This is a genomic window from Nostoc sp. (assembly GCF_036916655.1).
Taxonomy (GTDB): domain Bacteria; phylum Cyanobacteriota; class Cyanobacteriia; order Cyanobacteriales; family Nostocaceae; genus Nostoc.
The window spans coordinates 1-57671 of record NZ_JBALFY010000070.1 but is presented as its reverse complement, the minus strand read 5'-3'; the positions used below and the strand labels follow the sequence as shown (position 1 = coordinate 57671).

Here is a 57671-nt window from a genome sequence, read left to right as displayed (position 1 = left end):
CCAGTCAGAAGCACTCGATCGCTTCTTCAGCAAAAATAAATCCTATCTGCTACCACAAGCTTTCCCCGAAGGCGCACCGTTGCACTCTTCTTATCCAGGCGGGGCTTCGGTATCAGCCGGTGCTAGCGTCACAATCTTGAAGGCGCTATTTGATGAGAATTATGTGATTCCCAATCCGGTAGTGCCCGATCCCAAAGATCCTAGCAAGTTGATTCCATATCAAGGGCCACCATTGACTGTAGGCGGCGAATTGAACAAACTAGCGGCGAATATTGGCTTAGGTCGTGATAGTGCAGGGATTCACTGGCGCACAGATGCAGCAGCGTCGTTAGCTCTTGGCGAAGCGATCGCTATTGGTATCCTGAAAGACGAAAAACTAACTTTCCGCGAAAAATTTGAAGGTTTCACCTTTACCAAATTTGATGGTACAAAAGTCACGATTTAAAACTTTCACTGTTTAGAAAGGCAGACTTAGAGACGCATTGGCAGAGCAAAAGTGCAATGTCGCGTCTCTACCATTAGTTTGCATCTTATTGAGTTGAAGAATTCCCCAATGCCCAATCTTCGGAAATTTTATTCGCGATACTTGCGGCAGGCTGCGCCTACGCGGTTTGTGTTATTGAGCATAGTAGTAGCGATCGCTCTCTTTATCTCTACAACTCCAGCATTCAACACCAAGAATACAGTATCAGCACAAGAAGCATCGCCGGACATAGAACTAGCAAAGAAAGTCGGTAAAGAAATTATTGCGGCTTGTCCTGTCGTCTCTGATGCTAAAAATTTAGCTGCCTTCAACTCCTGCGCTGACAAACTCGCCAAGCTAAAAATCTTGCGCGAAACTATGAACGTACCCTTTTTATGGGGCGCTCAAAATAAAGTTGGTAACTATAATCTCAAAGCTAATCAAAAAACCGAATTTGATCCCTTGGTATGGCGACGTACTTACCTCTCTACCTTTATGTTTAAAGGTGAACCCAAGGTTGAACAGATAAATAATCTGATTGTCATCCACCTTTCCACTCAGTTTCGGAATCAGCTTGATATTGGAGATTTTCCTTATCCGTTCTGGCACTCATCAAAAAAATGGGATTCTTATCAGCAAACTATAGAATTACTTTTCTTTCTAGAACAAAAGAAGTTGATCGGTTCGCTACGTTCAGCAGTAGTTGATCCAAAGCGTCCAAAGGTAAATCATGCCTGGGATGGTAAATGGGTTTGGAATGACGCTAATGGCAAGAAGCAGCCTTATGTGACACTATATACACATTTATTTTCTCCATCGAACCCATACGTGACTAAAGTTGATGCTGCTTATCGGGCATTGGAAGTCAAGCTGAGGGAAAATGCTTGTGTTGTTTGTCACAGTCCAGACAACCCCGCCAAGCAGAATCCTATATTAATACTGAATTATCCGAATCAGGCTCTCACCTTACGACATGAAACGGTGCGCCAAATCAAAGAAAAACTCATGCCTCCTCCGGCTGGGATTGCTAACGATCAAGAGCGACAACAGTTAATTGAACTCGCTCAGAGATTTGCCCAAGCAGGCGATCAAGCTCTTGCTTATGAAGGTGAAAAAATATAGAAACACCAGGCGATTGGAAATCGCAGCTACACAAACGTACTCCTTTGGAGAACCCGTTGGCGCAGAGGCCGCCTACGCGGACTCTCTGAAACCCGCGCAGACGGGTTTAGTTTGTATAGCCCCAGACTTCTAGTCTGTTCGCGTAGCGTGCGCCTTAGGGACTTCCAAATAAAAAAATATTCAATTAACTCTTGTGGGGTGGGCGTCTCGCCCGCGCAATGGACTGGGTAGGCGAGACGCCCACCCCACAATATTGGATAATTTATTTCTTGGAGTTTCCTTAGCGCAGGGCGATCCGCCAAAACTGGATGCTCCCTAACTCATCTATGCAGGATAAAAGACCAATGTTCGCAACTCAATACTTTGTCTTGCAGGTGCATCTACGGAACTCGTCGGATCGTCAAAGGCTGAGTGGGCAGAAAAACGTGCAGGCCCATTTTCTGCGGAGTCAAAACATTTAATAAATATGACTTCATTCCGCCGCATTTGAGGGAAATAGTACCATTTATGTTCTGGGTTGTATGTGACTGCGTAAGTTTCACCAGTGCGATCGCGATATACTAAATCACCTGCTACAAGTTCTGATGGTGCAATAGTACGTGCATCAGTCAAAGCTAATGGTGATTCTTGAATTGTGTCAGCTATTCCCCGCCATACATTGATGACGGCAAATCGTTGTTTTAATAGTGCCTCAATCTCATCATTATCTATGCCTCTTTTTTCTAACTCCCAGCGCGCCCTTGTATAGCCAGATTTAGCTGTAAAGTCATTGTGTACTCGCTTGCCAGGTTCCCTAATTTTATTTTCACCAGGGTTGCTTAAATCGGCATTACGCAGAGTGTGATCGAATATCACTACTTTAGTTCCACCTGTTACCTCTTTTAATAATTGCTCTGCTTCTGGATAGTAAACCTGACGTACTTCGTCTTCATCATAAAAGTTGCGAACATTGGTATTATGCTCGGTAAATGCAAATCCTTCTTGATCTAGCAAGATATCTTTTGAGATGGAACGAGCATTGTAGATTCGCAGTTTGTGTGTTTGAAAGGCGGTATTGGAGCGAGGTGTACCTGATGGTGGTTCATAAGTATAGTTGACAGGTTTTTCCACCATCGGGACTAGGTAATTGAGGTTGGCCTCTACGTATGGCAAATCTTGAGAGGTTGGTTTATGGATAACTTGGCTGTTTAAGCTCATAGGTGATGGTCTTTTGGTTGTTGAGAATTTGGAATCAAGACTTATACACAAAGGTTATCTGTTGAGACTAAGTTCAACACCTAATTTCTGGTATGGGAATCCTCTTTGATTCTGGAAAAAATCATCTACACTTAGAGCTTAGTTGTAAGTTTGGTCATACTAACTCTACTAAGTAGATTTCAAAAATCAGATAGGAATCCGATAGTAAAGTGCAGAAGACATCTATAAATGATGTCTTCTGTACCGTGACTATGCCAATTGCAGTACTATTAAAATACTTATTGCCGATTGACTTACAGTAGATTAATGCAATAATAGTAATTGAAACACAGATAAGATACAAGCTCTTTGTCAATAAACTATACATTTTGCTCAATACCTTTGCAAATTAATGATTAGCGATGATGCCTTAGGTGAGCAATTTCAGACGGGGATTTCATCCTTGTCTGAAAGTGTCTTTAGTTGTGAATTGTGAATTAATATGATTCGTTCAACAAGGATAAACCGTCGATATTTTATTTTGGGAACAGGAAGTGCGATCGCCTCCGTTCTGTTTACCAGTTGTTCCTCTAGTCAAAATCAATCGATAAGTACGCCTACAAATTCGGCAGTACCAGCATCACAACAAACCAACATAATTAAAGTTGGGGTTTGGTCTGTCATTGCTGAAGATATTTTAAAGTTTATTCAAAAAGACTTAGCCTCTAGTCAGGGTTTAGAAATCCAGACTGTTAAATTTGGCGATTGGGTGCAAGTTAATAATGCCTTAAAGAGTGGCGAAATTGATGCCAACTATTTTCAGCATCGTCTGTTTATGGAAGATTCAGCTAAAAGACTCAACCTCAATCTGGTGATGCTAAATCAAACTTATTTAACGCCAATTGGAATTTATTCTAAAAAGATTAAATCATTGAGTGAAATTCCTAACGGTGCAACAATCGCCATCCAGAGTGATGCTAGCAATCAGGATCGTACCCTCAAGTTTTTGCAATCTCAAAAATTGATCAAATTGAAAGATACATCGGGTAATCTGTTCAGTGTTAAAGACATAGTAGAAAACTCTAAAAATCTGCAATTCAAAGAATTAGAAGGGCCAGCTATTGTCAGAGGATTGGATGATGTCGTTGTGGGCGCATTTTTAGGGAGTCTGCTGATTCAAGCAAAACAGCTTGATTTGCGTCCCATCGTCCAAGAATCAACCAACGATAAAAGATATGCTCTGGGTTTAGTGACATTGCAGGGTAAAGAAAATGACCCCAAAATTCAAAAGCTGAACCAACTGATAATCGATCCCAAAGTCAAAAACTTTATCAAAAATACGTATCAAGATGCACTAATACCAGTGTTTTAAAGCAGAAAAGTATCGATGAGGAGTAAAACACAAAGTGATTCGTTCAAAAGCAATAAATCGTCGATATTTTATTTTAGGAACAGGAAGTGCGATCGCATCTGTTCTCTTTAGCAGTTGTTCCTCTAGTCAAAATTCATCTCAACAACTCAATACCGTCAAAGTGGGAATTACCCAGATCGTCCCGGAAGACATTTTGAAGTATGTTCAAAAAGAGTTAGCACCGAGTCAAAACTTAAAGGTTGAACTGATCAAGTTTAGCGATGGGATCATTGCCAACAATGCGCTTAAAAGTGGAGAAATTGACGCTTATCTTGGTCAGCATCAAGCATTTATGGAAAACATCGCCAAGAGACTCAATCTAGATTTAGTTATGCATCCGCGCATTTTTTCCTATATATTTGCACTCTATTCAAAACGATTGAAAATCAAATCGGCCGATGAACTTCCTCAGGGTGCTTTGGTTGGCATTGCCAATGACCCCATCAATCAAGACCGTGGCTTAAGATTACTCAGAGTTGCGCGCTTGATCGAGCTTAGGGATAATTCTGGTGATTTGTTCACCATTAAAGATATCACCGAGAATCCGAAAAACTTGAAAATTCAGGGCGCAGATGGAGGTTCTCTACCTAGAGCGCTGGATGATTTAGATGTTGTTTCCATATATGCAACTGCATTGGCAAATGCCCGAATTAAGCTAGATCCTATCCTTATAGACCCAACCAATCTAGAAAGAAAATATACAGCAGGGTTAACAACTTTGCGGTCAAAAGAAAATGATCCCAACATTAAAAAACTCGATCAATTGGTTGTTCATCCCAAAGTAAAAGATTTTATTGCTAACACCTACCAAGGGACGATCGCACCTGCATTCTAATAAATTATGAGTAATCGTACATTACATTTTGGTCTGAATGCTCTGCCTGCTGGTAATCATCCTGGTGCTTGGCGGAGTCCCCAAGCATCACCTTTTGGCTACTATGATTTTAATCAATGGCAGCACATTGCTGAAGTAGCAGAACGGGGAACCCTGGACGCTATTTTTCTAGCAGACAGCCCATCTTTATTTACATCACCTGAGTCAGGCCCAGCAATCGGTTTTGATCCTACCGTTTTACTTGCTGCTTTAGCATCAGTCACAGAACACATTGGGTTGATTGGTACAGCATCTACGTCATTTGAAGAACCGTATAATATTGCCCGTCGCTTTGGTTCTCTGGATCATCTGAGCAATGGGCGGGTGGGTTGGAATGTAGTCACCACTCGTAACGCTAACGCAGCTAAAAACTATAGTGACGCGCCCCATTTACCCAAGTCATTACGTTATGAAAGAGCCGCAGAATTTGTCGAAGTCGTGCGGAAATTATGGGATAGTTGGGACGATGATGCCCTCATCGGCGACCAACTTAGCGGACGCTTTGCTGATTCAGAACGGATTTATGCGATTAACCATCATGGTGAGCATTTTCATGTTGATGGCCCGCTTAATCTCCCACGTTCTCCCCAAGGACAACCCGTCTTATTTCAAGCTGGCGGCTCGCCTGGAGGCTTAGAATTAGCTGCTCGTTATGCAGATGGGGTCTTTGCATCACTTCTATCACTCCCTGATGCAATTGAGTTTACAACCGATCTCAGAAGACGCACGGTTAAACATGGGCGACCGGCTGACGCAATTAAGGTATTACCTGGACTTTCAACTGTGATTGGTAGCACAGAAGAAGAGACTAAAAAGCGGCACAGAGAGCATCTTGAGTTGACAGGGACAGAAGAAAGGTTAGGTGCGTTAGCCGGTCATCTGGGATCTGTAGTCTATGACTTAAACCCAGATAAACCATTCCCTGACTTCATACTTGATGGTACATATCAGCCAGCTGACGGCGTGGGAGGGTTTAGCAAGGCCATAATTGGTCTGGCTCGTCGTGAACATCTTACTGTCGGCGAGTTAGCTAAACGATTCAGCAAAGGACATCGTTTTATCGCTGGGACACCTGAGCAAATAGCAGACTCAATTGAAGAGTGGTTTTTGGTTGGGGCTGTTGATGGCTTTAATTTAATGCCAGATGTTTTACCTTCAGGCTTGGAGATTTTTGTCGATCATGTAGTCCCAATTCTCAGAAAGCGGGGAATTTTTCGGCATGAGTATACAGGAAAGACCTTGAGAGATCGCTTCGGATTAAATCGCCCACAAAGCCTATTTAGGCGTGAAAAACTCAAGCTTTGAAACTTTTCAATGATTAAATCAGGAGAAAACCAATGGTTGCAAGTCTAAGCAAACCCGTGTGGACTGAAGAATACGAAACTGAAATTCTGAACAAGCTAGCAGCTCAACACGCGCCTTATTTACTCAACTTGGAAAAGGTAGAGACTCGTCCGCCCCAAACACAAGAAGAAAAGGAGAATTTTGCCCGTTTTCGCATTGCTGGAGCCGCCCACGATCTGTTTATTGTACAGGTGATTGCCAAGGCGATCGCACAATTAATTCACGATCCTCACTGGCAACTATCTTTAAGTCGGCAATTGGGGGATGATGGCGCACACTCGCTCAATAGCCGTCTCCGAGTACAGGAGTTATTAGGCTATGACCCCATCGATGAGATCCGGCAACAGGTACAGGAACATTGGGAGTTTATGGGCGACTCTGCTGTGCGCGATTGGTTGGGATTCGCTGCCTTTCAAGTGCATTATGAACTCCATGTTGTCGGGCCATTCCTACTGCAAAGTCGGGTGGGTCGAATCAGTGACCCCAAAACTGCCACCTATTTTGTAGACAGAATACTACCCGATGAAGCGGCGCATCGGTTAGCAGTCATTGACTGGTGGAAGCAACTCTACGACAAAGCATCACCGAATGAGCAAACTGAACTTGCAGCCCAATTGCTAGAGCGAGATGAGGAGATTCAGCAACGACGCACCAACTATCTTATAGACCATTGGGATACTGCTCATAAAGCCAAGGGTATTACCGCAGTGGATGGTATTAACGCTGTTTACGACGGCTGGCGCAGAGAAGTTCTGGCTTACTTACTCGATACTCCCGTCAAGCAGCTGCCGAAATTGCTCAGTGTAAGCCAATGAATTTTGGATTTTAGATTTTAGATTTTGGATTTTACATAGTCCCCCATGCCTCCTGCCTCCTGCCTCCTGCCTTCTGCCTTCTGCCTTCTGCCCAATAACTAAAAACCATGACTCAAATCGAAGAAAAAGTTATAGATTCCACATTCCAGTTCTCGACTCCTGTCACGCCCAAATCGGCAGAATTGCAAAGCCTGTTCGATTTTATCGCTCTGGGAGCAAGTGAGCGCGATCGCGATCGCATCCTCCCATACAATGTCATCGATTTGATCCGCCAATCACGTTTAGGTGCTTTGCGAATCCCTGTTGCTGATGGTGGTACTGGTAGCACTGCACGGGAACTGTTCGATGTCGTGATTCGCCTGGGAGATGCTGACCCAAATGTGGCTCACATTGTACGGAATCATTTCTCCCTCACAGAGCGGATTTTGCGTGCGCCACGTAGTGAGCGAAATCGTCGCTGGATTAAAGCGATCGTTGATGGTGCAATCTTTGGCAGCGCCGCCAATGAACTGGAACTGAAAAAAGCTGGTGGAGGCGGAGTCGTCAATACGAAATTAACACCAGATGGCGACGGCTATCGTTTGAATGGGACGAAGTATTACAGCACAGGTAGCCTTTACTCAGATTATCTCTATGTGCGTCTACTTACACCCGATGGCATCCCAGCACTTGGAATTATCCCCAGCAAGCGCGAGGGAGTTGAGCTTGTGGACGACTGGGACGGCTTTGGGCAACGGCTGACCGGCACGGGAACGACTATATTCACCAACGTTCGCGTTCAAGCAGATGAAGTCATTCTGGAGACAGATACGGATAAAGACTATTTGCCCTATAATATAGTCCCTCAATTAGTTTTGACTGCCATCAATGCCGGGATTATTCGCAGTGTGCTACGGGACGCAACAACGCTGATTAATAAACGCCCCAGAACCTTTTACCATGCAGTATCCGAGCAAGCAGCAGATGACCCCCTCTTGCAACAAACCGTTGGTCTGCTTTCCGCAAACGCCTTTGCAGCAGAAGCGATCATTCTAGCTGCCGCCGATGGTCTTGATCGTCTTGATGCTGCTAAAACTCAGGGTAAGGAGTCAGAATTGGCAGCAGCCTTAGATGCTTCTCTAGGTGCATCCAAGGCAAAATTAATTGTCGATGACCTAGCACTCAAATCAGCCACTTTGTTATTTGAAGTAGGTGGGGCTTCCACAACTAAGAAAAGCTCTAACTACGATCGCCATTGGCGCAACGCCCGTACCCTAGCATCTCATAATCCAGGTCATTTCAAAGCTCGTGCGATCGGAGATTACGAGATCAACGGTACACCATTACCGCCAAAAGGGTTCTTCTAATTTTGAGCAATTAAGCTTGTTCAGCTCCTTGACTTTTTGAAAGTCTGGGAGCTTGTTATCTATCAAAACTACTTAAGAATTCAATATTCCTTCATTTTCTCTACAGGAGAAAAGAAAACATTGCCATCTACATCTGTTCTTCTCTATGTCGATACCCAGTACGCTAGCCCCTATGCACTGTCGGCTTTCGTATCTCTGCATGAAAAAGCATTGCCGTTCGACATCCAAACTATCGATTTAGCCGCCAAAGCCCAGCATGAGCCAGAGTATGCAACAAAGTCCTTGACGCACCGCGTACCGACCTTAGTTCACGATGGATTCTCTTTGTCTGAGTCTTCAGCGATCGCAGAATACATTGATGAGGTTTTTCCCGGTACTCCGTTATATCCAAAAGAACCACAGAGTCGAGCCAGAGCGCGTCAGGTACAAGCTTGGCTTCGCAGCGACCTTACGCCCATCAAGCAAGAGCGCTCCACTGAGATTATCTTCTACGGAGTAAAAAAGCCACCGCTTTCTTTGGAGGCAAAAAAAGCTGCTGATAAATTATTCTCTGCTGCTGAGTTATTGCTTTCTAGCAACACTGAAAACCTATTCGGTCAATGGTCTATTGCTGATGTCGATTTGACATTAATACTCTATCGTCTGATTCTCAACGGCGACCCAGTACCCGATAATTTGATTGCTTACGCCAAATATCAATGGCAAAGGCCATCTGTTCAGCTATGGGTCAATCAACAACGCCCGCCACTTTAAAAAGATAAAAGTAAAAAGTAAAAACGATAATCCCCATAAATAAATTTAGGGGCATCAAACCATTTTTGTTTTTCTTTCTTTTGCCTTTTTACTTTTTACTTTTGCCTTGTTTGGTGAATCAATTTTGGATTTACCCATCAGTCGCTAATGATAGATTTTACCCACGATATTCAAACAGAGAAATAATGATTAAGAGTCCAGAGAAGCTTGCAGATACCACTTTCAAATTTACGGCTCCAGTTACAGCCAACTCACCAGAATTACAAAAACTTTTCGATTTTATCGCTCTGGGAGCAAGTGAGCGCGATCGCGATCGCATCCTGCCTTTTGATGTCATCGACTTAATCCGGCGTTCCAGATTAGGTGCATTGCGAATCCCTGTTGCTGATGGTGGCGCTGGTAGCACTGCACGAGAACTGTTTGAGGTCGTGATTCGCCTGGGAGATGCTGACCCAAATGTGGCTCATATTGTGCGGAATCATTTCTCTGTTACAGAGCGGCTTTTACGCGCTCAACCCAGTGACAGAAATCGTCGCTGGCTGAAAGCCGTTGCTGATGGCGCGATTATTGGACTCGCCTTAACTGAACTAGAAGTGAAGCGAGCTGGTAGCGGCGCAGTGGCAAATACAAAATTAACACCTGATGGTGATGGCTATCGTCTGCATGGAACCAAGTATTACAGCACTGGTAGTCTTTTTGCAGACTTAATTTTCGTGCGAGTACTAACACCTGATGATACTGTTGCTACAGTAATTATACCAACGAAACGCGAGGGGATTGACCTTGTAGACGACTGGGACGGCTTCGGGCAACGCTTGACTGGCACAGGAACAACTACCTTCACCAATGTGCGCGTAGCCGCAGATGAGGTAATTCTTGATACAGATCCAGATGCAGATAAACTGCCTTACAACATTGTTCCGCAATTAGTCTTGACTGCCGTGAATGCAGGGATTATTCGTAGCGTGCTGCGTGATGCAAAAAACCTCATTCATAAACGCCCTAGAACTTTTTACCATGCCGTAGCCGAGCAAGCAGCAGATGACCCGCTATTGCAGCAAACTATCGGTCAAATCTCCGCCAACGCCTTTGCCGCAGAAACAATTGTACTGGCTGCTGCTGATGGACTCGATCGCCTGACTGTTGCCAAAGCTCAAGGTGAAGAAGCTGAATTAGCAGTAGCTTTGGCAACTTCTCTGAGTGCAGCTAAGGCGAAATTGATTGTTGATGACTTGGCACTACGTTCAGCTACCTTGCTCTTTGAAGTTGGCGGGGCTTCCACAACTAAAAAAAGCTCTAATTTAGATCGTCATTGGCGCAACGCCCGCACCTTATCATCCCATAATCCTGGTCACTTCAAAGCGCGTGCCATCGGCGACTACGAAATCAACAGTACACCACTACCGACACGAGGATTTTTCTAGGGAAATTGCAATCAACTCAAGAACGCGATCGCATTCTTCCCTATGATGCGGTGGAATTGATCGGGCGATCGATCGTGCTTGGGTGCATTGCGAATCCCCATTGCTGAAGCTGGTGGTAATAGCACTTTACCCGAATTGTTTGAGGTTGGGGAACTCCAAGAAATAAATTATCCAATATTGTGGGGTGGGCGTCTCGCCCACCCCACAAGAGTTAATTGAATATTTTTTATTTGGAAGTCCCTTACTGTTACTTTATTAAACAATTGTCGATAGCTGTTTTGCAAAATAGGCACGGTAGAGTTCGCAACGCGGTAAGATGCGATCGCCCTCAAAGCGAATTAATCCCAAACTTTCAAGCTTATAAGTCTCAATAGGATTAAGAGAAATACTTTGCTTTGCTGCCAAAATTTCAGCATAAGTCTTTGCCAGTCTAGTATTTTCTTGCAGTTTGATCAACTGTCGCCATAAATGATCGCGGTAGATGCCACCATTAGCGATCGCTTCCTCTATTATTTCTTGCAGCGTCATTTCGTGATACTTAAGATAGTACAAACTAATCTGAATTAGTGCTGGATGCCCTCTTACTAGTGACATTAGTTGGGTAAAATCTTTAGCTTTAAACCAGTCTAAACTATACCGCCTAGCTAAATCTTCTACTTGTAGTTGAGTAAAATCGTTCAGACGAATAGGTAGACCAATATTAAAAGGAGAGAGGTTAATATCCATAGAGATGTATTCTTCGGTTGAATAAACCATTACTAACCTCAGCTTTTGCCACTTGGGATTGTGTCTTACTTCCTCACACCACGATCGCAACAAAGCAAAAAACTCTTGACAAATGTGAGGATATTCAAAAAAATGGTCAACTTCATTCAACACCAAAACCACTGGGCTTTGACATTGTTCGAGCAAATAGTTTTCTAAATAGAAGCCGCTACTCAAGTTGTAGCCAATTTCTTCATTCCATTTTTCTTTGAGGTTGGGGTCAATACCTAATTGAGTTGCAATTTTCCAGCAAAGATGACGCAACAATTTATTTAAATCAGTTAGAGACTCATGATGAAATTGGTAGCAATTCAGATTTACAGTCTGATATCCTTGTTTCTGTGCAAAAGCACAAAGCCGCAACACAAGAGAACTTTTACCCATCTGTTTGGGTGACTTAATCCGAATTACGCAGCCACTAGTAATTACTTCTCGATAAACCTTTCTCTCTAATGGAGGACGTTCAATATAAAAAGGAGAAGTTAGAGGTATGGGGCCATCCGGGTATGACCAAAGATTTTCTATCTGTTCAGTTCGTGTGTGATGTTCTTCAACAACTGAGGTTAATTTGGAACGTTGAGATAAATCTTCTTTTATATTTGCAATAGACAATAATTTAGATGTTTCAGTCTCATTTACTTTGTTCGCTATGGTGTAGTCTTCGCTGTGTAATTCTAGATTAAAAGCGCTAAAGCAGAGTTTTATAGTTTTTTGATCTACACTTTCACTTAAAGACCATAATTTACTCAAAGTTCTAGTAGAAACATGAATGCGTGAGCTTATTTCTTCTAAACTCAAGTGTTCGCCTTTATTTTCTATTATTTCTACAGAAAGAATTGCTGATTGCAACCGTTTAATTCCTGTGGAAGTTAGTATAACTCCTCGCTTACGTTTAGTTTTATACATTGCTCTTTCAGGTATTTACTATAAATCAGTATCACAAGCAGTAATTTTTTCTATTTAACTACTGAAACTGTAATTAAATAAAGCAATTTTTGATACACTCTTATTTAATTTTGATTGAAATTTATTGGAACTGTAACCAACTAAGTTACATTATACTTGCTTGATAATAAATACTGACATCAATTATCTATTTTCCCCACTTTTCCTACTTTTCCTACTTTTTGACTCGGTGTTTTGATGGTTGTCTTGCAGTAACCGCTCACAGGAGTTATCCTGCTACTGTAAAAAACAAGTACGCGTAGATGGTAGATTAAAAAGTATTAATAAAAACTTCCTCGCCTACGTAATAACTTCGCCAAAAAAGATAGGGCTGCCGTAGTGGGCATTGGGTATTGAAAAGAGGCAGAGGGGCAGGGTGCGGGGGGCGGAGGAAAAAATTCTTCTCCCTTGCTTCTTCCCCAGTCCCCAGTCCCCACTTCCCTAAACCAAATCACCATTACGGGTAAACTTCTGACAATCCAACTCACCATCTTGCTGGACACATAGCGAAAACCATCTAATATGACTCCAGCAGGTGTTAATGCTGTTGGTAATTTTGCGCTTTTTCTTGGAAAGGCGTTGCCTTATGACTTCATTAGGGCAAAGAATTTCTAACGTACCCGTACCATCTTCGTAATTGACAATGCGAAATAGACAGTCTTGCAACATAGCACGGCTGCTGCTGTCGAAGAACCGCTTAAACCTCTGTAGCTTTTCCCCTTCAGTCATTTGGCTGATGGGTTTTATATTCAATAAATCCTCATCCTCAAGGTCGAAGTCATCATTTTCAAAGTCGTAGGGGTCTATCATTATAGTATTTACTCAATTGCTTTTGACTCACTCAAAGTTAACGTTACTGAACAGTTAAAAGCACGGGGTTTCATACCCAGGAGTTTTGATAAGCAAAGTAGTTAACTTACTATTCCAGGAATTGTGTAAGATAATTCCAGTGAACTGATGCGATAGCCTTTCATTTGTATGGAGGGTTTTTAAATATTTACAAACTTTCAATTACCCTGAAGAATAATGGCAGATTGGCAAGAAATAACAGGTGGCATCACAGCACCAAGAGGATATCAGGCGGCGGGAATTACCGCAGGATTGAAACCTTCAGGGTTGCCAGATTTAGCTTTGATATTTTCAGAGGTGGAAGCGATCGCAGCAGGTGTATTCACCACCTGTCAAGTGAAAGCAGCCTGTGTAGAATATTGTCGTCAACGCTTGCAAGCTAAACAAAGCGCTCGTGCCATTCTCTGCAACGCTGGACAAGCAAACGCCGCGACAGGTAATCAAGGCTGGTTTGATGCTTTAGAGTCTGCGCTAGCAATCGCCCAAGCCCTGAACATCTCATCTGAATCTGTGTTATTGGCTTCCACTGGGGTGATTGGTCAAAGAATTAAGATGGATGCCTTGCGAAGTGGGATTCCCAAGGTAGTAGCAGCACTATCAGACACAGCTTCGGATGCTGCTGCTGGGGCGATTATCACTACAGATTTGGTAACAAAATCTATTGCCCTAGAGACAACTATAAGCGACCGTCCAGTAAGAATCGGTGGTATTGCCAAAGGTTCCGGCATGATTCACCCCAACATGGCAACCATGCTGGCATTTGTGACTTGTGATGCTGTGGTTTCGCCTCACCTTTGGCAACAGATGTTAGCCAGGGCAGCTGATAGAAGCTTTAATTCCATTACCGTGGATGGTGACACCAGCACCAACGACAGCTTAATTGCCTTGGCAAATGGTCAATCTCGCACCCCCGCAATTATAGAATGGGGCGCAGAGGCAGAGAAATTAGAGGCGATGTTAACAGCAGTTTGCCAGCATTTAGCCAAAGCGATCGCTCGTGATGGTGAAGGTGCAACCTGTCTAATTGAAGTGGAAGTAACAGGGGCCCATGATGAAATCTCAGCCCGACAAATAGCTAAAACTATCGCTGGTTCATCCTTAGTTAAATCTGCAATCTTTGGACGCGATCCAAATTGGGGACGTATCGCCGCCGCCGCCGGACGTGCAGGTGTACCCTTTGAGCAAGAAAACCTGCAAATTAAGCTAGGGGATTTCTTAATGTTAGAAAATGGGCAACCCTTAACTTTTGATCGCGCAGCCGCAAGTGCTTATTTGAAAAAAGCATCAGTGGGTGCTTATCTGCAACAGGATACGGTGTTAATCTCCGTTAATGTTGGCAATGGTTATGGTGTGGGTAAAGCCTGGGGTTGTGATTTGAGTTATGACTACGTGAAGATTAACGCCGAATATACTACTTGAACTACTCCCAATTGTTTGCGTTGTAGAGACGCGATGAATCGCGTCTTTACCCAAGGATGTGTTGCAATCATTAATTGAATTGGCAGATAGTTGCGATCGCTGGATAATAAATAAACATATTTGGAGTATTTGCTTAGGTCTTCAACTTTCCCAGCTTTAAATCTCACTCTCATCGCAGTGCGCTCCTAAATTATAGGGATAACATAATGGTTGTGATAAATAAAAATTTATATATGACAAATAACTACTAAAATTAAGTTAAAAAGAAGTGAAGATAGTCAATCATAAAGTAAACATAATAGTCTTTATAAACAAGAGTCTATATGTTAAAAATTATTCCTATAGTTAAGGAAAATAGATAAATTTTTACTTATACATTCAATCTAATATTTGTTTAATAATCCTGAATCAAAGTTAATAATTTCGGCTTCAAAGGCTGTAAACTGATTTCAACAAGGTGAATGACACCTCTGCATCACATTAAAAAAGCAGAGTCAATAATTTAACCGAGTTCTTATACAGGTAGCTATTTCATTGATGAAATGGCTGGGATCCCTTGGTCAAATATAGCTTGATTAATCATTAATAATGCAAGAAACACAAGGTTTTTTGCCTAATTTGTCATAGCTACAAAAATAACATTTACCTTTTCAGGAGACATTATGACAGAATTTTTTAATCAAATTTCTCGCCGCAAATTTATCTTCACAGCCGGAGCATCTGCGGGTACTATATTCCTCAAAGGCTGTTTGGGTAATCCTCCTGAAAACCTCACTGGGGGAAGCACTCAAGTACAACCAACTGCTAAATCTGTTGTTAATATTAGTCCCGAACAAACACCAGAAACTACTACAGTCAAACTGGGATATATCCCAATTGTAGAAGCAGCTCCTTTAATTATTGCTAAAGAAAAAGGCTTTTTTGCCAAGTATGGGATGAAGAATATTGACCTTTCTAAACAAGCTTCTTGGGGTGCAGCCAGAGACAATGTAGAAATTGGTTCTGCGGGTGGTGGGATAGATGGCGGTCAATGGCAGATGCCAATGCCACATTTAATTACAGAAGGTTTAATTACCAAGGGCAATCAAAAAATTCCCATGTATGTATTATGTCAGTTAATTACACATGGAAATGGAATTGCGATCGCAAACAAGCACCAAGGCAAAGGTATTAGTCTACAACTCGCCAGCGCTAAGTCTTTATTTAAGGAATTAAAATCCTCAACACCCTTCACAGCTGCATTTACCTTTCCCCACGTCAACCAAGATTTGTGGATTCGCTACTGGTTAGCAGCAGGCGGCTTAGACCCAGATGCCGATGTCAAATTACTCACAGTACCGGCGGCGCAAACTGTCGCCAACATGAAAACCGGAACAATGGATGCCTTTAGTACAGGCGACCCCTGGCCTTATCGCCTGGTGCAAGACAAAATTGGCTACGTAGCAGCATTAACCGCAGAAATTTGGAAAAATCATCCTGAAGAATATCTCGCCATCAGAGGCGATTGGGTTGATAAAAATCCCAAGGCTACCAAAGCAATTTTAAAAGGAATTATGGAAGCCCAACAGTGGTTAGATAATTTTGACAACCGCAAAGAAGCGGCTGAAATTCTCGCTGGACGAAATTATTTCAACCTTTCTTCACCGGAAATTCTAGCCGATCCATACCAAGGTAAATATGACATGGGTGATGGTCGCAAAATCGGTGATAAATCAATGGCTGCTTACTACTGGAAAGATCAGAAAGGTAGTGTTTCTTATCCCTACAAGAGTCATGATTTATGGTTCATCACTGAAAACGTTCGCTGGGGATTCTTGCCAAAAGATTATCTAGACAATAATGCTGCTAAAGCGAAGGAACTGATCAACAAAGTCAACCGCGAAGATATTTGGAAAGAAGCTGCCAAAGAAGCTGGGATTGTAGCTGCTGATATTCCCACAAATACATCCCGTGGTGTAGAAGAGTTTTTTGATGGCATCAAATTTGACCCCGAAAACCCAGAAGAATATTTGAAGAATTTGAAAATCAAAAAGGTCAATATTTAGTCATTTGTCATTTGTCATTGGTAAAGGACAAATGACTAATAGAAAATAAAATTTGAGGAGAATACGGCATTATGACACTCGCCCAAAAACGCCCTGCAAGTCCTAGATTTAGTAATGGCTTTATAGCCAGTCTGCAAAAGCAATTTCCTGATCTGATACCACCTGCGATCGCCATATCAATCTTCCTCGTTCTCTGGCAACTCTTCGCCTGGATTCCGGGAGCCACATTACCAGGCCCAATACAGGTTATCCAAGACACTTGGGTTTTGATTTTCTGGCCATTTTATGACCGAGGTGGCATTGATAAAGGTCTGTTTTGGCAGATTCTCGCCAGTCTGCAACGGGTTGCCATCAGTTATACCTTAGCTGCGATCGTTGGTATTGCCTTGGGCATTTTGATTGGGGTTAATAAAACCATGTCCAAAGCTTTAGACCCCATCTTTCAACTACTTCGGACAGTACCACCTCTAGCTTGGGTTCCGATTTCTTTAGCAGCTTTACGACAAAACGAACCCGCAGCCTTATTCGTAATTTTCATTACCGCCATTTGGCCCATCTTAATTAACACTGCTGTCGGCGTTACCCAAATTCCTCAAGATTACAATAACGTCGCCAAAGTTCTGCAACTTAGCCGCAAAGAATATTTCACTAACATTTTGATTCCGGCGGCATTACCCTACATCTTTACCGGCTTGAGAATTGCGATCGGTTTGGCTTGGTTAGCAATTATCGCTGCCGAAATCGTCATGTCCGGTATTGTCGGCATCGGATTTTTTATCTGGGACGCTTATCAAAATAACAACGTCAGCGAAGTAATTTTGGCTCTAGTTTACATCGGTATTGTTGGCTTAGTGCTAGATAAAGCAATGGCTTGGCTACAAAACAAGATTTTACCAGCAGAACAGAAATAGTCATTTTTCATTAGTCATTGGTCATTTGTAAAAAGTTAAGGACTAATGACCACGTACTAAGGATTAATGGCAAAAAACAAATGACAAAGGACAAATGACAAAGGATAAATAAGTATGTTCGTAACTGTTGACCAAATTGATAAAGTTTTTGAATTAACTGGTGGTGGCAAATATATCGCCCTCAAAGGAATCGACCTCCAAATTAAAAAAGGAGAATTTGTTTCTCTTATTGGTCACTCCGGTTGCGGTAAATCCACATTATTAAATATGATTGCGGGTTTGGATTTGCCAACTGAAGGTATTGTCACTCTCGAAGGACAAAAAATCACCAAACCTGGCCCAGACAGGATGGTGGTGTTCCAAAATTATTCGCTATTACCTTGGCGGACGGTGAGAGAAAATATTGCCCTCGCCGTGGACTCGGTAATGAAAGGTTTACCCGCAGATGAACGCAACGCCATTATCGAAAAACATATAAATATGGTGGGTTTGCGTCCCCATGCTGACAAACAACCGGGAATGTTATCAGGTGGACAAAAGCAACGAGTTGCGATCGCCCGCGCCTTAGCGATTCGTCCCAAATTACTGCTGCTAGATGAACCCTTTGGTGCATTGGATGCACTCACACGCGGCAATTTGCAAGAACAACTCATGCAAATCTGCGAAGAAAATGAAGTCACTGCGGTGATGGTGACACATGATGTCGATGAAGCGGTGCTGTTATCTGACAGAATCGTGATGTTAACCAACGGCCCCGAATCTAAAATCGGCGACATTTTAGAAGTGGATATTCCCAGACCCCGTAAGCGGATGGAAGTAGTTGAACATCCCAGCTACTACAGCTTGCGGAGTGAGATGATTTACTTCCTCAATCAGCAGAAACGGATTAAGAAAATTCGGGCGCGGAAAACTGCCGACGTTGCCCGTCATGGATTAGAAAAAGTTAACCTAGAAATTGGCTTTTTACCGCTTACCGCTTGCGCCCCTTTGGCAGTTGCTAAGGAAAAAGGCTTTTTTGTCAAGCATGGTTTAGATGAAGTTAACCTCGTGCGCGAAAGCAACTGGCGGGGTATTGTCGATGGCATAAGTGGCGGTTATTTGGATGCGGCTCAAATGCCTTCAGGGATGCCCATGTGGCTAACTTTGGGAGGACATAATAATCAACCTCTGCCCGTTGTCACCGCCCTTACCATGACTCGCAACGGTAACGCCATCACCTTGGCAAAACACTTTTACGACCAAGGGGTGCAAACCTTATCAGATTTCAAAAGATATCTGCTTCGCACCCGCGAACAACGGCACACAATGGGGGTAGTGCATCCCGCATCTATGCATAACTTGCTGCTGCGTTACTGGTTAGCAGCTGGAGGAATTGACCCCGACACTGATGTAGATATGAAGACCATTCCCCCAGCGCAAATGGTAGCCGACTTAAAAGCCGGAAGCATTGATGGTTACTGCGTTGGCGAACCTTGGAACTACCGCGCCGCCGTGGAAAATGTCGGCTTTACCATTGCTACTGACTTAGAAGTTTGGTTCGGGCATCCCGGAAAAGTTCTTGGTGTGCGAGAAGATTGGGCAGAAAATTATCCCAATACGCATATTGCTTTGACTAAAGCTTTGCTGGAAGCTTGTCAGTATTGTGCAAATCCCGATAATGCCCAAGAGATTCGGCAAATTTTAGCAGGGCGAGAGTACGTCAGCACTGATTTAGAATACATTCAACTCGAAGATCCAGATAGTCTCACTTGTGACTTAGACCATCCGTTGCAAGACTATGCCCATCACCAGTTTTATTCTGAGTCTGCCATTAACCGCCCCAGTCGCACCGAACAAATTTGGATTATGAGTCAATTGGCGCGTTGGGGTGATACTCCCTTCCCCAGAAATTGGGTAGAAGTTGTGGAACGGGTGTGTCGAGTGCGAGTTTTTAGCACCGCCGCACGAGAATTAGGTTTGGATATTAGCTATATTCGCCAACCGATCAAACTGTTCGATGGTACTCCCTTTAACGCCGACGATCCGATCGCTTATCTCAACAGCTTGAAAATTAAATGTGATTTTTCAGTCGCGGAAGTTGTTCTTGATGCACCTAGAAGGAGACTCGCTTCATAAAAAAATCGTGAGAGAAAGTAAGGAGTGGAAGGAGTAAAATATCTTACTTCTTGTGGGGTGGAAGACACGAGTGCCCGTAATTAAAGGCGGGCAAGATGCCCACCCCACAAGATTAAATAATTTCAGTTGTTAAAAATCTCTTGAACTCCGTTAAAGAGTCTTTGAACCTCATTAATAAACCTCTAGGTTGCAGCGACTAGTCCCCAATCCCTAATTCCCAGTCTCCAATACCCAATACCCAATACCCAAATACCATGCAAAACCGCAACTCAACAGCTACAAACACACTAGGAAAACCATTAACCACTGCAACCACCAGCCACAGACCTTTCCTAGAAATTAAAGACGTTACCAAAGTCTATCCTACAAAGAAAGGCCCCTTCACCGTACTCGACGGCGTTAACCTCAACGTCGAACAAGGCGAGTTTATTTGCGTCATCGGCCACTCTGGCTGTGGCAAATCGACACTGTTAAATATGGTATCCGGTTTTAACTTTCCCACCTCCGGGCAAGTGTTACTCGAAGGAGAACCCATTACCCAACCAGGCCCAGACAGGATGGTTGTCTTCCAAAACTATGCATTGCTACCTTGGCGAACTGCTTTTGAAAATATTTACTTAGCTGTTAACGCCGTTTATCCCAACAAACCACAAGCCGAAAAAAGAGCGATCGTCCGCGATCATTTGGCAATGGTGGGACTGGCGGACGCAATGGAAAAGAAACCGATGCAAATGTCCGGCGGGATGAGACAACGGGTTTCTATCGCCCGTGCTTTGGCGATTCGTCCGAAAGTTTTAATTTTAGATGAACCTTTTGGGGCGCTGGATGCCATTACCAAAGAAGAATTACAAGAAGAATTGCTGAAAATTTGGGGCGATAACCGTTGTACAGTGCTGATGATTACCCACGACATCGACGAGGCACTATTTTTAGCAGATAAATTGGTGATGATGACCAATGGCCCCCATGCAAAGATTGGCGAAGTTATGGAAATTCCTTTTTCTCGTCCGCGCGATCGCAGCCGCATTATGGAAGACCCGCAATATTACCAACTGCGTAACTATGCCCTAGACTTCCTCTTTAACCGCTTTGCCCATGATGATGTAGGTTAAGCTAATCCTGATTCATTTTTTCCAGAATAATTCTTTGTTCTTCCCGTCATCACCTCGCATGGTGGCGGGAATCATGCCTTGGGATTCCAGCTAATTTTTCTGACATAACCAAAATACCCTGCTTCTAAAAAGCGAAAGTAATATTGGAGAGATAAGAAGACTTGATTTTGGATTATTTTCCATGATACTCTGCATTTATCTCTTTAACTACTGTTTGTCGATAGACTTATCGTAATTTTAATAGCGGACTGTATTTTTCATTTGAATTAGCCATAGTTGGCACAAGTAATTTCTAAAACTGTCTTGAGAAAAAACTTATGGTCATTACACAAAGACGTAAACTTGGACGTTCAGAACTAGAAGTATCACCGCTATCTTTTGGTGGCAACGTGTTTGGGTGGACAATTGATGAAAATACTTCATTTGAAATTTTAGATCGCTTTCTAGCGGCTGGAGGTAATTTTATTGACACAGCCGATGTCTATTCCAAGTGGGTTCCAGGGAATCAAGGTGGAGAGTCTGAGGCAATTTTAGGAAAATGGCTCAAGCAGCGTAATAATCGCGATCGAGTGGTAATTGCTACTAAAGTTGGCAACGATTTGGGTGTTAAAGGCAAAGGGCTTTCTCGTAAATACATCCAACAAGCTGTTGAAGACTCATTGCAAAGGTTACAAACTGATTATATCGATTTATATCAATCACATATAGACGATGAAACTACTCCACTTGAAGAAACTCTTGAAACCTACGGAGAATTAATTAGTCAAGGAAAAGTACGTGCAATTGGTGCTTCAAATTATAGTGCAGAACGTCTCTTACAAGCATTAGAAATCAGCCGTAAGTATAGCTATCCTCGCTACGAAAGTCTTCAGCCTCGTTATAACTTGTATGACAGAGATGATTATGAACAAGATTTACAAAAAATTTCCCAAGAACAGGAAATTGGTGTGATTAACTATTCCTCTCTGTGCAGTGGCTTTCTCTCTGGTAAATATCGCTCAGAAAAAGATTTGTCTATTAGTCTCCGTGGTAATTCCGTAAAAAGATATTTAAATCCTCGTGGTTTCCGAATTCTAGAGGCAATTGATCGAGTGGCAAAGACTTATAATTCCACTCCCACCCAAGTTTCTTTAGCGTGGTTGATTGCTAATCCAAGCATTACCGCTCCTATTGTTAGTGCAACAAAAATTGAGCAACTCGACGATATCATTAAATCTGTCAATCTTAACCTTGATAAAGATGCAATTGACCTTCTCAATCAAGCCAGTTCTTCAGAAATTTAGTTAGGAAACTCCAAGAAATAAATTATCCAATATTGTAGGGTGGGCAACGTGAGTGCCCAGTCCATAAGATGGCTATCGTGTCGCCCACCACACAAGATTTAATTGAATATTTTTCTATTTGGAAATCCCTGAAGAAAAACCCTTGATTTTTTAATAATTATCATTACGTAGCTTCTCTTGCTTAGTTGTACGAATACAAATGATTTTCCCACACATTAAGGATCAACATGACTAGCACAATTTCTTTTGACCGAGTGTCTGATATTTACGATGCAACTAGGGGACTTCCACCAGGGATTTCTGAGCAAGTCACCGACTTTATTCTCAATCTAGTTTCACCAACAGCAGAGACTAAATTCTATGAAACGGGTATCGGTACTGGCAGAATTGCTGTTCCAATTGCTAAAAGAGGTTATTCATACACTGGTGTAGATGTTTCCGAAAAGATGTTGGCTGAACTGCACCAAAAATTAGAGGGTGTATCTCACCGATTAACAGCAATCAAAGGAGATGCTACGGCTTTACCATTTGATGATAATTCTTTTGATGTAGCTTTAACAGTTCATGTGTTTCACCTGATTGCGGCTTGGAAGCAAGCTTTAGCAGAAATCCGCCGCGTTCTCAAACCTGGTGGTATTTTGCTCTACACTCACGGTCAGGCTGCCTCTGTTAAGGCTGATGAAGATGTCAATTCGCAGAGATGGGAATTTACTGAGCGTTGGAAAGCTATATTAGATGGCTACGGTCATCCTTTACCCCATTACGGTGCGACAGAAGAAGAGGTGTTAACAGAGTTGCAAGCACAAGGTGCTACTTTATCCACCGAAATTGCTGCCCAATGGCGAGTTGAAGATACTGTGGGCAAATTGCTAGAAAACCAAGAAAACAAAATCCAAAGTGCAGCTTGGACGATTCCTGATGAGATATTTACTCGTGCTGTTCAAGACTTGCGGGAGTGGGCTTTGCAACACTACGGTTCACTAGATTATATTTTGCCCCAAGAACGTCAGTTCAAAATTGTTGTAGTACGCAATTGGGCTTAATTTTATGATGCGCTAGCAAATTGGTAGCTTCTACAGTCGTCTTCATGCCTGGTATTGGTTTTATAAATTGGAGCATGAGTAAATATATTAGAGGAGCAGTGCTTGCGATCGCATGATTCTTCACTGTTCTTCATGCCTCAGATTAATTTTTGCCAATACCATTGCACAGATGGCGATCGCTGTGAGCAATATTTACGTCAGTATCTCCTAACAGAATGGCGATCTCAAATAGTTCCCGCGCGGTGCTGCACCATCAGCAACAGGGATTAGTCCCAAATCCCCAATTAAAATACAGGGATGATTGTGTCTTTAAAGGTGGTGTTGATAAAATCTCTAACTTTGGGATTGATAAACAGTTGATTGAGCTTTTGAATGTTGGGGTCATTTTCTTTTGAGTGCAAAGTTACCAAACCTGTTGCATATTTTTTGTCGTTAGTTGGGGCTTGTAGGATGGGTGCGAGGTCTAACTTTGCCAGCTTCAGCAAGGTTGCGTATGTTACTCCTAAATCTACATCATCCAGCGCTCTGACAACGGCAGGCCCCTCTACTTCCTTGATTTGTAGTTTTTTAGGATGTTCGATCGCATCTCTAATAGTGAACAAGCCACTGGAATTGTCTTTCAAATTGATTAAGCCATTATCTCTGAGTAATTTTAAACCGCGATCGCGGTTAATTGGATCGCTGTGAACGACAGCTGTTGCACCCACAGGAACCTCATTGACTGATTTTATTTTTAGCTTTTTCGAGTAGAGTCCAAATACACTGATATAACTGCGATTGAGTATCACCAGATCCAAATTGAGGTTCTTAGCAGCATCCTGCATATAGGCTTGATGCTGGAAGAAGTTAGCATCAATTTCTCCACTCTGAAGTGCGTTGTTGATTTGCACCCAATCGCTAATCTTCACAATTTGAATCTCCAAGTTTTGGTTCGGGGCAAGATTTTTTTGAATAAACTTCAAAATATCTTCAGGAACAACACTTGCAACCCCGATTTTGACTCTATTAACTTGTTGAGATGGTTGGTTTTGACTAGATTTGGATGAACAACTGGCAATGAGAGTAGATGCGATCGCCGATCCGGTTGTGAGCAGAAAATAGCGGCGCTTGATCCCTGTTGAAACTTTGTGTGTGACACTCATCTCGATTATCTTGTAGTTTAAAATGAAGGCACGACAGTACCCTTATAGTTGGTGTTGATAAAATCTTTTAATTTCGGATCTATAAGCAATTTATTGAGTTTTTGGATGTTGGGGTCATTTGCTTTTTCGGGCAAAATTGCCAAGCCTGTGGCATATTTTTTGTCGGCAATCCCAATATCATCTAATGCAATGGGGGTAAGATTTATCTTGGCTTGGAGAAGGAAGGATGAATATGCCACAGCTAAATCAAGATCGTCCAATGCTCTCGCAAGGGCGTAATTGTCTAATTCCTTAACTTTGAGATTTTTGGGATGGGCAATTATATCTTGCACCGTGAAATACTCACCTGACTTTTCTTTCAAATTGATTAAACCAAGGTGTTTCAGAAATTTCAAAGCGCGATCCTGATTACTATCATCATTAGAAATACCAATTGTCGCCCCTACCGGAATTTCAGCAATCGTTTTTATTTTTAACCGTTTTGAGTAGAGTCCAAATACAGTAGTATAGCTGCGATTGAGCATGGTAAAATCCGCATTCAGTCTTTTAGCGGCTTGCTTCATAAACAGTTCATGCTGGAAAAGATTAGCATCAATTTCGCGATTTTTCAGGGCATCATTAATTTTTACCGAATCACCAATTGTCACAATTTGGAACTCTAAGCCTTGACTCGGAGCTAGTTCTTTTTGAACAAATTTTAAAATATCTTCAGTGACAGTATTTCGAGAGCCGACTTTCAGTAGTGATGTTTTAGCTGGCTGAGTAGTTGACTGGCTGACTAATTGACTCGTTGGTGAATTTTGCTTGGGTGTGCAACTGGCGAAAAGAATCGATGCGATCGCTGACCCTGTTGTGACGAGAAAATAGCGGCGCTTTATCCCTGTTGAACTATTTACTTTGTGTTTTCCACTCATTCGATCATCTCCTCATTTAGAATACAGGTCAATCGTGCCTTTGTAGATGGCGTTGGTTCGATTCGGTTAACAAATTTATCTGTTGAGGCAAGCAGGGGAGCCAGGGGAAGAAAAATTAACTTTTTTCCTCAATTCATAACGAATTAACTTTGGCAAAATTCTGCGTATCTACCCTGCGGGAAGGCAAAGTGCCTATGCGTTTCCCTCTGTGTTCCTCTGCGTTTAAAAAAGTTACGAACTTATGCAAAGCTGTACTTAGTAGGATGAGCATTGCTCAACCGACACAACATTACTAATCATTCACACTGACAAGTTTAGGTAGTTGAGCAACTGGAATATCAAGCACGTATGAGAGAATTTCTTGCCGCCATGCGTCATAAATTATTGGCAGTTCTTTCACTTCTCCAATACCAAGGGCAACTTGATTTATTTCCCAGTAGTTTTTCAGATAGGCATTGCGTCGTCGCTGACCTTCATTGTCTAATTCAATAATCTGTTCAATCAGTTCAGATTTTTGAGATGGGGAAACATTGCCGTAGTTGTTACGCCACCAATCAATCACGCCAATCCGGTGTTCCGTCTCGTCTGGAAGAATTCTCTCAGCGCCAAATTTACTAGTTTCTGGGTCATTAATTTTGGTTAAACGCCGATTAATTAGTAGGGTTGCAACAATGTGGAGTTCGTAATGAAACTCGTAGGCGAGAAACCCTAACAAGCTGCGAGTAGACAAATCTCCGATGAAACTCCAGTGTTCCTGTACCTGGCGTTTAATTTCATTAATTGGATCGTATCCCAAGATTGTTTTAACGCGATCGCGACTATATTGAGCGTGTGCCCCATCATCTCCTAACTGTCGGCTCAAAAACAGTTGCAAGTGTAGGTCATCTGGAATTAAGTTAGCGATCGCATAGGCAGAAACTTGAACAATATAGGAATCATGGGCCGCTCCAGCAATGAGATACTGAGCAAAGTTTTCCAGTTCTTCTTTTGAGGATATAGGTCGTGGTTCCTCAACAGGGGTAGCTGGAATATGGGGAGCAAGTCTAGCGAACAATTTGTTGGCGGTTTCAGTTTCAAAATCACGATAGCCTGGACGTGCTATAGCTACAGTCATATATAAACCTCAATGCAAAATTTACTGATTGTTGTAGAGACGGCGATTTATCGCGTCTCTTGCCTTAGGGACTTCCAAATAAAAAAATACTCAATTATTTCTTGTGGGGTGGGCATCTTGCCCGCCTTGGGCTATGGGCGGGCAAGATGCCCACCCCACAAGATTAGATAATTTATTTGTTGGAAGTCCCTTAACTGAACACTATTGCGACTGGCGGATAGCGCAGCGTCTCCGGCTCCATTTCTGAATTCTTCTTCAATTAGAAGTCCTTCAAACTGGAACAGCCTCACGTTTTTGGCGAGCATATCGGCTCTCTGGCCTTTCCAGTCCATAGTGTTCTCGGAGGGTGCGACCAGTATACTCAGTGCGGAAAATACCCCGACGGCGCAACTCTGGCACAACAAAATCAACGAATGTTTCCAACCCTGAGGCGATTACGTCTGGAACTACATTGAACCCACCGACTGCACCCGATAAAAACCATTCCTCGATGGAATCTGCCACCTGTTCCGGCGTTCCGACGATAATTCGGTGCATCGTACCGCCACCGCCTAGCGCTTTAATCAACTCGTGCACAGTTAGATTGCCACGCCTAGCAACATCAACTGCAACTTTGAACATAGTTTGATTCCCATCTACTGGCAATGGCAAATTCTCAGGCAAACCTTTGTCCAACTGCAAAACCTCCGGCTCGACCTGAAGTATATTAGCTAACCTACCAAGCCCGTATTCAATTGGTACTAGTTCCCAAAGTTCTTGTTCGCGGCGCTTTGCTTCCGCTTCCGTACTGGCAATAACGGTGACAAGACCTGGTAGGATGACAATTGAATTTGGCGATCGCTTAAATTTCCTAGCGCGGTCACGTAAATCATTGGCATAAGCAATTGCCTGTGGTAGCGATTGGGCAGATGTAAAGACCACTTCTGCATATTTCGCTGCCAAGTCTCGGCCATCATCAGAGCCGCCAGCTTGTACCAAAACTGGCCGACCTTGTGGCGATCGCGGCACATTCAACGGCCCTTGTACAGAAAAATACTTACCCTGGTGATTTATTTTATGTACGCGAGAGGTATCGATAAAACGCGCAGAAGCTTTATCACCAATGAATGCGTCGTCCTCCCAACTATCCCAAAGGGCTTGTACTACCTCAGTAAATTCCCCGGCTCTTTCATAACGTGAGCCATGTGAGACTACATCGGTCTGGCTAAAGTTCTGAGCAGCTTCAACATTAGCCGTTGTGACGACATTCCAACCGACGCGGCCGCCACTGGCATGATCTAACGACGCAAAGCGACGGGCAATATTATAGGGTTCATTATATGTAGTAGATGCTGTGGCAATCAAGCCAATGCGTTCGGTAGCTGCCGCCACTGTCGCCAGAGCGATCGTTGGCTCCAGCGATTGAAATGGTCGATATTCAGGATGATCGCTAAGAGCAGGATGATCGGCAAGAAAAACTGCATCGAAAGTTCCGCGCTCACACAGCTTGGCTGTACGCACATAATATTGAGCATCCGCATTAAAAGCACTGGGATTACTATCAGGCCAACGCCAAGCCGAGCTATAGTTGCCAGCATTATTAAAAAGTAGATTCAGGTGTAATTGAGGACGATTAGTCATTATTTTGATTCCCATTACGAATTACGAATTAGCCAGTCGTTACCGAATTGAACTTCCGGCTCAACTCAACACTGACATCAATTTTTTTAGTGATATCTCCCGATTCCAGCAAGATATCGGCAATACGTTGTTGACGCTTCACAAGCTCATCATCAATCGGAACGAATGCTGCTGAACTTACTGAAGCGAAGTATTTTGCTCGTTTGGGTGTCTGCTTGCGTTTTTCGACGTAAACCTTTTCCACAACATCAAGATTTTTGGCAAACCACGACCAGTGAGTGCGTAATCTGGTTAAAAATTCAGCCAGTGCTTTGCTCTTATCAGCATCGGCAATCACGTCATTGCGCGCCGCGAAAGCAGTAGCCCCTAAAATTCCGAGGTCTTCTCCATATACTAAAACACGGGATTTACCGCTATCAACATCTTCCTTGATCGCGCCCAAACTCCCCGAATACGCGTCAGCACGACCTGATGTGAACGCCGCAGCGGCCGCAGAGCCGTCAACAAGCATCACAGGTTCAATATCAGTAGCTTTCAACCCTGCTTTGCTCCGCGACAAAACGTATGTTAAATAATTTAATCCCCCAAAATTGGAAGTCCATTTCTTGCCACGCAAATCTGCGAGTGTCTTAATATTGGCGCTGGTACGCACGGCCGTGACATACGTCCGAAATGATGGATCGGGGTTCTTCCACAAAGCCACGATCTGGAGAGGGATATTCGCCTCCGTCCATTCGGTTTTTGCCCGGCCTTGCTCAATGATTAATGAAGTGTCACCCAACAAACCGACATCAATGGCTTTAGAGTAAAGTGCCGAGAGTTGCGCGGCAGGGCCAGGAATAATCGCCCATTGCAAATCGAATGGTAATCCATCCAGTACCCCAGATGCGATTACGGTTTCTTGTAAAGCGTTATCTTGTAAACCGACAATCAGCTTGAGTCTGTCTGAGCTAGAACTCACAGGTTTGGCTGTGACTGAAGCTTTGTCACTTTCGCTCTTGGGAAGATCGCGGCAGCTAGCAAGTACTCCAACAGTAAATGCTCCCAGAGATATAAGAGTGCGCCGTCTGTTAAATCTCATCAGTGGTCTCCAGTTCAACGCTCCACAAGTTTGGCTGTACGTACATAATTGGGCGTAGTTGTAAATGATTGGTCAAATTAAAAGCTTGTGTAGCCTCGTAACCTCGTTCCCAGCCTCCAGGCTGGGAATGTATTCCCAGAGGCTCTGCCTCTGGTCAAGAAAGAGGAGGCAGAGCCTCTCAGAATGGGTTCCCAGCCTGGAGGCTGGGAACCAGTTAATTAATTATTTGCTCATGCAGATGGTACTGTTGCCGAATTAAACTTGCGGGTGTTATGAACAGTGACATCGATTTTTTTAGCAATCTCTCCCGCTTGAAACAATCTATCGGCAAGATTTTGGTTACGCTTGAGCAAATCATCATTAACGGGAAAAAAGGCGGCAAAGCTTTGTGCTGCGAAATATTTTGCTAACTTAGGTTTTTGCTTGCGTTTCTCGATGTAAATCTTTTCGACAGTATCGAGATTTTTGCCATACCAGTCGTAGTGCTTGCGGACTCGCTCGAAGAACTCAGCCAGCGCCTTGCTCTTATCTGGATCGCGAATGACATCTGTGCGAGCTGTGAAAGCACCACCAGCGAACATTCCTAGATCCTCCGCGTGAAGCAAAATCCGCGCTTCACCACTATCTAGGGCTTCCTTAATCGTGCCGACGCTTCCCGAAAACACATCAGCACGACCGGCTTTAAATGCAGAACCAGCAGCAGCTCCGTCAACGAGTTGTATATAGTTGATATCTGTCACCTTCAGCCCCGCTTCGATTCGTGACAAGACGTACATGAAATAATTGATCCCACCAAAATTTGAGACCCATTTTTTACCCCGGAGATCCGCCAATGTTTTGATATTGGCACTGTTGCGTACAGCAGTGATGGTGGATCGGTATGCTGGATCGGGGTTCTTCCGATAAGCCACGTTCTGGATAGGGGCGGTTTCCTCTGTCCATTCAAATTTTGCATTACCTTGTTCTACAATCAGCGTACTGTCACCCACCAAACCGACATCGATCGCTTTGGAATAGAGTGCAGCTAACTGGGCAGCAGGCCCCGGAATCACTGCCCATTGCAGATCGAAGGGCAATCCTTCTAGTACCCCAGAGGCAGCGACAGTTTCTTGTAAGGCGTTATCCTGTTGTCCGACAATCAGCTTGACTCGCCCAGTGCTAGAACTCACAGGTTTGGCTGTGATTGAAGCTTTATCACTTTCGCTTTTGGAAAGATCGCGGCAGCTGGCGATCGCTCCCGCAGTCAGTGCGCCAAGGGATACGAGAACGTCACGTCGGCGAAATCTCATGATTGCCTCCAGTTCGACACAACTGTATTTTCGATGATGTGGTTTGGTAATACGCCGAGTTCTGCCAAAAGGCGAATGCGGAGGGCTACAAAAGCCGGATCGGCGCGATCGCGGGGTTTGTCCACATTGACTGTTAAATCAAGGCCCACAGAGCCGTTTGCCAGTACCAGAATGCGATCGGCAAGTAGGATTGCTTCGTCAACATCGTGGGTGACGAGAACGACAGCAGGATGGTGGCGTTCCCAGAGTTGAGCGACTAGTTCGTACATTTTGATCCGAGTCAGGGCATCAAGGCTAGCGAATGGCTCGTCGAGAAGCAGCAGACTCGGCTCTCTTACCAAGGCTCTAGCCAGGGCCACGCGTTGAGCTTCCCCACCGGAGAGGGTTTTGGGCCAAGCATCAACATGGTTGCGAAGTCCGACTTCCTCCAAAGCTTGCAGTGCATCTCGGCGTGCGCCACGTCCTTTGTGTCCCAATATCACGTTTTCCCAGACTCGTTTGGCCAGAATGAGCCGTGGCTCTTGGAAAACAACTGCGCGGTTTGCCGCGACTCGAACTGAGCCGCCATCGCTTCTGTCAAGTCCCGATAACAGGCGCAGCAGTGTAGTTTTACCAGTACCGGAGGGGCCAAGCACTGCAACAAATTCTGCGGGACGGATTGTCAGATCAATACCGTCGAGAACAGCCCGTTTGCCAAAGATGCGGCGGACGTTGGTGAGTTCAACCGCATGGAACGAGCTAATTTGGGTTGGTGTGTAAACGTGATTAACTAAGGACAATGTTAGGCCTCCAAGGTAGAGCTAGCCATTCAATTAGACGCATCACAACATCATTGGTAATGCCAAGCACTGCATAAACGATGATGCCTGCAATGATGATGTCGGCGCGCTGGTTAGCGTTGGCATTGTTGAGGATATAGCCGATGCCCGATCGCGCATTGATTTGCTCGGCTACAACTAGCGCCAGTAAGGAGGTTCCGGCGGAGAAGCGTAGACCAACCAAAATGGAAGGTAATGCGGTCGGGAGGATTACATGGCGCACTGTCTCCTGGCGCGAAAGCCCGAAGACGGTAGCAGCTTCTAAGAGTTTGGGATCAACACCGCGAACACCTGCGTAGGTATTTAAATAAATGGGAAAGATAGTGGCAACAGTAATCACAATAATCTTGGCTGTCTCATCGATGCCAAACCAAGTAATGAACAGTGGAACGAGGGCGATAAATGGAATCGTTCGCAACATCTGGAGTGGCGCGTCGAAGATTTCTTCACCAATCCGCCACAGTCCAGCAAATAGCCCCAGCCCCAGACCAATTGTGCCGCCGATGGCTAAACCGGTTAAGGAACGCGATAAGGAAGTTGGTAGTGCTTCTTGGAGGTCGCCGAGTCTGATTAACTCTGCAAATGCCGCTAAAATATCCGTCGGAGACGGGAGAATCTGCGGTGGGACGATGCCAAATGCCGAAACCAGCTGCCAGAGGATGATAATCAATGCTGGACTGGCTACTCTCAGCAGCCGACCACGCCAAAGATCCCAGACCTCATGCCAGGGCGATCGCTTGCTTCTGGCGCTGAGATCCACAAGCACTAGAGGTTGATCGAATAGTTCTGCGTCTGGTTGAACCCCGCTTGAATCGAAAGCACTCACGATAAAAACCTGAATTTTATTTATGGTGAATTAAGATAATCTGATACGGAATAAAGATGATTTCCAAAAAAAGATTTTCCTACTTTGGCGAGATCGGTGCTTTCGCCTTGAGATCCAGATAAATTTTAATCTACTAAAAATCTATCGGATTGTCGTAGATTGATAATCCCAAATTTTGTACAAGTTGTCAATTTGTTTTAATGTCTTTTTGCAACACAGATTCCAGGTTGAAAGCAGAGATGTTGAAGCGATAATTTTTCTACGAGACGCTGTGCGAAGGTTAAGTTGCGTTAACGCATTTAGGCAATGGCTTCAAAATTGCGATCGCTGTGAATCAAAAGTCAGCTATTTTCCAGTTTTGTTTATCAGCATTATCAGGCAGTAGGCATAGCTCTTCGTAGACATCGCCTGACTTCACTTATGTAAGCGAAACATTGCACTGGCTATTTCAACTTTTTTTATCCCCTTTCGGGGTAGTGCGATCGTAAAGCTCGAACGCTTCTCCAATCTCGGTTACTGTGAGCAGTTTCCATCCCCTTTCGGGGCGATGTAATTGTAAAGTTGTTCGTGTTGCAGCGTGATCGGCGGGGAAATGTAGTGTTTCCATCCCCTTTCGGGGCGATGTGATTGTAAAGTTTTGCGGCAATCGTGTTGGGGCTTGTCTATGTATGGTTTCCATCCCCTTTCGGGGCAATGTGATTGTAAAGAGTTCACTTCTGGAAGCTTTACAGGGAAAGGGTTTGAGATATCCCAATCGACGCATCTCTGAAAAATGAAAAAAATCTTTCAAAAATTTGTCAATTTTGCAGCTTGGAAACGTTGCTGCATAAGGCATCGACGCATCTCAACGTTCGCGTAGCGTCTCGTAGAGAAGTTATAGGGTTTTCAAGGTTCGGGCGAGATGCGTCGATGAGCGACGCACAATGTTTTTAAAATAAAACTTTTTAGGGATTTTGGTCAAATTTATTACGCAATTGTTACAAAAAACTAGGGGATTTTGAGCGATCGCATCTCTACGCCAAGATTACAACGGTTTTTATGTATTCAGACCACAGGACTTACGCAAAATAATGAAAAACGAACCGCATTCGCGCAGCGTCTCGTCAGAGAAGGACGCAAAGGACACAAAGGAATAAGAGTTTCAGAGAGTGAGATAAAGAGTAGCGATCGCACTTGTGACAAAAAACTAAGCTGTAATGACGTAAAGTTGTAGTCTGTGCGTAAATCCAGAAAAGTAGCGATCGCACTTATGACAAAAAACTAAGCCGTTAAAATCGTAGATTAACTATCCTTGAAAAAACGGTTGATGGGGCGCGTTAGTCCCAGATTTTCGCGTAGGGTGTTACCTTCATACTCTTTACGGAAGATTCCCCGCTGTTGGAGTTCTGGGATAACCTTGTCTATAAAATCATTCAATCCTTCAGGCAGATAAGGGAACATGATGTTGAAACCGTCAGACCCTTCCTCAGTCAGCCATTGCTCCATGTCATCGGCTATGGTTTGGGGCGTGCCGACAAACGCCAGTCCGCCGTAACTGCCGACGCGTTGAGCCAGCTGTCTAATAGTCAACTTCTCACGTTGCGCCACCGCAACTACTCGTTCGCGAGAACTTTGCCCGGCGTTAGTCTGCGGAATTTCCGGCAATGGGCCATCTGGATCGAAGCTCGAAACGTCGTAGCCAAGTGCGCCATTCAAGCTAGCAATACCACTGTCATAGTGTACCAGACTATCTAAATGGGCACGCTTGGCGATCGCCTCTTCCACAGTTTCGCCTACGATGACCAAAGCACCTGGAAGAATTTTGATGCTTTCTGGGTCGCGTCCAATAGCCCACGCTCGTTTCTTAATATCAGCAAATAAAGCCTTACCTGCTTCCAGATTACTAGCAGGTGCAAACACAACCTCGGCAGTTTCGGCCGCTAATTGCCGTCCTGCTTCGGAAGCACCAGCCTGAACAATCACCGGCCAACCTTGGACTGGTCTAGCGATGTTCAACGGCCCCCGCACTGAGAGATGTTTTCCCTGATGATCCAAAACGTGAATTTTTGCGGGATCGAAATAAATTCCTGATTCTACATCTCGAATAAAGGCATCGTCGGCGAAGGAATCCCAAAGACCAGTGACGACATCATAGAATTCTCTAGCGCGCACGTAGCGTTCATCATGCTCTACTTCTTCTTTCAAACCAAAGTTGAGCGCTGCATCTGGATTGGATGTGGTGACAATGTTCCAGCCGGCGCGGCCGCCACTGATATGGTCAAGAGACGCGAACCGACGGGCAATGTGGAAAGGCTGATCGTAAGTTGTGGAAGCAGTAGCAACGAGTCCGATGTGTTCAGTAACGCTGGCGAGGGCAGAAAGCAGAGTGAAAGGCTCGAAAGAAGTGATGGTGTGACTGCGTTTTAGTGCGTTGATTGGCATATTTAGCACAGCTAAGTGATCCGCCATGAAGAATGCGTCAAATTTGCCCTGCTCTAGTTTCTGGATGAATTGTTTCAGCGCCGGGAAGTTAAAATTGGCATCAGGCAAAGCCCCAGGATAGCGCCAAGCGCCTGTATGTATGCTTACTGGGCGCATGAACGCGCCTAGCTTTAATTGCTTTGATCTGCTCATTAGCTCTCCATAAACATTAGTTTTAAACGCGCCACTTTACTAATGGTTTATACAATAAATGAATTCAATTAAGAAGTAAAAAGATAATTCCCATAAATCAATTGAGGGGATTTGATAAGGATCTATTATTTCGCTCTATGAGATACCAAAGGCGATCGCGGCACGTTCCACTCGAAATAAATGTTTTTATTTCTTGGAGTTCCCTTAGGTTAATATTGCTCCACCCATTAATCGCTCATACCGATACTTCAACTCTTCTTTCATCAAATACCAACGCTCTAAAGTTGCATCCATCTCTATAATTTTTTCTGCTGCTTGCCGCGCTAAAAGTAAAACTTCCTCATCTTCAAGCAAACTCGCTAAGGTAAAATCTGGCACGCCTGATTGACGAGTTCCCAGTACTTGCCCTGGCCCACGAAAACGCATATCCATCTCAGAAATGAAAAAACCATCCTGAGATTGTTCCAATACCTTCAAACGTTGTTGAGCATCAGGACTTCTGGAACTGCTCATCAACAGACAGTAAGACTGAGCCGCGCCACGACCGACACGCCCCCGCAGTTGGTGCAGTTGTGATAAGCCAAATCGTTCCGCATTTTCAATGAGCATCACCGTAGCATTCGGTACGTCTACACCAACCTCAACAACGGTAGTGGAAACTAAGACCTGTGTTTGGTTATCACGGAATTTGGTAATAGATTCGTCTTTTTCAGCTGAACTCATGCGACCGTGCAGCAGCCCCACTTGAAAGTCGGGAAAAATGCTTTCCTGTAACTTTTGATGCTCATCAACAGCCGATCGCAAATCCAGTTTCTCTGATTCTTCTACCAAGGGTAAAACCACATAAACTTGTCTACCTTGGGCAATTTCTCGGCGGATGAGGTCATAAGCATGGTTGCGTTGCTGACCTGACAATACTGTTGTCTGAATCTTTTGCCGCCCTGGTGGTAACTCATCAATCTGGCTGACATCTAAATCCCCGTGTATTGTCAGTGCTAGGGTTCTGGGAATTGGGGTAGCTGTCATCGTTAAGACGTGGGGTTGATTGCCTTTTTGCTGCAAACGCGCCCGTTGTTCTACCCCAAAGCGATGCTGTTCATCTATCACTACTAAGCCTAGCTGTTGAAAGTTTACAGGGTCTTGAATCAAGGCATGGGTTCCCACTAATAGGGGTAATTCACCAGTTCCTAACTGAGAATGTATTTGTCTTCGTTTAGCAGCTTTAGTGGAACCTGTCAGTAATTCCACTGGTAAATGCAAGAGATTAAACCAACTAACTAACTTGCGATAATGTTGTTCTGCTAAAACTTCTGTGGGAGCCATCAGCGCTGCTTGGTAGCCAGATTGAATTGCCGCGAGAATAGCCAGTACGGCGACAACTGTTTTCCCAGAACCGACATCACCTTGCACCAAACGATTCATTGGCACAGGTTTTTGCAAGTCGTTAAGAATATCGTTGAGGACTCGTTGCTGTGCGCCAGTGAGTTGAAAAGGTAATATTTCGTAGAATTTCTCTACAAGTTGACCGCGTGGAACGAGGATGGCGCTAGTTTGAATCGCTCTTGCTTGCTGTTGACGTTGCAGTAAACCAAGTTGTAGATAGAAAAATTCATCAAAGACTAGGCGACGACGGGCAACTTGTAGAGCGGTGCTATCGCTAGGAAAATGGATATTAGCGATCGCATCTTTCAATTCCATCAAACCATATTTCTGGCGCAAACCACTTGGCAGAGGGTCTTTCAAGTTAGCCGCAGCAGGCAAAGCAGTAATTACCGCCTGTCGTACTGTATTCGCCACTACACCCTCGGTTAGTCCATAAATCGGCACTACTCGCCCAATATTTAGCGACTCAATCGTATCTCCTGGATTTGCCAAAACCTCTAGTTCGGGATTATCCAGTGTCAAGCCGTATTTACTTTCTTTCACCAACCCACACGCCGCCAGAATACTACCGACTGGATAACGGCGTTTTAAACTTTCTTGCCATGCGCGACTACTAAAGCGCGTACCTGCGTAAAAACGACCAATTTTGATTTGACCGCTATTATCTTTTACTACAAGTTCTAAAATTGATAATTTCTGATTTTTCGGGCTAGTAAAGCAGTTGCAACGCTTCACAGTTGCCACTATTGTTACTGTTTCACCCGCCTGTAACTCACGGATATTCACCTGACGCGCATAATCAATATGGTCGCGAGGATAGTAAAAAAGCAAGTCGCGGACGGTGTGTAAACCAAGCCGTGCTAAATTATCAGCTTTTTTAAAACCGATTTCTGGCAAATCACTGAGTTTTTGCTCAATTGTTGGTGCAAGTCTCCGACTCACCTCAGCAACAATTGAAGATTTCGGATTTTGGATTTTTAATTGATTAATTCTCCCCTGCTCCCTGCTCCCTGCCCCCTGCCCTCTGCTCTCTGCCCCTTGCTTCCCCTCCTCTTGCTGTAGTTGTGATAGATACCTGCGAGTTTCAGCAACTAAGTGTTGTCTTTCTTCCAATGCTAGATGTGGATAACTGGCAAATTGCACCGCTAGTCCTTGCCAACGGCGGCGTTCAGTTTGGGGTAAGCCTGTTGGGAATTTGCCCAAAGTTAGGCTCAAAAATTCACTGAAACGGTATTCTCTGCCTATCAAGTCTGTAAAGCCACGTTCGGCTTCTATTGCCAAGGCTTTATGCAATCGTATCCAATCTGGTTTTTCATTAGTCATTGGTTATTAGTCATTAGTCATTGGTCATTAGTCATTGGTCATTGGTCATTGGTCATTTGACTCTGGACAAAAGACAAAGGACAAAGGACTAATCCTCAAACCAACTAGAACGCCATGCAGCTTCAGCTTCCGCGATCGCTCTTTCCCGATGTTTCTTTTGATACTCTCGTCCTAGCTTGTTTAGCTGAACTAAAATATTGCGGATTTGCCTGCGTTCAGAGGAGAGTGTCACATCAGCAAATTCAATTTCCCCTAGCCGCAGGTTAATAGCCATAATTTGTGTGAGTCCAGAATCTTCTAACTGCTGCTCATTTTCAATTTCAATTACTAAGTTTAATAAGTTTGGTGGCCCTGGCATTACCTCGGCAGATGCTTCTGATGCCGCTGCCGCTGCTGCTAAAATCGGTTCTGGTAATTTTTTGGGTAATATCCCAGCTTTTTGTAACAAAAGATTAGCATCGTGCGAAAGTTTTTTCAGTATCTCTTGCGTGACCTCTTCTAATTTCTGTTGCCATGTTGCCAGTTCTATAGGATTAGAGGTATCGGGTGTAAGAGGCTCAGAGATAGACTTGTCCAGTGTCACAGAAGATGAAGAAGTAACATCTCCCTCATCTCCCTCATCTCCCCCAGTTTCCTCACTAATATAAATGAGCAATTGTTCAGCCGCCAGTTGACCTAACTTGCGGATGGCTTGTTGCAATTGTTGTCGCTGATTCAATGACAAGTGCAGAAAGTTTTCGGGATACCCTTGGGTACAGAGGTGGTAACTTGCGAGAATCAACTGTTTTCGTACAGCTAGCCCTAAGGTGGCTAGATAACTAGCATAAGCGGTCTGTAGTTCTACTGCGATCGCTCGGATCGCTTCTTTCAGTGCTGCAATATCCTGCTCAATTCGCTCGATTGCTCTTGCCATATATTTTCGTTCTTGCCCATCTGAACCATTACATAGTACAAATGTACAAATTTATTTTAGGATAACTTTCCAGAGAATTTTAGATTTTAAATTTTTAGATTTTAAGGGAACTCCAAGAAATAAATTATCCAATATTGTGGGGTGGGCAACATGAGCGCCCAGTTAATATGGCGGGCAAGATGACCACCCCACAAGAGCTAATTAGATATTTTTCTATTTGTCAGTCCCTAAATTAAATGCGATATTTCGCGTCTGTAAATAAATAAATACAGGTCAAGCAAATAGCCTGACCTGTTTTGTCATTAGTCATTTATCCAGAGTCTAATGACTAATGACTAAAATTAGACACTGCTAATTTGTGCAGCGACTTCATCAGCAAAGCTAATTTCTTGCTTTTCAATGCCTTCGCCAAGTATATAACGGACAAAGCGAGTTACTTGAATCTCTTCGCCTAATTGCGCCTTCGCTTGCTTCAAGAGGTCTTCCACAGAAATACTCTGATCGCGAATGTAAGGCTGATCGAGCAAAGCCAATTCTTTTAGGCGTTTATCAATCCGTCCCTGAACAATTTTCTCTTTGATGTTATCTGGCTTGTTCGCCAAATCATCCTTGCCCAATTCAATGTCTTTTTCCTTTTGGGCAACTTCGGCAGGGATTTGGTCTACGCTTACATACTCGACATTTGGGCAAGCCGCAACTTGCATTGCAGCGTTCCGTGCCAAGGTTTGGAACTCTGAATTAGCAGCCACCGACTCAGTTTGGGAACCCAGTTCTACTAAGACACCAACTCGACCCCCGGTGTGAATGTAGCTATCTACTACACCTTGTGTACCCTCTGCTATTGCAAAATTAACAAAGCGACGCACTTGGATATTTTCACCAAGAGTGGCAATACTTTGCTTGATGAATTCTTCTACAGTCCCGCTTTCATTCTCAATATAGGGTTGAGCCAGCAAAGACTCAACACTATCAGCTGTCGCTGCTTGCTTTGCTAGGTTCTTAACTAAAGCTTTAAAAGCCTCGTTACGAGCAACAAAGTCTGTTTGACAGTTGACTTCTATAAGTACTCCGACTTGACCACTAGGCTGAATGTAAGTTTCTACCAGACCTTCTGCGGCAATGCGATCGCTTTTTTTGCCAGCTGAAACTAAGTTCTTTTTTCTTAGCCAGTCTATGGCTTCTTCTATGTTGCCATCATTCTCTATCAGCGCCTTTTTGCAGTCCATCATGCCGGCACCAGTTTTTTGGCGTAGCTCTTGGACGAGTTTTGCAGATATTTCCGCCATGTTGCCTCAATTCCTAACTTGACCTCGAGTTGTAATCGCTCACTTAATTGAGTACTGAGTGCTGAGTTTTGAGTGTTTCAGTTATCAATTTTATTCTTCATTGACAAATCACAACTTACAACTTCAAAAATCAAGACTCAGCACTATTCAATTTGCTGAGTCTTTCTATCTTACTCACCACTCAGCACCCAGCACTATTCTTCTGTTTCCTCGTCGGGGATTACGGCATCAGTATATTCGGTTTCTTCGTAGTCATCGTCATACTCACCACCGTCGTAATCTTCGTCATACTCTTCAGCTTCCAGCTGACCGTGACGACCTTCATAAATGGCATCCGCCAATTTTCCGACTATCAGCTTAATTGATCTGATCGCATCGTCGTTTGCGGGGATGGGGATATCTACTACATCTGGGTCACAGTTTGTATCCAACATGGACACAATGGGAATATTCAGCTTTTGGCATTCTTGAACTGCGTTATATTCCCGCCGTTGGTCTACAATTACCACAATATCGGGCACTTTCCGCATTGTTTTAATGCCGCCCAAGTATTTCTGAAGCTTCGTCATTTCCCGACGTAGCATTGATGCTTCTTTTTTCGGCAATAAATCTAGTGCGCCAGTTTCTTCACGGCGTTCTAAATCTTTCAGGCGGTCTACCCGTGTTTTGATGGTCGCCCAGTTGGTCAACATTCCACCTAACCAGCGTTGGTTAATGTAGTGGGAACCACAACGGCTAGCTTCTTGGGCAATAATTCCAGCTGCTTGGCGCTTGGTGCCGACAAAAAGAAATTTCTTCCCTTGTTCTGCGTTTGATCGCATGTAGTTGTAAGCATTATCCATCAACTGGGCAGTTTGCACCAAGTCGATAATATGTACACCATTGCGGGAAGTATAAATGTAAGGAGACATTTTTGGGTTCCAACGCCGGGTCTGATGCCCAAAGTGAACCCCTGACTCCATCATCTGAGCCAATGAAACTACTGGCATATATTTTTCAACTCCGATTCGGGTTAAACCTCCATCCAAGTGTATTTCCCAATCGGGAAACACCCGAATTCTTAGATGTGCGAGATTAGTTAACCATACTAGGTTAGCATATTCAGAAGTGTTGTAGCTGGTTGACAGAGTAAGGGCAAAAAATAGCGTTGCCAACTCAACAATTAGGCAATGCTATTCTTCTATTAAACTCAAAATACCTATCTAATCGCGGTCTTCTTGGTCTTTGGGTTTAGGTTTTTGTCGCCGTTGTTCTACCTGATCGTCGATAGTTTCTCTCATTTTGCGATCAGCAGCGTCCATTGCAGAATACTTAAAGCGGTTGATTATGCCACTGAACAAGTTGCTAAAGAATCTTTCGATTTCTTGCATAATTTTATACCTCAATATTTAAAGGTAAATTCTTGACTCGACATTAGCCTTGGACTTTCTAATGGAAGTGGGAAATGAAACGCTAATCTGTACTTGAAGTATCTGTTAGTCTCTTAGCGTATTTAAGTACTTAAAGGACTGGCGGTTTGTTTATCCTTTAATTAAGTTTTGCTTGGGAATAACTGTATAAAACAATATTCTCAATCAAATCAGGATTGTTGAGACTTAAAAGATTGAAACGCTTTGAACGTTTATATATTGTATTCTGTCTAAGGTAATAAATGTGGCAAAGACACAGGTAACAAATTGTTTCCTTGGCAAATTCGTGGGCAGAGGCGTGGATGTTACTCAATAATATCAGGGTCTACATTGAGCGATCGCAACCTTGCCTTTAACTGTTCTATCTGCAATTCTGCCTGTTCGGCTCGTTGGCGTTCTTGTTCGGCTCGTTGGCGTTCTTGTTCAGCTCGTTGGCGTTCCTGTTCTACCAGTTCTTCTGCTTGCTGTCTTGCTAAAACTTCCTGCCTTAAAGCCTGTGCCAGTTCATCAGGGATCAGTAATTTTTCCCCTGTATCCTCAGGGTAAAACCCAATTAGCCTTCCCTCAATCACCAAGCGTAGTTGTAACGGTTCACTGCGTCCATCCTCTATCGGTTCGTAGATTTCTCCCCGTAGGCGATAGCCACGTAGCTGTTGTTCCACCCACTCGCCTTTCGGATCAAATAGCCAGTATTCCTTAACACCTAGCTGCTCATAGAGGGTCTTTTTGAAGATTTCGTCTTGTCCCTTAGTCCCAAAGGATGTTATTTCAAAAATAACTGTGGGTACTTGACCCTCTTCCCAGATTTTATAGTTGTCCCGACCGCCGGGTGCGACATCAAAAATCACCATCACATCTGGGGCTACCCGCAATTTGGGAAAACCCTGTGCATAGTAAAGAAATTGATTTCCTAATACTGTTGCCTGACGATTTGCCAAATACTGTTTCAGGACTTCTAAGGTAGTTAATAAGGCATAAAGGTGGTCGTAGGTTTCTGCCACTGGTTGACCATCAGCACTGGGGTAAAATATTTCTGATTCGACACTAACAGGTAAAGTAGCAGTCACGTCGCTTCGCTCCGAATTCAAAATGACGCTCACAGATTCGCTAACGCTGCGCTAACAAAATTCAAAATTACAATCCCCATAAATAAATTTAGTCGCTCTGTATCACGAATGTGTTTCGGTTATGGTTGTAAAGTCAGTGCTACAAGATTATTGTAGAACAACTCTAGTTCTTCTTAGCTTGAGATATGCAAGCTTTGCAAAATATAACTAGATAACTCACAAAATCCTTCTCCTTCGGCAGCAGTGGTAATGTAAACAGGCTGATATTTCAACTGATTTACATATTCCAGCACGTTAGCTACGCCTACAGAAACAGGAAAATAACGCCGATCGAATAAACTTTCATCATTGGGGCTATCGCCAACAGTGATAATTTGTTCTGGTGAGTACTGGGGCAAATATTTACGCAATACCTGCAACAATCCCACAGCTTTATCTTGATCTTGGGGTTTTATGTGACACTGCACGTTGCTATAGGTAAATCCCCAGCCCATTTGTTGACAAAGACTGTCTAGGGTTTGTAGTTCGTCTTGACGCAAACCAGCGACATCAAAAGTCCAATCGGTGAGGCGAAAGCGATTATCTGTAGATTCTTGAATTTGGGGAAATTTAGTTTGTAAATTCTCAAAAGTGGTAGCCAAATGCTGGCGATGTTGAACTAAATCAGGAATGGGTGTTAAGACTACTGGTTTCTGGTTCCCTGGTGGAAAATAGAAACCGCCATTTTCTGCGATCGCACCTGCTACTGGCATCAAGCTACTCAATCCACTTACCCACCCAGCCGAACGCCCGGTGACAATTAGCACTTTAATGTCAGCTGCGGCTAAATCTTCTAAAGCTTGCAGCAGTGCAGGAGTAAATTTTCCTCGTCTAGTCAGAGTGCCATCCATATCTGTGGCTATCAGACGAATCTTGCTCAAGCTTGTAGATGAAACCTCAGATAGGGGAGGGAGGCTCAACCCGGATTTCTCACGCATAGTGTAGGCAGAGGGGGTGTGGGGAGTGTGGGGAGTGTGGGGGGGTGTGGGAAGTTTGGGGGGTAAGACTTTTTCCCCATCCTCCCATACATCCCATACCTCCCACACCTCCCATCCTCCCACACCTCCCACACCCCCTTGGATTTCTCACTTCTGAGAAATCCAGGTCAAATCTCTGGACATATACGATTTGTAAAAGGCTGTAAAAAATATTAATCATACAGCAAGATGACCTTGAAGATTTGGGCATCCTAAACATCAGGAGTCAAGTTTTTCAGTTTCCCACCATGTCCACTTCAATGTTTCTTGCCCAATCCTCTGGGAAAAAGGCTATTAAAAAGGCATCCCAGGAAGTGCCAGCAAGTAATCCTCAAATACCACCATTACTGTTGGTAACTTCTGGAGGACTGGCTTTAGTGGTGATTGCTTTGATTGTGTATATTAAACTCCAGAAGGATCAGCTGGAGAAAAAACTTAAGTTTGAACAATTCCGGGCGCGAGAACTAGAGAAAAAGTTTAAGCTGGCGCTGGAAACAATTCGCAAAATGGAAACTAATCCCGATTTGGTGAACTCACGGGATTTTAACCTGGATTATCTGCGAATGCGGATGTCAGAGGAGGTGTTTCATTTTGCAATTCTTAATCAAATAAAGATTCAGATCAAAGAAAAAATTTCTCAAGCCCTGCGTCCAAGTCAAGCCCAACAAGGATCGGTTGGAATTGCTAATAGCACTGGACGGCAAGTAGATGAAATTTTTGATGTCGAGTATGAAACTGGTAGTCCAGGGAATTCTGCTAAACGAGTGCTGTTTCGGATTCAAATCAAGTTAATGAAGTTGCCGACACAAGCAACTTCTGCGACTATTAGTCAAATTATTGATTGTATAGAAACTTACTTAAGCCCTATAGAAGACGAAGATAGTTGGCAGCCAATAATTCAAGGTCGGATTGCTACTATGCATTGGGATCAAAAGGCCAAACCTACGCCTCTACTGGTGCTAGAACAATCGAATGAAGGCGTAAATGTAACTTTCCGTACTACTCGCCAACCAAATACTCCAACTCCGCCAAAGTCACCTGGAACTAAAAAATCAGGCTCGGCTAGACAATAAATTATGGCTGTTATTAGTCATTGGTATTGGTCATTGGTCATTAGTCATTGGTTATTGATCATTCACAAAGGACAAATGACTAAAATCATGACTGAATGGCCGTATTTGCGGAATTACGGGTTAAAAGACCATCTTCCATTTCTACGATGCGATCGGCTATGTCTAAAATGCGGTTGTCGTGTGTCACTAATAAGATAGTCGTTCCCTGATTTTTGGCTAGACTCTGCATTATTTCCACGACATCGCGTCCTGATTGTTTGTCTAATGCGGCTGTTGGTTCGTCTGCTAGGACTAGGGGTGGACGATTCACTAGGGCGCGGGCGATCGCTATTCTTTGTTTTTGTCCACCAGAAAGATTATCTGGGTAGTAATCAACTCGTTCTTCTAGACCAACTGACCCCAGCATGGCTTTTGATTTAGCCACTGCTTCTGCTTGAGAAATATTATCGTTTAATTCTACCGCCATTTGCACATTTTGTTTTGCTGTCAAGAACCCTAGCAAATTGTGAGCCTGGAAAATATAACCAATGTTGCGTCGCATCTGCACCAGTTTGTTTTGACTAACGCCAACGAGTTCTTCACCTAAAAATTTTAAACTTCCCTCTTGTACAGACCGCAAACCACCAATTAAGCTCAGTAATGTTGTTTTTCCTGAACCTGATGGCCCGGTCATAATTACAATTTCACCCGGATAAATTTCTAAGTTGATGTCAAATAATATCTGTTTTTTCAGTGCGCCTTTGCCATAGAAGTGATTGAGGCTTTTAATGGCGATTACAGGTTCTTTTCCCATCATATTTTTGTTAGTTATAAATTAGTGGTTCCAAAATTTAATTGTAGTCACAGTCAGAAATTAAATTTGCTTAGTTATCATCATAAATCAAACTTATTGTTAACATATCTTGATTAAGATTGAATTAATTAAAATATATCTGCTGGATCGGCAGAGCGTAATTTTCTAACTGCGATCGCACCAGAAATGATGCACATTAACATAGTCAAAATCAATACCATTACCGCTCGATCAAAACTCATGAAAACTGGTAAAAGTGTTGCATTTCTAGCGCTGTTATACATAAACAAGGCAAAAACTATTCCAGGGAAATAGCCTAAAACTGCTAATAATAAAGCTTCTTGAAGAATGACCGTCAATAAATAGTTTTGTGTGTAACCTATTGCTTTGAGAGTAGCATATTCAGCTAAGTGGTCTGCAACTTCTGTATAAAGAATTTGATAAACAATCACAGTCCCCACAATGAAACCCATGACAGTCCCTAATGTGAAAATAAAGCCAATAGCTGTACTATTCGCCCAGTAACTCCGCTCAAAATCAATAAATTCTTGTTTAGTTAAAACATTTACTTCATTAGGTAAATACTTTCGTAATTGTTGGGCAACAACATTAGCATCTGCTCCCGGTTTTAATCTAATTAGCCCAATATCAATTAATCCTTTTTGACGATTGTTGAATATTCGGAAAAAGTTAAGATCGCTCGTAATTAAATTACCATCTGCACCAAATGATGCACCTAATGTAAAGAGTCCTCCTACTTTAATTCGCCGTCTTCGTACTTCTGCCGTTACAGGCTTTCCTTGGTCATAATTAGTAGCGATCGGCCCATACTCTAGCCGAGAAGAACGGTCAAATAAAACTACATCAGGTAATTTAAGTTTATCTAAATTTTCCTGAACTCCAGGTAAGTTAACTAGGTTAGTTTCTGGGTTCATTCCAAATATCAGGATGCTACGAGGACGGCCTGTTACAGGATTTTTCCAAATTGTAAAATCTAAATATATCGGATGTACTGATTGAACTGCGGGTAACTCTAAAGCTTTATATAACCGTCGTTGAGAGAAGCTTCTCATCGCCAATATAGCGTTAGATTGACTGTTAATTAAAACAATATCACCTTGCAAGCTGTTATGGAATCGAACGTTACTATAATATAGAGCATCTCGGAAGCCGAGTTGCATAAACATTAAAATATCAGCAAAAGCAATTCCTGCTAAAGCCACAGCTAGGCGAGTTTTTTCTCTTGTCAGTTGTAGCCAAGACAGAGGAATTTTTTGATTCATTTTATAGGCATCCAAGCACAGTTAAGAGAATTCGTAATTAAGAACATTCTCAATCCAAAATATCAAATCGCAAATTTGTATTGCTGCTCGCCTATAACTTAATTAGTTATTAATATCGACAACAACTTTGGCGTAAGTTAAACCAGAAACTTTCTGGCTATCTTCTGGAGACAGAGCAATTTTAACTTCTACAACTCTGGCATCCACATCTGCTGCTGGATCTGTATTCAGCACATCTTTTTTACCAATTTTTCTGCCGATTTCTGTGACAGTTCCCTTTAATTCGCCGCTAAATGCACCGTTATCACTGGTGACAGTAGCATTTTGACCAAGGCGCACTTTACCAATGCTATCTTCGGCAACTTCAGCAATTACGAACATTTGGTTGGTTTGGCCAAGTTCAGCAATGCCATTTGCGCCAATTGCTTCACCCGATTTGGTGTAAATCTTTAAAATCTCTCCAGCGATTGGTGCTTGAACGTAGCTCAACCTCAGTTCTGCTTCGGCTTTTCTGACATTTGCGATCGCATTACTAACTTGGGCTTGCACTACTTGCACATCGGTAGGACTAACATCTAAAATTCTGCTTAGTTTGGCCTTTTCTTCATCGATTTGTCTTTGCAAAGTTGCTAAAGTTTTGTCACGGTTAACTTTGGCTTCGATGAGTTGCTGTTGCAAAGTTGCTAAATTTTGGATTTGATTCGCTCTCGCCTCAGCAAGTTGCTGTCGTATAGTTGCCAATGTTTGCTTTAGGGTAGCTTGGCTTTCAGCCACCTGTTGATTAGCAGTTATTGCACTCAAGCGTCTACTATCCCGCTCTTGCTGAGAAATTGCACCTTCTTTGTATAAAAAATCATAGCGTCCAGCATCGACTTGAGCATTGCGCTGTTGGGCTTTAATACGTGTAAGTGTTGCTCTCAGGGCTTCTCTTTGCCCACTGAGTTCTGCTTCTAGGCGATTTACTGTTGCTTGTTGGACAAGTTTACCACCACTTAACTGGGCTGCAATCCGAGCGATCGTTGCTTGTTGACCATCTCTTTCTCCAAGTAACTGCGCTTGTAGACGAGCAATAACTGCTCTTTGAGCTTGAATATCTCTTGGAGATCCAGCCCTGACTTGCGCTAAATTCGCACGGGCTTCTTGCACTTTCGCTTTTGCCTCTTGTAGTCCGGCTATTTGGGTATCGCGGTTGTCCAAAATTGCCACAATTTGACCTTGCCTTACCTTTTCACCCTCTCTCACCAAAAGTTGCTGAATTCGTGACGATGGTGCTAATCCTGATGATGGGGCGGACAATTTAACAACTTCGCCTCGCGGTTCCAAACGCCCTACAGCACTAATGCTATTGCTAGATGGCATTACAGGTGCAGATGTAGTTAGTTTTCTCAGCTGCTCGATTTTAGCAGTGCCTAGTATGCCAGCAGCAATTACTACTGGTACAGCTATAGCAATACCCCACCAAATCTTTGGTTGTTCACTATTAAGCGTCTGTTCACTTGGCTTTGGCTTTTCAGTCACCCTTGACATAGTATGTTGCCCATTTACCTGAATTGTGCTGATGGAAGTAAAAATAAAAGGGTTTTTAATCAACAGCCAGTCCCGTTAGGACAAGTAACGGTGGTTTAAGGCTGGGTATGGTTTAAAAATCCACTGTGTTATGAATGCTCAACACTATGGCTTTGCAAAATGGTGTTTATTTGTATGCAGTACACTTCTCTTTCTAAATCTCTCTCCTAAAAACAGAGACTTTGAATTTTCCCCCTTTCTGTGTCGGGAAGGGGGTTAGCGGGTTAGGTCTGTATTGAAACCCAGAAGTGCTATCAATAGCTGGCTATTCAATAACTGTGAGTATGATTGAGACATGAGCGCAATAGTAGCTAGCAGAATTCACAAGCAGTATGAATCTAGATGTAGAGATGCGATATATTACGTCTCTACACAAAATTCTAAATTGGTATGATGCGGTACTTTACTGCCAATACGGTTCGGTTAAGGCAAGAGACGCGATAAATCGCCGTCTCTACAAAGGACTGATTATTGTAAAGACGGCGATTTATCGCGTCTTTGCGATTAGCGGCGTGTCATCAAAAAAACCTTATCCGAACCTTATTGACTTTACTGCTACATTCACTACAGCTATAGTTACTCACAAAATTGAAAAGAAACATCAAAAATAGACTGTTGCCTTTATTGGATACAATCTTGTTACAAAAGTTAGTCTTCCTTAAGTGAATCAACGATTAACTAACTAAAAAATATCTGTCAACTTGAGCATTCTTAACATTAGAGTTTCCTTAACTTTCTGGTCAATGAGTTAGCTGTCTCTAGTTGCTTGCACCTTCCAAGACAACAAACCATTTTGTGATATTTGCTTCAAAGACCTTACTACTCTCCCTGCTGCTGTTTTGGGACTCCATTAAACTCTCGTTGAATGAATTCTACATTTATCCGTTACCTGAAAACGTAACAGAACCTACAGATAAGGGAGATGGAGGGATGATTAAGTTGGGAGATCGAATAAAACTGTGGTCATATAATTTTCTGCCCAAGCTGGGCCAAAGGCTTTTTCTAATACGCGGCGGGTTTTATCGTTTTGCTGCTGTTTGGTGCAATAGTTGTGTTGTCCGGCCAGATTTTGGGTGACTTGTTCAACTGAAACAGGATGTGAGGCGATCGCTTGGATGCAATGAATGTCTAAAAATTCTCGCACCCGCGAAAGAAACATTGCTTCTTCTTCTGGGGAACTGGGGCGCACAAAGATACAAAAATCCGAAAAAATATTTCCCCATTCCGGTAATTCACGGGGTTGGGAAAAGTTAAGCACTGTTAGCTGTGTCAGTTCAGAAGTATAAGATTCTGGTAATGTACGCTCTACTTGAATCGGAGAAAGGTCGGCGATCGCCGCACTAATTTGACCTCTACCCCCAACTAAATCACAACCAAACATCGGCAGGTTATATTCTGGACGAGGAAACATGACGCAGTGCAAAATATCCAGCATATTGCCAATTTTCGCCAATTCCAAATGCATTTTCCGAAACTGAGGCGTTTGATAGCAACGGTTTTCAATCGTCAGTTTTTCGCCTTCTAATCTACCTTCTACATACCCCAACTCATCAGGCAAATGGTAGGGGGATAAATCTAAGTGCTGATGCCAAGCTGCCTCAATACAATCAGCTAGCTGACGAATTAGGGGATGTTGTTGCTCACGCAGCGAGGGCATAGAAGTAAATGACATAAGCTAGTTGGGAATGCGATCTAATGGCCAGTCTACAACCTGTCGTGCCATAGCTGTTGTGGTCTGCAATATAAGCAAACACTTGACATTTGTCATTTGTCATTGGTCATTAACTTTAGACAAGGGACTATTGCCAAAAATCTGTGACATCGTATCCCAATTCACTTAGCATGTGCCGCAGTAGGGGTAAACTGAGTCCAATTACATTGCTGTGACAGCCGGCGATTTTTTCTACGAAGAAACTACCAAAACCCTCAATGGCAAAGGCTCCAGCACACTTGAGTGGTTCACCAGTGGCAACATAAGCTTTAATTGCTTTTTCGCTCATTTGAGCAAAGTAAACTCTTGTAACTTGAGACTTGACTAAAGTACGATTCTGGTTATTGTCAATTAAGGCATGACCTGTGTATAAGTCGCCAAAGTTACCTTGCATTATCTGCCAACGTGCGATCGCTTCAGAGGTATCTGCTGGTTTGCCATAAATTTCACCATTCATAGACAAAACTGAATCACAACCCATAATCAAAGCTGATTCAAACTGTGGGGCTACAGTTTCCGCCTTGTACTGGGCAAGAGTTTTGACTAATTCTGCTGGTTCACTTAATTCAATTTGCGACTCATCAAAATCACTTGCTCGAACTATTGGTTCAATACCAACAGTTTGCAGCAAGCGGCGTCGGGCTGGGGAAGCTGAAGCAAGTACAAAAGGTGGAATTTTCATGAGATTTTAGAAAAATTTGTTAATTAGGCATTGGGCATTATCTTTATTTTTGATATTTCTTCTTCCCTATTCCCTATTCCTTACTCCCTGCTCCCTATTCCCTACTCCCCAATTAATAAACAGAAAAAGAATTAACAACCTCATCAATCATTCGTTTAACTTTCTGCCAGCGTTTTTCAGGAATTGAAGCGTTGAGGGTAAAAAGTTTACCGCGACTCACAGCAACACTGGCAATGTTGTGACGTTCTTGTTGATTGGGGAGTTTAACCTCATACTCCAAAAGGTAGTATGTTTTACCGTCTACTTCTCGTTGCACGGCATTAACTAATTCAGCCGAACGACCAGAGTCAGGAGGCGCGAGAGCCGCTTTTCCTAATTTGTATCCTACTTCTGTTGGGGTTCCCAATTCTGACAAGGTTTTGCCTTCTGGAACTGGGCTAATTACAACCGAAACGTTTTCAGACACCTCAATCAAATCGTGGAAAACCACATCTGGCCCATTAGCAACTTTAACTGGTAGCCAACCGTTAGGATATAAAAACTGATAGCCATCACTAGTGTCTACAAAGCTTTTGAGTCCAGACGCAGCCGCCACATCAGAATTACTCAGACTGAAGCTCAACACCAATAGCAAAATTAATACAATTCGTTTCCACATTTCTACAAATTCCTTTGGGCTGGAGATAACACAAGGCTTGCATCATTTCTCGTCTTTATTCTCCCACCAAGCGGTACGCTTCGGATAATGCATTAAATAGTGAAGTATAAATGCTTATATTCCCTAACACCTAATTATAAAAAAAGAGAGGCAGATAATTCTACCTCTCCTATACAGGGATAGACAAATTAATTGAACTATCCCATGATTAATTCCAACTGACTAGACTTAGTATCTGTTGGGTTTGTGAACAAGGAAGCTAAGAATTTGGCACTGTTTGATGTTGTCAAAACCCACAACGCGGATATAGCTGTTGTTGAATTGAGAACGGCATCCTTGAACTTCGCTCAATACTTCTTGAGTAGATTTAGCATTGAACAAAGGTAGTTTCCACAGTGTCCAATATAATTCTGTTGGCTCAGAAGTTTCGTTAAATTCGATCGCTGGAATGTAACCTTGATTCAAAATGTACTGGATCTGCTTGGCAATTTGAGCGTCAGACAGAGGGGGAAGATAAGAAAGGGTTTCGTAACGACGCTCTTTTGGTAAAGTTTGCATAGCTTTTGATAATGGGTTGCGATTTTTACTACTGAGTTGACCGAACTAATTGGATGAGTTATCCAAATTCGGATCTGAGGTTGCTTGCTGTTCTGGTTGCAGACTGGGGTTAGATGTGTCTATTCGTGTGATGCGTTCTAAATGCTGGCGACGTTGCTCCATATTGGCTTGTTGAATGCCAGTGCGAACCATTTCCGGTAAAAATTCTGCAATTTCTTCTGCAATGTGTTCTCTGACAGTCATGATTCGCAAAGCCAAATCAGGTTTTTCTCGCAACAGTTGCTCAATGAATGACTCACCATTTTGAATTTTGCCAGACGAAAAGTTATGCAGCCAAAGTTCTAATGGCGGATTCGTTTCGCCTAGCTGCGCCAATACTGTCCTTAGAGCCTGATAAGTCAGATAGCTTTGGAGAGTTTTGGCTGTGTCCTTCGCAATTTGCTTAAGATTCATGCTTGACCCCAGCCGTCAATAGTTATGAGTTATGAGTTATGAGTTATGAGTTATGAATTAATGTAACTCTTAACTCCTAACTTCTAACTCCTAACTTTTGATCAGACGGTATCCATTGCTTCAAACTCAAACTTGATTTCTTTCCACAGTTCGCAAGCAACAGCCAGTTCAGGAGACCACTTGGCAGCTTCGCGGATGATATCGTTACCTTCACGAGCCAAGTTGCGGCCTTCGTTACGAGCTTGAACAACGGCTTCTAAGGCGACGCGGTTAGCGGTTGCACCAGGAGCGTTACCCCAAGGGTGTCCTAGAGTACCACCACCGAATTGTAGTACGGAGTCATCACCAAAGATTTCTACTAGCGCGGGCATGTGCCATACGTGGATACCACCAGAAGCAACTGCCATTACGCCAGGTAAAGAGGCCCAGTCTTGGGTAAAGTAAATACCACGAGACTTGTCTTGCTCAATGTAGTTTTCACGTAACAGGTCAACGAAGCCCAAGGTGATAGCACGTTCACCTTCCAATTTACCGACTACTGTACCAGTGTGGATGTGATCGCCACCAGACAAGCGTAGGGCTTTAGCCAATACACGGAAGTGGATACCGTGGTTCTTTTGACGGTCAATTACAGCGTGCATCGCACGGTGAATGTGCAGCAAGATACCATTGTCGCGGCACCAACGAGCCAATGTGGTATTGGCGGTGAAACCTGCGGTGAGGTAGTCATGCATGATGATGGGCTGCTTGAGTTCTTTAGCGTACTCAGCCCGTTGCAACATTTGTTCACAAGTGGGGGCGGTGACGTTGAGGTAGTGACCTTTGATTTCACCGGTTTCAGCTTGGGCTTTGCTGATAGCTTCAGAAACGAACAAGAAGCGATCGCGCCATCTTTGGAATGGTGCAGAGTTGATGTTTTCGTCGTCTTTGGTGAAGTCCAAACCACCGCGTAAGCACTCGTATACAGCGCGTCCGTAGTTCTTAGCGGAAAGACCCAATTTGGGCTTAATGGTACAACCCAGCAAAGGACGACCGTATTTGTTTAACTTGTCGCGCTCAACTTGGATACCGTGAGGAGGTCCTTGGAAGGTCTTGATATAAGCTACTGGAAAGCGGATATCTTCTAAACGTAGTGCGCGCAGAGCTTTGAAACCAAATACGTTACCGACAATTGAGGTCAATACGTTGGTTACAGAACCTTCTTCAAACAAGTCTAAAGGATAGGCAACGTAGGCAATATATTGGTTGTCTTCACCGGGAACTGGTTCGATATCATAGCAACGACCTTTGTAGCGATCGAGGTCGGTGAGCAAATCTGTCCATACAGTTGTCCAAGTACCTGTGGAAGATTCAGCCGCAACAGCCGCACCTGCTTCTTCGGGAGGAACACCAGGCTGAGGTGTCATACGGAACGCAGCTAGGAGATCGGTATCTTTTGGTGTGTAATCGGGTGTGTAATAAGTTAATCTGTAATCTTGAACCCCGGCTTTATACCCAGACTTGCTCTGAGTCTTCGTTTGAGCGTAAGACATAATTTTATCCTTCCCTGAAATCACTCTTGTTAATTATCAAACCACGTTTTGTGCAACTTTTCCTGACCCCACTCTTGCCCCTTTTGAGCGAGGGGAAGATCAGGAAAAATTTTTCTTAGGGGTTTTCTTTGGCAAAGGTTAGTAGTTTTTTTGCGGTGGACACTTTGGTAGCGGTGGTAGCCCTCCTCACCAGTGTTATCCCGTTGTAGGGATACACGACCTAGCGCTTCTACTGTTCCTCTTGCTAAAAATCAAAATTCTTTTTTACCTCTTCTTTGCACCCAACTAAACCTTCTCAATTTCACCAAAGCTTCCGCTTTTTACGGATTGATTTTAGATAATTCCCCCATAAATCGGGATATTCAGGGTATTGGGCTGGCTGGCACACATTCCCGCCTTTACACTCCTCATATCTTCTCCGTTGATGGAAAAGATACCAGAAAAGAATTTACTTGACAGAGATTTAGCAAAGTGGTGAGCGAAAGATAAAAAAATTGCACGCCACGTAATTTGTAACTTGTTTCACAATATATCAAGAATTCGATAAGTTATTCTTTGAAAGTTTTTAACTTATCTATTTAATTTTGTTATTACATAAAGATTTAAACTTTTTGTTACAAAAGCTTTACAAAATGTCATTAATGGGACCTAGGGATTGGGGACTAGGAAATAAATATTAGGACTTACGCACTGTACAAATGCGTCGTGATGTGAATTAACTAAAATAGGAAGTTTTCAGGCTTTTCTTAATTATCCTGCGATGCCTACGGCGGTAAACTACGTAAATAGACCATGTTGTAAGGGCACAGCAATGCTGTGCCCTTACGAAAGATATGGTTAAAAACCTTATTCATATTCGGCATTTCTTGTCAATGCGTAAGTCATAAATATTTAGAAACGTGGATTAAATAAGGAGAGGGATTGAGGGTGAAGGAAATCAGGGACATAAATTGTATGTTATTTAATTTTTATTCATTAGGAATACTTTCTTATTCCCCAGTCCCCAATCCCCAGTCCCCAATCCCCAATGTTTAAAAAATCCCAGCTAGGGGAACACTGGAATTAACCCAAAGCTAGTTTCGGTAACGGCTATGGGTACTGTCTCCAAAGGGAATGTCACCGTGGTATTGTTTTGCAAGCGTACTAGTTTATTGATTACTTCTACCCTGCTGGGGTTGATAGCTTTACCAAGTATGGGATGGGCACAAAAAACCCCTGACGTTAATTCATCTGATGTAGCCCCTGCTTATCCACCTTCTGCACCACCTCCGCGAGTAGAACCCTTACCCGATGAGCGAGGAGTGCAAGAACATTCGCCAGAAACAGATTATCGTGTCGGTAATTTGCTGCAAGATGTTACAGGTAATCTTTGGGTAGGTTCTTGGCGCGGACTATCGCGGATTGATCCGAAAACTGGCAAGATTATTTCTCGTGTTAGCTTACCAAATGTTGCGATTGGTGCTTTAGCCCAAGATAAAGTAGGACGCTTGTGGGTGGGAAGTTATGAAGGATTAATCCGAGTAGACCCCCGCACTAGCGAAATCACCGCGCAGAATTTATTTTTGCCTTCTAAACGCGTGTTGTCACTGTTACTTGACAAGCGGGGTTATTTGTGGACTGGAACTGATAGCGGTTTAGCTTTAATTAGTCCCGACCAAGGCTTGATTATGACAACATTAAAAAATCTGCCTGGTGTCAGCGCCAACGCCCTGACTTTAGATGCTGAAGGTCAACTGTGGGTTGGCACTCTTGATGGATTGGTGCGGGTAAATACTGCTAGTGCTGCGATTATGAAGCGGATAGCCGATTTACCAGGGACAACCGTACAAGCTTTAGCTATTAGTCCAGAAGGGTTAATTTGGGCGGGAATGGCGAATAATTTGCTAGTTATTAACCCAAAAACTGGCGCAGTGTTGCGGTCTGTGACTCGCTTACGTGGGCGTGACGTGAAAGCGGTACGTTTTGCTAAAGATGGTAGTCTCTGGGTTGGGACTAGTAATGGTTTGTTACGATTAAATCCAAATACGGGAGCTGTGTTAGATGCAGAAGTTGCTGGACTGCCTTCTAGTCGGGTTCTTACCCTTGCACCTGACATCGCTAATAAATTATGGATAGGCACTAGTGAAGGTCTGGCTTGGTTAATGCCCAAAACGGATAGTGCAAAACCCCATATTGCTTTCAGTCGCGCTGTTAAATGAGGGAATGGGGAGTGGGGAGTGGTGAGTAGGGAGTGGTGAAATTACCTAATCCCTAATCCCTAATCCCTACTCCCTACTCCCTACTCCCTACTCCCCACCGAGAAAAATGGCAATCACTACCCAGCAATTAATTCAATGGAAACAACAAGGGCGTTCAATTGTGGCGTTGACCGCCTGGGATTATGCGATCGCTCAACTCCTCGACGCAGCTGGTGTAGACTTAATCCTTGTGGGTGATTCTATGGCAGTAGTTCTAGGGTATGAAACAACACTACCAATTACTTTGGATGAAATTATCTATCACGCCAAATCTGTGCGCCGTGGGGTGAAACGGGCATTAGTAGTTGTAGATTTACCATTTTTGACGTATCAAGAAAGTCTCCAACAAGCGATGCACTCAGCTGGGCGGGTGCTGAAGGAAACGGGCGCTCAAGCGGTAAAGTTAGAGGGTGGCTATCCAGCAATGGCCGAAACTGTGGCTCGTTTAGTACAAGCTGGAATCCCAGTCATGGGTCATGTGGGTTTGACACCACAATCAATACATCAACTGGGTTTGCGACAACAAGGTAAGACGCAAGAAGCGAGTGAGAGAATTTTACAAGAAGCGATCGCTCTCGAACAAGCGGGTGTATTTTCTCTCGTGTTAGAGCATATACCCGCAGATTTAGCAATGCAGATTTCCCAAAAATTGAGTATTCCTACAATTGGTATCGGTGCAGGAATTCACTGTGATGGACAAGTTTTAGTTACCTCAGATGTCCTTGGACTGGCAGAAAAGCATCCACCATTCGCCAAAGTTTACACGAATTTGCGCGAGACGATTACCAAAGCTGTGCAAGATTATGCCGCAGAAGTGCGAGAGCGCAAGTTTCCTTGACTTCATCATTAACTATGGGTGAAACTGAAGCAGCAAATTTCTTAAGAGTTCTACTTCAACAAGATGTAGAGCAAGTGCAAACTTGGTTGAGAATGGTTTGGGCAAAGCAACAGCAAGTACCATAAAAATTTAACTGGCTTGGTTTAGCTGAAGTCTCTACTTTCAACGCTCAAGAACTAGCCAATGAAGAATCTAATGAATCTCGTTTAGAAAGCCTTGCTTGGGCAAAGATATCAACTTCAGTTTACGCATTTTTAGCTGAAAATAATCCTACCTTTTCTGAGCGATATCTAGATTCTTCAATGACAATCAAAATAAACTTCCTTACAACATATATTCTGCTTTAGTATTCTCATATTTGATACTAAGTAAGTAGGCGGGAAAAAACCAAACTATGTAAAGATAAGTAAATACGGAGAAAATATCTACCGAGGTAATTAAAATATGGGCGCTCGTTTAAGGGTATTCCTGAGTCGTGAGCAAGACACAACCCTATTAAACCTGAAAACAGCAGATGTACCACAGAAAGTCAAAGATCGAGCAGAAGTCATTAGATTAAACGCACACGGTTGGTACGTGGAAAAAATTGCGGCCCATGTAAATTGGAGTTCACAGACAGTCAGGGAAGTTTTGCATAGATGGAAAAAGCAAGGTCTAGAAGGGCTTTGGGAATTACCTGGTCGAGGAGGGAAAGCCAAATGGACTGAAGTTGACATAGTGTTTTTAGAAGAATGCCTCAAAAAAGAACCACGCACGTATAACAGTCCTCAATTAGCGAAAAAATTAGCAACTGAACGCTCGATTAAACTGAGTCCCGACAGATTAAGACGGGTACTCAAAAAAAGGGGATCAATTGGAAACGGACCAGGAAAAGCCACAAAGGAAAACAAGACCCTATAGTTCGAGAACAGAAACAAGCAGACCTGGATATGCTGGAACTATCTGCGGCCACACGAGAAATAGACCTCAAATATTTAGATGAATCAGGGTTTTGTCTGTGGAGTGAACCAGGCTACACCTATTACTTCAGAGGTGAGCAAAAACGTTTGGAACAAACTCGTCGTCGTGGTCGCCGACTCAGCATTATTGGGTTACTTCAACCTTTGATCAGTTTTGTTTACGGTTTGGTAATCGGGGGTGTTAATCGCAAGTCTTATATCCAAATGATGGAGCAAGAAGCCCAAGATGCCGAAAAAACTGGACGTATTCGCGTAATTGTTCAAGATAATGGGCCAATACACCGATGCAAAGAAGTACA

52 protein-coding genes (1 of these 52 running past the window's edge) are annotated in these 57671 nt (G+C 43.3%); 22 read left to right on the top strand and 30 right to left on the bottom strand.

The window, feature by feature from the left end; genetic code table 11:
• Together V7L31_RS20445 and V7L31_RS20440 are read left to right on the top strand one after the other, a co-directional pair.
• Positions 1–445 carry the end of a vanadium-dependent haloperoxidase gene (locus tag V7L31_RS20445; RefSeq protein WP_334697942.1) on the top strand. 1397 nt of this gene lie to the left of the window's left edge, so 445 of the gene's 1842 nt are visible here — the last part of the coding sequence; its start codon lies off the left edge, out of view; the stop codon is at positions 443–445.
• 108 nt (positions 446–553) lie between these two features.
• On the top strand, positions 554–1585 hold the full coding sequence (locus V7L31_RS20440; protein WP_334697941.1) for a hypothetical protein: 1032 nt from the start codon (positions 554–556) through the stop codon (positions 1583–1585).
• Between the two features lie 324 nt (positions 1586–1909).
• Here V7L31_RS20440 and V7L31_RS20435 read toward each other — a convergent pair whose 3' ends face one another.
• Positions 1910–2782, bottom strand: coding sequence for a CmcJ/NvfI family oxidoreductase (locus V7L31_RS20435; RefSeq protein WP_334697940.1), 873 nt, complete (start codon positions 2780–2782; stop codon positions 1910–1912).
• Between the two features lie 481 nt (positions 2783–3263).
• Here V7L31_RS20435 and V7L31_RS20430 point away from each other — a divergent pair, with 481 nt between their 5' ends.
• The 7 genes from V7L31_RS20430 to V7L31_RS20400 all read left to right on the top strand — a co-directional run bounded on the left by V7L31_RS20430 (position 3264) and on the right by V7L31_RS20400 (position 10728).
• Positions 3264–4133, top strand: a complete 870-nt coding sequence (locus V7L31_RS20430; protein ID WP_334697939.1) for a MetQ/NlpA family ABC transporter substrate-binding protein — start codon at positions 3264–3266, stop codon at positions 4131–4133.
• A gap of 34 nt (positions 4134–4167) precedes the next feature.
• Entirely contained in the window at positions 4168–5007 is an 840-nt protein-coding gene (locus tag V7L31_RS20425) for a MetQ/NlpA family ABC transporter substrate-binding protein (protein ID WP_334697938.1), read from the top strand.
• Between the two features lie 6 nt (positions 5008–5013).
• Positions 5014–6351 (top strand): LLM class flavin-dependent oxidoreductase, encoded by a 1338-nt coding sequence (locus V7L31_RS20420; RefSeq protein ID WP_334697937.1) that lies wholly within the window; start codon positions 5014–5016, stop codon positions 6349–6351.
• Between the two features lie 32 nt (positions 6352–6383).
• A complete protein-coding gene (locus V7L31_RS20415) occupies positions 6384–7205 on the top strand; it encodes a hypothetical protein (RefSeq protein ID WP_334697936.1) in 822 nt (273 codons plus the stop codon).
• A gap of 107 nt (positions 7206–7312) precedes the next feature.
• On the top strand, positions 7313–8551 hold the full coding sequence (locus tag V7L31_RS20410; protein WP_334697935.1) for an acyl-CoA dehydrogenase: 1239 nt from the start codon (positions 7313–7315) through the stop codon (positions 8549–8551).
• A gap of 120 nt (positions 8552–8671) precedes the next feature.
• The gene (yfcF, locus tag V7L31_RS20405) at positions 8672–9304 is read left to right on the top strand and encodes a glutathione transferase (RefSeq protein ID WP_334697934.1); all 633 of its coding nucleotides are present in this window, start codon (positions 8672–8674) and stop codon (positions 9302–9304) included.
• A gap of 185 nt (positions 9305–9489) precedes the next feature.
• On the top strand, positions 9490–10728 hold the full coding sequence (locus tag V7L31_RS20400) for an acyl-CoA dehydrogenase family protein (RefSeq protein ID WP_334697933.1): 1239 nt from the start codon (positions 9490–9492) through the stop codon (positions 10726–10728).
• 255 nt (positions 10729–10983) lie between these two features.
• Here the strand turns inward: V7L31_RS20400 and V7L31_RS20395 are convergent, their stop codons facing one another.
• A complete protein-coding gene (locus V7L31_RS20395) occupies positions 10984–12399 on the bottom strand; it encodes an AAA-like domain-containing protein (RefSeq protein ID WP_334697932.1) in 1416 nt (471 codons plus the stop codon).
• Between the two features lie 480 nt (positions 12400–12879).
• Positions 12880–13248 carry a hypothetical protein gene (locus V7L31_RS20390; RefSeq protein WP_334697931.1) on the bottom strand — a complete coding sequence of 123 codons (369 nt, stop codon included), beginning with the start codon at positions 13246–13248 and terminating at the stop codon, positions 12880–12882.
• A gap of 216 nt (positions 13249–13464) precedes the next feature.
• Between V7L31_RS20390 and argJ the strand changes: the two genes are divergently transcribed.
• Positions 13465–14706 (top strand): bifunctional ornithine acetyltransferase/N-acetylglutamate synthase, encoded by a 1242-nt coding sequence (gene argJ / locus V7L31_RS20385; RefSeq protein ID WP_334697930.1) that lies wholly within the window; start codon positions 13465–13467, stop codon positions 14704–14706.
• Here argJ and V7L31_RS20380 read toward each other — a convergent pair.
• On the bottom strand, positions 14673–14879 hold the full coding sequence (locus V7L31_RS20380; RefSeq protein WP_334697929.1) for a hypothetical protein: 207 nt from the start codon (positions 14877–14879) through the stop codon (positions 14673–14675). The genes argJ and V7L31_RS20380 overlap by 34 nt on opposite strands.
• 489 nt (positions 14880–15368) lie before the next feature.
• Between V7L31_RS20380 and V7L31_RS20375 the strand changes: the two genes are divergently transcribed.
• The 6 genes from V7L31_RS20375 to V7L31_RS20350 all read left to right on the top strand — a co-directional run bounded on the left by V7L31_RS20375 (position 15369) and on the right by V7L31_RS20350 (position 23215).
• Positions 15369–16751, top strand: a complete 1383-nt coding sequence (locus V7L31_RS20375) for a CmpA/NrtA family ABC transporter substrate-binding protein (RefSeq protein ID WP_334697928.1) — start codon at positions 15369–15371, stop codon at positions 16749–16751.
• A 71-nt stretch (positions 16752–16822) separates the two neighbouring features.
• A complete protein-coding gene (ntrB, locus tag V7L31_RS20370; protein ID WP_334697927.1) occupies positions 16823–17662 on the top strand; it encodes a nitrate ABC transporter permease in 840 nt (279 codons plus the stop codon).
• A gap of 108 nt (positions 17663–17770) precedes the next feature.
• Positions 17771–19777: an ABC transporter ATP-binding/substrate-binding protein gene (locus tag V7L31_RS20365; RefSeq protein ID WP_334697999.1), complete on the top strand. Its 2007-nt coding sequence runs from the start codon at positions 17771–17773 to the stop codon at positions 19775–19777.
• A 254-nt stretch (positions 19778–20031) separates the two neighbouring features.
• Positions 20032–20889, top strand: a complete 858-nt coding sequence (locus V7L31_RS20360; protein ID WP_334697926.1) for a nitrate ABC transporter ATP-binding protein — start codon at positions 20032–20034, stop codon at positions 20887–20889.
• Between the two features lie 317 nt (positions 20890–21206).
• Positions 21207–22172, top strand: coding sequence for an aldo/keto reductase (locus tag V7L31_RS20355; protein ID WP_334697925.1), 966 nt, complete (start codon positions 21207–21209; stop codon positions 22170–22172).
• A 227-nt stretch (positions 22173–22399) separates the two neighbouring features.
• The gene (locus V7L31_RS20350; RefSeq protein ID WP_334697924.1) at positions 22400–23215 is read left to right on the top strand and encodes a class I SAM-dependent methyltransferase; all 816 of its coding nucleotides are present in this window, start codon (positions 22400–22402) and stop codon (positions 23213–23215) included.
• Positions 23216–23499: 284 nt separating this feature from the next.
• Here V7L31_RS20350 and V7L31_RS20345 read toward each other — a convergent pair whose 3' ends face one another.
• The 17 genes from V7L31_RS20345 to V7L31_RS20265 all read right to left on the bottom strand — a co-directional run bounded on the left by V7L31_RS20345 (position 23500) and on the right by V7L31_RS20265 (position 42990).
• Entirely contained in the window at positions 23500–24357 is an 858-nt protein-coding gene (locus V7L31_RS20345) for a MetQ/NlpA family ABC transporter substrate-binding protein (protein WP_334697923.1), read from the bottom strand.
• A 17-nt stretch (positions 24358–24374) separates the two neighbouring features.
• The gene (locus tag V7L31_RS20340) at positions 24375–25271 is read right to left on the bottom strand and encodes a MetQ/NlpA family ABC transporter substrate-binding protein (protein WP_334697922.1); all 897 of its coding nucleotides are present in this window, start codon (positions 25269–25271) and stop codon (positions 24375–24377) included.
• 292 nt (positions 25272–25563) lie between these two features.
• Positions 25564–26385: a hypothetical protein gene (locus tag V7L31_RS20335; protein ID WP_334697921.1), complete on the bottom strand. Its 822-nt coding sequence runs from the start codon at positions 26383–26385 to the stop codon at positions 25564–25566.
• A gap of 270 nt (positions 26386–26655) precedes the next feature.
• On the bottom strand, positions 26656–28005 hold the full coding sequence (locus V7L31_RS20330) for an LLM class flavin-dependent oxidoreductase (RefSeq protein WP_334697920.1): 1350 nt from the start codon (positions 28003–28005) through the stop codon (positions 26656–26658).
• A 28-nt stretch (positions 28006–28033) separates the two neighbouring features.
• Positions 28034–29086 (bottom strand): PhnD/SsuA/transferrin family substrate-binding protein, encoded by a 1053-nt coding sequence (locus V7L31_RS20325; RefSeq protein WP_334697919.1) that lies wholly within the window; start codon positions 29084–29086, stop codon positions 28034–28036.
• A 230-nt stretch (positions 29087–29316) separates the two neighbouring features.
• The gene (locus V7L31_RS20320; protein ID WP_334697918.1) at positions 29317–30375 is read right to left on the bottom strand and encodes a hypothetical protein; all 1059 of its coding nucleotides are present in this window, start codon (positions 30373–30375) and stop codon (positions 29317–29319) included.
• Positions 30372–31154, bottom strand: a complete 783-nt coding sequence (locus tag V7L31_RS20315; protein ID WP_334697917.1) for an ABC transporter ATP-binding protein — start codon at positions 31152–31154, stop codon at positions 30372–30374. Before V7L31_RS20315 ends, V7L31_RS20320 begins: the two co-directional genes overlap by 4 nt.
• Positions 31141–32019, bottom strand: coding sequence for an ABC transporter permease (locus V7L31_RS20310; protein ID WP_334697916.1), 879 nt, complete (start codon positions 32017–32019; stop codon positions 31141–31143). The genes V7L31_RS20315 and V7L31_RS20310 overlap by 14 nt, the downstream gene beginning before the upstream one ends.
• A gap of 448 nt (positions 32020–32467) precedes the next feature.
• Positions 32468–32698: a hypothetical protein gene (locus V7L31_RS20305; protein ID WP_334697915.1), complete on the bottom strand. Its 231-nt coding sequence runs from the start codon at positions 32696–32698 to the stop codon at positions 32468–32470.
• A gap of 602 nt (positions 32699–33300) precedes the next feature.
• On the bottom strand, positions 33301–34632 hold the full coding sequence (locus tag V7L31_RS20300; protein WP_334697914.1) for an LLM class flavin-dependent oxidoreductase: 1332 nt from the start codon (positions 34630–34632) through the stop codon (positions 33301–33303).
• Positions 34633–34836: 204 nt separating this feature from the next.
• A complete protein-coding gene (gene recG, locus V7L31_RS20295; RefSeq protein ID WP_334697913.1) occupies positions 34837–37338 on the bottom strand; it encodes an ATP-dependent DNA helicase RecG in 2502 nt (833 codons plus the stop codon).
• Positions 37339–37426: 88 nt separating this feature from the next.
• Positions 37427–38251: a hypothetical protein gene (locus tag V7L31_RS20290; RefSeq protein WP_334697912.1), complete on the bottom strand. Its 825-nt coding sequence runs from the start codon at positions 38249–38251 to the stop codon at positions 37427–37429.
• Positions 38252–38592: 341 nt separating this feature from the next.
• The gene (gene tsf, locus V7L31_RS20285; RefSeq protein WP_334697911.1) at positions 38593–39537 is read right to left on the bottom strand and encodes a translation elongation factor Ts; all 945 of its coding nucleotides are present in this window, start codon (positions 39535–39537) and stop codon (positions 38593–38595) included.
• A 194-nt stretch (positions 39538–39731) separates the two neighbouring features.
• On the bottom strand, positions 39732–40526 hold the full coding sequence (gene rpsB / locus V7L31_RS20280) for a 30S ribosomal protein S2 (protein ID WP_179068989.1): 795 nt from the start codon (positions 40524–40526) through the stop codon (positions 39732–39734).
• A gap of 213 nt (positions 40527–40739) precedes the next feature.
• Positions 40740–40907 (bottom strand): hypothetical protein, encoded by a 168-nt coding sequence (locus tag V7L31_RS20275; protein WP_334697910.1) that lies wholly within the window; start codon positions 40905–40907, stop codon positions 40740–40742.
• Between the two features lie 344 nt (positions 40908–41251).
• A complete protein-coding gene (locus tag V7L31_RS20270) occupies positions 41252–42013 on the bottom strand; it encodes a Uma2 family endonuclease (protein ID WP_334697909.1) in 762 nt (253 codons plus the stop codon).
• 173 nt (positions 42014–42186) lie between these two features.
• The gene (locus V7L31_RS20265) at positions 42187–42990 is read right to left on the bottom strand and encodes an HAD family hydrolase (protein ID WP_334697998.1); all 804 of its coding nucleotides are present in this window, start codon (positions 42988–42990) and stop codon (positions 42187–42189) included.
• Between the two features lie 287 nt (positions 42991–43277).
• Between V7L31_RS20265 and V7L31_RS20260 the strand changes: the two genes are divergently transcribed.
• The gene (locus V7L31_RS20260; RefSeq protein ID WP_334697908.1) at positions 43278–44102 is read left to right on the top strand and encodes a hypothetical protein; all 825 of its coding nucleotides are present in this window, start codon (positions 43278–43280) and stop codon (positions 44100–44102) included.
• Between the two features lie 85 nt (positions 44103–44187).
• Here the strand turns inward: V7L31_RS20260 and V7L31_RS20255 are convergent, their stop codons facing one another.
• From V7L31_RS20255 to V7L31_RS20245, 3 genes are all read right to left on the bottom strand, one after another.
• Complete coding sequence (locus tag V7L31_RS20255) at positions 44188–44895, bottom strand: DevA family ABC transporter ATP-binding protein (protein WP_334697997.1); 708 nt, start codon at positions 44893–44895, stop codon at positions 44188–44190.
• A gap of 128 nt (positions 44896–45023) precedes the next feature.
• A complete protein-coding gene (gene devC, locus V7L31_RS20250; protein WP_334697907.1) occupies positions 45024–46178 on the bottom strand; it encodes an ABC transporter permease DevC in 1155 nt (384 codons plus the stop codon).
• A gap of 102 nt (positions 46179–46280) precedes the next feature.
• The gene (locus V7L31_RS20245) at positions 46281–47705 is read right to left on the bottom strand and encodes an HlyD family efflux transporter periplasmic adaptor subunit (protein WP_334697906.1); all 1425 of its coding nucleotides are present in this window, start codon (positions 47703–47705) and stop codon (positions 46281–46283) included.
• Between the two features lie 389 nt (positions 47706–48094).
• Between V7L31_RS20245 and V7L31_RS20240 the strand changes: the two genes are divergently transcribed.
• A complete protein-coding gene (locus V7L31_RS20240; protein WP_334697905.1) occupies positions 48095–48355 on the top strand; it encodes a hypothetical protein in 261 nt (86 codons plus the stop codon).
• 323 nt (positions 48356–48678) lie between these two features.
• On the opposite strand, the gene V7L31_RS20235 is transcribed toward V7L31_RS20240, so the two are convergent.
• The 6 genes from V7L31_RS20235 to V7L31_RS20210 form a co-directional block, all read right to left on the bottom strand.
• Positions 48679–49416, bottom strand: coding sequence for a phycocyanobilin:ferredoxin oxidoreductase (locus V7L31_RS20235; protein WP_334697904.1), 738 nt, complete (start codon positions 49414–49416; stop codon positions 48679–48681).
• A gap of 127 nt (positions 49417–49543) precedes the next feature.
• Positions 49544–50137: a Maf family protein gene (locus tag V7L31_RS20230; protein ID WP_334697903.1), complete on the bottom strand. Its 594-nt coding sequence runs from the start codon at positions 50135–50137 to the stop codon at positions 49544–49546.
• Between the two features lie 112 nt (positions 50138–50249).
• Positions 50250–50795, bottom strand: coding sequence for a photosystem II reaction center PsbP (psbP, locus tag V7L31_RS20225; RefSeq protein ID WP_334697902.1), 546 nt, complete (start codon positions 50793–50795; stop codon positions 50250–50252).
• A gap of 228 nt (positions 50796–51023) precedes the next feature.
• Positions 51024–51353 carry a ribulose bisphosphate carboxylase small subunit gene (locus V7L31_RS20220; RefSeq protein WP_334697901.1) on the bottom strand — a complete coding sequence of 110 codons (330 nt, stop codon included), beginning with the start codon at positions 51351–51353 and terminating at the stop codon, positions 51024–51026.
• 45 nt (positions 51354–51398) lie between these two features.
• Entirely contained in the window at positions 51399–51806 is a 408-nt protein-coding gene (rcbX, locus tag V7L31_RS20215; protein ID WP_334697900.1) for a RuBisCO chaperone RbcX, read from the bottom strand.
• A 101-nt stretch (positions 51807–51907) separates the two neighbouring features.
• Positions 51908–53338 (bottom strand): form I ribulose bisphosphate carboxylase large subunit, encoded by a 1431-nt coding sequence (locus V7L31_RS20210; protein ID WP_334697899.1) that lies wholly within the window; start codon positions 53336–53338, stop codon positions 51908–51910.
• 1091 nt (positions 53339–54429) lie between these two features.
• On the opposite strand from V7L31_RS20210, the gene V7L31_RS20205 reads away from it, so the two are divergent.
• The 4 genes from V7L31_RS20205 to V7L31_RS20190 form a co-directional block, all read left to right on the top strand.
• Positions 54430–55536 (top strand): ligand-binding sensor domain-containing protein, encoded by a 1107-nt coding sequence (locus tag V7L31_RS20205; protein WP_334697898.1) that lies wholly within the window; start codon positions 54430–54432, stop codon positions 55534–55536.
• 106 nt (positions 55537–55642) lie between these two features.
• Positions 55643–56413: a 3-methyl-2-oxobutanoate hydroxymethyltransferase gene (gene panB, locus V7L31_RS20200; protein WP_334697897.1), complete on the top strand. Its 771-nt coding sequence runs from the start codon at positions 55643–55645 to the stop codon at positions 56411–56413.
• Positions 56414–56857: 444 nt separating this feature from the next.
• A complete protein-coding gene (locus tag V7L31_RS20195; RefSeq protein ID WP_334697896.1) occupies positions 56858–57313 on the top strand; it encodes a helix-turn-helix domain-containing protein in 456 nt (151 codons plus the stop codon).
• A 29-nt stretch (positions 57314–57342) separates the two neighbouring features.
• On the top strand, positions 57343–57671 hold a 329-nt coding region (locus tag V7L31_RS20190; protein WP_334697895.1), incomplete at its 3' end, for a transposase.

What these genes read in the sequence shown, in the direction of transcription:
- V7L31_RS20440 (WP_334697941.1), top strand. Translation starts at nt 554, where the DNA reads ATGCCCAATCTTCGGAAATTTTATTCGCGATACTTGCGGCAGGCTGCG.
- V7L31_RS20435 (WP_334697940.1), bottom strand. Translation starts at nt 2,782, where the DNA reads ATGAGCTTAAACAGCCAAGTTATCCATAAACCAACCTCTCAAGATTTG.
- V7L31_RS20430 (WP_334697939.1), top strand. Translation starts at nt 3,264, where the DNA reads ATGATTCGTTCAACAAGGATAAACCGTCGATATTTTATTTTGGGAACA.
- V7L31_RS20420 (WP_334697937.1), top strand. Translation starts at nt 5,014, where the DNA reads ATGAGTAATCGTACATTACATTTTGGTCTGAATGCTCTGCCTGCTGGT.
- V7L31_RS20415 (WP_334697936.1), top strand. Translation starts at nt 6,384, where the DNA reads ATGGTTGCAAGTCTAAGCAAACCCGTGTGGACTGAAGAATACGAAACT.
- V7L31_RS20410 (WP_334697935.1), top strand. Translation starts at nt 7,313, where the DNA reads ATGACTCAAATCGAAGAAAAAGTTATAGATTCCACATTCCAGTTCTCG.
- V7L31_RS20400 (WP_334697933.1), top strand. Translation starts at nt 9,490, where the DNA reads ATGATTAAGAGTCCAGAGAAGCTTGCAGATACCACTTTCAAATTTACG.
- V7L31_RS20395 (WP_334697932.1), bottom strand. Translation starts at nt 12,399, where the DNA reads ATGTATAAAACTAAACGTAAGCGAGGAGTTATACTAACTTCCACAGGA.
- V7L31_RS20390 (WP_334697931.1), bottom strand. Translation starts at nt 13,248, where the DNA reads ATGATAGACCCCTACGACTTTGAAAATGATGACTTCGACCTTGAGGAT.
- argJ (WP_334697930.1), top strand. Translation starts at nt 13,465, where the DNA reads ATGGCAGATTGGCAAGAAATAACAGGTGGCATCACAGCACCAAGAGGA.
- V7L31_RS20380 (WP_334697929.1), bottom strand. Translation starts at nt 14,879, where the DNA reads ATGAGAGTGAGATTTAAAGCTGGGAAAGTTGAAGACCTAAGCAAATAC.
- V7L31_RS20375 (WP_334697928.1), top strand. Translation starts at nt 15,369, where the DNA reads ATGACAGAATTTTTTAATCAAATTTCTCGCCGCAAATTTATCTTCACA.
- ntrB (WP_334697927.1), top strand. Translation starts at nt 16,823, where the DNA reads ATGACACTCGCCCAAAAACGCCCTGCAAGTCCTAGATTTAGTAATGGC.
- V7L31_RS20360 (WP_334697926.1), top strand. Translation starts at nt 20,032, where the DNA reads ATGCAAAACCGCAACTCAACAGCTACAAACACACTAGGAAAACCATTA.
- V7L31_RS20355 (WP_334697925.1), top strand. Translation starts at nt 21,207, where the DNA reads ATGGTCATTACACAAAGACGTAAACTTGGACGTTCAGAACTAGAAGTA.
- V7L31_RS20350 (WP_334697924.1), top strand. Translation starts at nt 22,400, where the DNA reads ATGACTAGCACAATTTCTTTTGACCGAGTGTCTGATATTTACGATGCA.
- V7L31_RS20345 (WP_334697923.1), bottom strand. Translation starts at nt 24,357, where the DNA reads ATGAGTGTCACACACAAAGTTTCAACAGGGATCAAGCGCCGCTATTTT.
- V7L31_RS20340 (WP_334697922.1), bottom strand. Translation starts at nt 25,271, where the DNA reads ATGAGTGGAAAACACAAAGTAAATAGTTCAACAGGGATAAAGCGCCGC.
- V7L31_RS20335 (WP_334697921.1), bottom strand. Translation starts at nt 26,385, where the DNA reads ATGACTGTAGCTATAGCACGTCCAGGCTATCGTGATTTTGAAACTGAA.
- V7L31_RS20330 (WP_334697920.1), bottom strand. Translation starts at nt 28,005, where the DNA reads ATGACTAATCGTCCTCAATTACACCTGAATCTACTTTTTAATAATGCT.
- V7L31_RS20325 (WP_334697919.1), bottom strand. Translation starts at nt 29,086, where the DNA reads ATGAGATTTAACAGACGGCGCACTCTTATATCTCTGGGAGCATTTACT.
- V7L31_RS20320 (WP_334697918.1), bottom strand. Translation starts at nt 30,375, where the DNA reads ATGAGATTTCGCCGACGTGACGTTCTCGTATCCCTTGGCGCACTGACT.
- V7L31_RS20305 (WP_334697915.1), bottom strand. Translation starts at nt 32,698, where the DNA reads ATGGAAACCATACATAGACAAGCCCCAACACGATTGCCGCAAAACTTT.
- V7L31_RS20300 (WP_334697914.1), bottom strand. Translation starts at nt 34,632, where the DNA reads ATGAGCAGATCAAAGCAATTAAAGCTAGGCGCGTTCATGCGCCCAGTA.
- recG (WP_334697913.1), bottom strand. Translation starts at nt 37,338, where the DNA reads ATGACTAATGAAAAACCAGATTGGATACGATTGCATAAAGCCTTGGCA.
- V7L31_RS20290 (WP_334697912.1), bottom strand. Translation starts at nt 38,251, where the DNA reads ATGGCAAGAGCAATCGAGCGAATTGAGCAGGATATTGCAGCACTGAAA.
- tsf (WP_334697911.1), bottom strand. Translation starts at nt 39,537, where the DNA reads ATGGCGGAAATATCTGCAAAACTCGTCCAAGAGCTACGCCAAAAAACT.
- rpsB (WP_179068989.1), bottom strand. Translation starts at nt 40,526, where the DNA reads ATGCCAGTAGTTTCATTGGCTCAGATGATGGAGTCAGGGGTTCACTTT.
- V7L31_RS20275 (WP_334697910.1), bottom strand. Translation starts at nt 40,907, where the DNA reads ATGCAAGAAATCGAAAGATTCTTTAGCAACTTGTTCAGTGGCATAATC.
- V7L31_RS20265 (WP_334697998.1), bottom strand. Translation starts at nt 42,990, where the DNA reads ATGCGTGAGAAATCCGGGTTGAGCCTCCCTCCCCTATCTGAGGTTTCA.
- V7L31_RS20260 (WP_334697908.1), top strand. Translation starts at nt 43,278, where the DNA reads ATGTCCACTTCAATGTTTCTTGCCCAATCCTCTGGGAAAAAGGCTATT.
- V7L31_RS20255 (WP_334697997.1), bottom strand. Translation starts at nt 44,895, where the DNA reads ATGGGAAAAGAACCTGTAATCGCCATTAAAAGCCTCAATCACTTCTAT.
- devC (WP_334697907.1), bottom strand. Translation starts at nt 46,178, where the DNA reads ATGAATCAAAAAATTCCTCTGTCTTGGCTACAACTGACAAGAGAAAAA.
- V7L31_RS20245 (WP_334697906.1), bottom strand. Translation starts at nt 47,705, where the DNA reads ATGTCAAGGGTGACTGAAAAGCCAAAGCCAAGTGAACAGACGCTTAAT.
- V7L31_RS20240 (WP_334697905.1), top strand. Translation starts at nt 48,095, where the DNA reads ATGCGATATATTACGTCTCTACACAAAATTCTAAATTGGTATGATGCG.
- V7L31_RS20235 (WP_334697904.1), bottom strand. Translation starts at nt 49,416, where the DNA reads ATGTCATTTACTTCTATGCCCTCGCTGCGTGAGCAACAACATCCCCTA.
- V7L31_RS20230 (WP_334697903.1), bottom strand. Translation starts at nt 50,137, where the DNA reads ATGAAAATTCCACCTTTTGTACTTGCTTCAGCTTCCCCAGCCCGACGC.
- psbP (WP_334697902.1), bottom strand. Translation starts at nt 50,795, where the DNA reads ATGTGGAAACGAATTGTATTAATTTTGCTATTGGTGTTGAGCTTCAGT.
- V7L31_RS20220 (WP_334697901.1), bottom strand. Translation starts at nt 51,353, where the DNA reads ATGCAAACTTTACCAAAAGAGCGTCGTTACGAAACCCTTTCTTATCTT.
- rcbX (WP_334697900.1), bottom strand. Translation starts at nt 51,806, where the DNA reads ATGAATCTTAAGCAAATTGCGAAGGACACAGCCAAAACTCTCCAAAGC.
- V7L31_RS20210 (WP_334697899.1), bottom strand. Translation starts at nt 53,338, where the DNA reads ATGTCTTACGCTCAAACGAAGACTCAGAGCAAGTCTGGGTATAAAGCC.
- V7L31_RS20205 (WP_334697898.1), top strand. Translation starts at nt 54,430, where the DNA reads ATGGGTACTGTCTCCAAAGGGAATGTCACCGTGGTATTGTTTTGCAAG.
- panB (WP_334697897.1), top strand. Translation starts at nt 55,643, where the DNA reads ATGGCAATCACTACCCAGCAATTAATTCAATGGAAACAACAAGGGCGT.
- V7L31_RS20195 (WP_334697896.1), top strand. Translation starts at nt 56,858, where the DNA reads ATGGGCGCTCGTTTAAGGGTATTCCTGAGTCGTGAGCAAGACACAACC.